The 57,671-nt window shown below is 43.2% G+C and carries 52 protein-coding genes (2 of these 52 cut by a window edge); 34 read left to right on the forward strand and 18 right to left on the reverse strand.

Annotation, left to right across the window (positions count from 1 at the left end):
- The 6 genes from ACFSJY_RS07685 to ACFSJY_RS07710 all read left to right on the forward strand — a co-directional run.
- A protein-coding gene (locus ACFSJY_RS07685; protein WP_386032935.1) for a glutathione S-transferase family protein crosses the window boundary here: on the forward strand, positions 1-210 show its 3' end. 516 nt of this gene lie to the left of the window's left edge; only the last 210 of its 726 coding nucleotides appear in the window; its start codon lies off the left edge, out of view; it ends in the stop codon at positions 208-210.
- A gap of 107 nt (positions 211-317) precedes the next feature.
- The gene (locus ACFSJY_RS07690; protein ID WP_386032937.1) at positions 318-986 is read left to right on the forward strand and encodes an NAD(P)H-dependent oxidoreductase; all 669 of its coding nucleotides are present in this window, start codon (positions 318-320) and stop codon (positions 984-986) included.
- A 4-nt stretch (positions 987-990) separates the two neighbouring features.
- Positions 991-2,901 (forward strand): cation:proton antiporter domain-containing protein, encoded by a 1,911-nt coding sequence (locus ACFSJY_RS07695; RefSeq protein ID WP_386032939.1) that lies wholly within the window; start codon positions 991-993, stop codon positions 2,899-2,901.
- A gap of 197 nt (positions 2,902-3,098) precedes the next feature.
- Entirely contained in the window at positions 3,099-3,827 is a 729-nt protein-coding gene (locus ACFSJY_RS07700) for a substrate-binding periplasmic protein (protein ID WP_386032941.1), read from the forward strand.
- Positions 3,828-3,987: 160 nt separating this feature from the next.
- Positions 3,988-5,067, forward strand: coding sequence for an efflux RND transporter periplasmic adaptor subunit (locus ACFSJY_RS07705; protein ID WP_386032943.1), 1,080 nt, complete (start codon positions 3,988-3,990; stop codon positions 5,065-5,067).
- Positions 5,064-8,189, forward strand: coding sequence for an efflux RND transporter permease subunit (locus ACFSJY_RS07710; RefSeq protein ID WP_386032945.1), 3,126 nt, complete (start codon positions 5,064-5,066; stop codon positions 8,187-8,189). Before ACFSJY_RS07705 ends, ACFSJY_RS07710 begins: the two co-directional genes overlap by 4 nt.
- Positions 8,190-8,262: 73 nt before the next feature.
- On the opposite strand, the gene ACFSJY_RS07715 is transcribed toward ACFSJY_RS07710, so the two are convergent.
- Both ACFSJY_RS07715 and ACFSJY_RS07720 read right to left on the reverse strand, forming a co-directional pair.
- On the reverse strand, positions 8,263-9,450 hold the full coding sequence (locus ACFSJY_RS07715) for a serine hydrolase domain-containing protein (RefSeq protein WP_386032947.1): 1,188 nt from the start codon (positions 9,448-9,450) through the stop codon (positions 8,263-8,265).
- 156 nt (positions 9,451-9,606) lie between these two features.
- On the reverse strand, positions 9,607-9,897 hold the full coding sequence (locus tag ACFSJY_RS07720; RefSeq protein WP_386032949.1) for a putative quinol monooxygenase: 291 nt from the start codon (positions 9,895-9,897) through the stop codon (positions 9,607-9,609).
- A gap of 227 nt (positions 9,898-10,124) precedes the next feature.
- On the opposite strand from ACFSJY_RS07720, the gene ACFSJY_RS07725 reads away from it, so the two are divergent.
- Positions 10,125-13,262 (forward strand): beta-galactosidase, encoded by a 3,138-nt coding sequence (locus tag ACFSJY_RS07725; RefSeq protein ID WP_386032951.1) that lies wholly within the window; start codon positions 10,125-10,127, stop codon positions 13,260-13,262.
- Between the two features lie 77 nt (positions 13,263-13,339).
- On the opposite strand, the gene ACFSJY_RS07730 is transcribed toward ACFSJY_RS07725, so the two are convergent.
- From ACFSJY_RS07730 to ACFSJY_RS07740, 3 genes are read right to left on the reverse strand one after another with little or no spacing between them, the layout of a single operon-like run.
- Positions 13,340-14,482, reverse strand: a complete 1,143-nt coding sequence (locus tag ACFSJY_RS07730; RefSeq protein ID WP_386032953.1) for an aromatic ring-hydroxylating oxygenase subunit alpha — start codon at positions 14,480-14,482, stop codon at positions 13,340-13,342.
- A gap of 10 nt (positions 14,483-14,492) precedes the next feature.
- Positions 14,493-14,684 (reverse strand): hypothetical protein, encoded by a 192-nt coding sequence (locus ACFSJY_RS07735; RefSeq protein ID WP_386032955.1) that lies wholly within the window; start codon positions 14,682-14,684, stop codon positions 14,493-14,495.
- A 7-nt stretch (positions 14,685-14,691) separates the two neighbouring features.
- Positions 14,692-17,787, reverse strand: coding sequence for a YncE family protein (locus tag ACFSJY_RS07740; protein ID WP_386032957.1), 3,096 nt, complete (start codon positions 17,785-17,787; stop codon positions 14,692-14,694).
- Between the two features lie 130 nt (positions 17,788-17,917).
- On the opposite strand from ACFSJY_RS07740, the gene ACFSJY_RS07745 reads away from it, so the two are divergent.
- From ACFSJY_RS07745 to ACFSJY_RS07765, 5 genes are all read left to right on the forward strand, one after another.
- Positions 17,918-18,493 (forward strand): TetR/AcrR family transcriptional regulator, encoded by a 576-nt coding sequence (locus ACFSJY_RS07745; protein ID WP_386032959.1) that lies wholly within the window; start codon positions 17,918-17,920, stop codon positions 18,491-18,493.
- A 76-nt stretch (positions 18,494-18,569) separates the two neighbouring features.
- On the forward strand, positions 18,570-19,208 hold the full coding sequence (locus tag ACFSJY_RS07750; protein WP_386032961.1) for a hypothetical protein: 639 nt from the start codon (positions 18,570-18,572) through the stop codon (positions 19,206-19,208).
- A gap of 2 nt (positions 19,209-19,210) precedes the next feature.
- Entirely contained in the window at positions 19,211-20,125 is a 915-nt protein-coding gene (locus ACFSJY_RS07755; protein WP_386032963.1) for a sterol desaturase family protein, read from the forward strand.
- A 179-nt stretch (positions 20,126-20,304) separates the two neighbouring features.
- Positions 20,305-21,132, forward strand: a complete 828-nt coding sequence (locus ACFSJY_RS07760; RefSeq protein ID WP_386032965.1) for an SDR family oxidoreductase — start codon at positions 20,305-20,307, stop codon at positions 21,130-21,132.
- 6 nt (positions 21,133-21,138) lie between these two features.
- Positions 21,139-21,618 (forward strand): hypothetical protein, encoded by a 480-nt coding sequence (locus tag ACFSJY_RS07765; RefSeq protein ID WP_386032967.1) that lies wholly within the window; start codon positions 21,139-21,141, stop codon positions 21,616-21,618.
- A gap of 14 nt (positions 21,619-21,632) precedes the next feature.
- Here ACFSJY_RS07765 and ACFSJY_RS07770 read toward each other — a convergent pair whose 3' ends face one another.
- Positions 21,633-23,045 carry an aminotransferase-like domain-containing protein gene (locus tag ACFSJY_RS07770; RefSeq protein WP_386032969.1) on the reverse strand — a complete coding sequence of 471 codons (1,413 nt, stop codon included), beginning with the start codon at positions 23,043-23,045 and terminating at the stop codon, positions 21,633-21,635.
- Between the two features lie 114 nt (positions 23,046-23,159).
- Between ACFSJY_RS07770 and ccoG the strand changes: the two genes are divergently transcribed.
- The 11 genes from ccoG (at position 23,160) to ACFSJY_RS07825 (ending at position 37,687) form a co-directional block, all read left to right on the forward strand.
- Positions 23,160-24,536: a cytochrome c oxidase accessory protein CcoG gene (ccoG, locus tag ACFSJY_RS07775; protein WP_386032971.1), complete on the forward strand. Its 1,377-nt coding sequence runs from the start codon at positions 23,160-23,162 to the stop codon at positions 24,534-24,536.
- Between the two features lie 106 nt (positions 24,537-24,642).
- Entirely contained in the window at positions 24,643-25,395 is a 753-nt protein-coding gene (locus ACFSJY_RS07780; protein ID WP_386032973.1) for a sporulation protein, read from the forward strand.
- Positions 25,396-25,546: 151 nt separating this feature from the next.
- The gene (locus ACFSJY_RS07785) at positions 25,547-26,083 is read left to right on the forward strand and encodes an SRPBCC family protein (protein WP_386032975.1); all 537 of its coding nucleotides are present in this window, start codon (positions 25,547-25,549) and stop codon (positions 26,081-26,083) included.
- Positions 26,084-26,624: 541 nt separating this feature from the next.
- A complete protein-coding gene (locus ACFSJY_RS07790; protein WP_386032977.1) occupies positions 26,625-28,178 on the forward strand; it encodes a pyridoxal phosphate-dependent decarboxylase family protein in 1,554 nt (517 codons plus the stop codon).
- Positions 28,178-29,497: a lysine N(6)-hydroxylase/L-ornithine N(5)-oxygenase family protein gene (locus tag ACFSJY_RS07795; RefSeq protein ID WP_386032979.1), complete on the forward strand. Its 1,320-nt coding sequence runs from the start codon at positions 28,178-28,180 to the stop codon at positions 29,495-29,497. Before ACFSJY_RS07790 ends, ACFSJY_RS07795 begins: the two co-directional genes overlap by 1 nt.
- Complete coding sequence (locus ACFSJY_RS07800; RefSeq protein WP_386032981.1) at positions 29,491-30,666, forward strand: MFS transporter; 1,176 nt, start codon at positions 29,491-29,493, stop codon at positions 30,664-30,666. The genes ACFSJY_RS07795 and ACFSJY_RS07800 overlap by 7 nt, the downstream gene beginning before the upstream one ends.
- Positions 30,667-30,681: 15 nt before the next feature.
- Positions 30,682-33,072: a GNAT family N-acetyltransferase gene (locus ACFSJY_RS07805; RefSeq protein WP_386032983.1), complete on the forward strand. Its 2,391-nt coding sequence runs from the start codon at positions 30,682-30,684 to the stop codon at positions 33,070-33,072.
- Between the two features lie 4 nt (positions 33,073-33,076).
- Positions 33,077-33,778 (forward strand): hypothetical protein, encoded by a 702-nt coding sequence (locus ACFSJY_RS07810; protein WP_386032985.1) that lies wholly within the window; start codon positions 33,077-33,079, stop codon positions 33,776-33,778.
- Positions 33,759-34,868: a heparan-alpha-glucosaminide N-acetyltransferase domain-containing protein gene (locus tag ACFSJY_RS07815; protein WP_386032987.1), complete on the forward strand. Its 1,110-nt coding sequence runs from the start codon at positions 33,759-33,761 to the stop codon at positions 34,866-34,868. The genes ACFSJY_RS07810 and ACFSJY_RS07815 overlap by 20 nt, the downstream gene beginning before the upstream one ends.
- 156 nt (positions 34,869-35,024) lie before the next feature.
- Complete coding sequence (locus ACFSJY_RS07820) at positions 35,025-35,921, forward strand: DMT family transporter (protein ID WP_386032989.1); 897 nt, start codon at positions 35,025-35,027, stop codon at positions 35,919-35,921.
- A gap of 344 nt (positions 35,922-36,265) precedes the next feature.
- Positions 36,266-37,687, forward strand: a complete 1,422-nt coding sequence (locus ACFSJY_RS07825; RefSeq protein WP_386032991.1) for an endonuclease — start codon at positions 36,266-36,268, stop codon at positions 37,685-37,687.
- Positions 37,688-37,731: 44 nt separating this feature from the next.
- Here the strand turns inward: ACFSJY_RS07825 and ACFSJY_RS07830 are convergent, their stop codons facing one another.
- Entirely contained in the window at positions 37,732-38,805 is a 1,074-nt protein-coding gene (locus ACFSJY_RS07830; RefSeq protein ID WP_386032993.1) for an amidohydrolase family protein, read from the reverse strand.
- 174 nt (positions 38,806-38,979) lie between these two features.
- On the opposite strand from ACFSJY_RS07830, the gene efpL reads away from it, so the two are divergent.
- Positions 38,980-39,552: an elongation factor P-like protein EfpL gene (gene efpL, locus ACFSJY_RS07835; protein ID WP_386032995.1), complete on the forward strand. Its 573-nt coding sequence runs from the start codon at positions 38,980-38,982 to the stop codon at positions 39,550-39,552.
- Positions 39,553-39,792: 240 nt separating this feature from the next.
- Entirely contained in the window at positions 39,793-41,211 is a 1,419-nt protein-coding gene (locus tag ACFSJY_RS07840) for a serine hydrolase domain-containing protein (protein ID WP_386032997.1), read from the forward strand.
- 100 nt (positions 41,212-41,311) lie between these two features.
- On the opposite strand, the gene ACFSJY_RS07845 is transcribed toward ACFSJY_RS07840, so the two are convergent.
- From ACFSJY_RS07845 to ACFSJY_RS07870, 6 genes are all read right to left on the reverse strand, one after another.
- The gene (locus ACFSJY_RS07845; protein ID WP_386032999.1) at positions 41,312-41,851 is read right to left on the reverse strand and encodes a hypothetical protein; all 540 of its coding nucleotides are present in this window, start codon (positions 41,849-41,851) and stop codon (positions 41,312-41,314) included.
- A gap of 45 nt (positions 41,852-41,896) precedes the next feature.
- A complete protein-coding gene (locus ACFSJY_RS07850) occupies positions 41,897-42,625 on the reverse strand; it encodes a methyltransferase family protein (protein WP_386033001.1) in 729 nt (242 codons plus the stop codon).
- Positions 42,626-42,874: 249 nt separating this feature from the next.
- Positions 42,875-43,735 (reverse strand): LysR family transcriptional regulator, encoded by an 861-nt coding sequence (locus ACFSJY_RS07855; protein WP_386033003.1) that lies wholly within the window; start codon positions 43,733-43,735, stop codon positions 42,875-42,877.
- Positions 43,736-43,908: 173 nt separating this feature from the next.
- Positions 43,909-44,265, reverse strand: coding sequence for a nuclear transport factor 2 family protein (locus ACFSJY_RS07860; protein WP_386033005.1), 357 nt, complete (start codon positions 44,263-44,265; stop codon positions 43,909-43,911).
- Positions 44,266-44,459: 194 nt separating this feature from the next.
- Entirely contained in the window at positions 44,460-45,083 is a 624-nt protein-coding gene (locus ACFSJY_RS07865; protein ID WP_386033007.1) for a DsbA family protein, read from the reverse strand.
- 159 nt (positions 45,084-45,242) lie between these two features.
- On the reverse strand, positions 45,243-46,052 hold the full coding sequence (locus ACFSJY_RS07870) for a hypothetical protein (RefSeq protein WP_386033009.1): 810 nt from the start codon (positions 46,050-46,052) through the stop codon (positions 45,243-45,245).
- A 207-nt stretch (positions 46,053-46,259) separates the two neighbouring features.
- On the opposite strand from ACFSJY_RS07870, the gene ACFSJY_RS07875 reads away from it, so the two are divergent.
- Positions 46,260-47,174 carry a M14 family metallopeptidase gene (locus tag ACFSJY_RS07875; RefSeq protein ID WP_386033011.1) on the forward strand — a complete coding sequence of 305 codons (915 nt, stop codon included), beginning with the start codon at positions 46,260-46,262 and terminating at the stop codon, positions 47,172-47,174.
- A 95-nt stretch (positions 47,175-47,269) separates the two neighbouring features.
- On the opposite strand, the gene ACFSJY_RS07880 is transcribed toward ACFSJY_RS07875, so the two are convergent.
- The gene (locus ACFSJY_RS07880) at positions 47,270-48,097 is read right to left on the reverse strand and encodes a DUF2306 domain-containing protein (RefSeq protein ID WP_386033013.1); all 828 of its coding nucleotides are present in this window, start codon (positions 48,095-48,097) and stop codon (positions 47,270-47,272) included.
- 235 nt (positions 48,098-48,332) lie between these two features.
- Here ACFSJY_RS07880 and ACFSJY_RS07885 point away from each other — a divergent pair, with 235 nt between their 5' ends.
- Positions 48,333-49,481: an HDOD domain-containing protein gene (locus ACFSJY_RS07885; protein WP_386033015.1), complete on the forward strand. Its 1,149-nt coding sequence runs from the start codon at positions 48,333-48,335 to the stop codon at positions 49,479-49,481.
- 97 nt (positions 49,482-49,578) lie between these two features.
- Here the strand turns inward: ACFSJY_RS07885 and ACFSJY_RS07890 are convergent, their stop codons facing one another.
- Both ACFSJY_RS07890 and ACFSJY_RS07895 read right to left on the reverse strand, forming a co-directional pair.
- Positions 49,579-50,907 (reverse strand): DUF2252 family protein, encoded by a 1,329-nt coding sequence (locus ACFSJY_RS07890; protein WP_386033017.1) that lies wholly within the window; start codon positions 50,905-50,907, stop codon positions 49,579-49,581.
- A 66-nt stretch (positions 50,908-50,973) separates the two neighbouring features.
- Positions 50,974-51,759, reverse strand: coding sequence for an MBL fold metallo-hydrolase (locus ACFSJY_RS07895; protein ID WP_386033019.1), 786 nt, complete (start codon positions 51,757-51,759; stop codon positions 50,974-50,976).
- Positions 51,760-51,918: 159 nt separating this feature from the next.
- Between ACFSJY_RS07895 and ACFSJY_RS07900 the strand changes: the two genes are divergently transcribed.
- The 5 genes from ACFSJY_RS07900 to ACFSJY_RS07920 all read left to right on the forward strand — a co-directional run bounded on the left by ACFSJY_RS07900 (position 51,919) and on the right by ACFSJY_RS07920 (position 55,020).
- Entirely contained in the window at positions 51,919-52,131 is a 213-nt protein-coding gene (locus tag ACFSJY_RS07900) for a DUF3565 domain-containing protein (protein WP_386034983.1), read from the forward strand.
- Between the two features lie 15 nt (positions 52,132-52,146).
- Positions 52,147-52,407, forward strand: a complete 261-nt coding sequence (locus tag ACFSJY_RS07905; RefSeq protein WP_386033021.1) for a DUF5062 family protein — start codon at positions 52,147-52,149, stop codon at positions 52,405-52,407.
- A gap of 28 nt (positions 52,408-52,435) precedes the next feature.
- Positions 52,436-53,551, forward strand: a complete 1,116-nt coding sequence (locus tag ACFSJY_RS07910) for a tRNA-queuosine alpha-mannosyltransferase domain-containing protein (protein ID WP_386033023.1) — start codon at positions 52,436-52,438, stop codon at positions 53,549-53,551.
- The gene (locus ACFSJY_RS07915; protein WP_386033025.1) at positions 53,544-54,233 is read left to right on the forward strand and encodes a DUF2817 domain-containing protein; all 690 of its coding nucleotides are present in this window, start codon (positions 53,544-53,546) and stop codon (positions 54,231-54,233) included. Before ACFSJY_RS07910 ends, ACFSJY_RS07915 begins: the two co-directional genes overlap by 8 nt.
- Positions 54,234-54,378: 145 nt before the next feature.
- Positions 54,379-55,020 (forward strand): DUF1707 domain-containing protein, encoded by a 642-nt coding sequence (locus ACFSJY_RS07920; RefSeq protein ID WP_386033027.1) that lies wholly within the window; start codon positions 54,379-54,381, stop codon positions 55,018-55,020.
- Between the two features lie 63 nt (positions 55,021-55,083).
- On the opposite strand, the gene ACFSJY_RS07925 is transcribed toward ACFSJY_RS07920, so the two are convergent.
- Entirely contained in the window at positions 55,084-56,253 is a 1,170-nt protein-coding gene (locus ACFSJY_RS07925; protein ID WP_386033029.1) for a hypothetical protein, read from the reverse strand.
- A 145-nt stretch (positions 56,254-56,398) separates the two neighbouring features.
- Here ACFSJY_RS07925 and ACFSJY_RS07930 point away from each other — a divergent pair, with 145 nt between their 5' ends.
- Entirely contained in the window at positions 56,399-56,647 is a 249-nt protein-coding gene (locus ACFSJY_RS07930) for a hypothetical protein (RefSeq protein ID WP_386033031.1), read from the forward strand.
- On the opposite strand, the gene ACFSJY_RS07935 is transcribed toward ACFSJY_RS07930, so the two are convergent.
- Positions 56,644-57,543 (reverse strand): LysR family transcriptional regulator ArgP, encoded by a 900-nt coding sequence (locus tag ACFSJY_RS07935; protein ID WP_386033033.1) that lies wholly within the window; start codon positions 57,541-57,543, stop codon positions 56,644-56,646. The genes ACFSJY_RS07930 and ACFSJY_RS07935 overlap by 4 nt on opposite strands.
- A 105-nt stretch (positions 57,544-57,648) precedes the next feature.
- Here ACFSJY_RS07935 and ACFSJY_RS07940 point away from each other — a divergent pair, with 105 nt between their 5' ends.
- Positions 57,649-57,671: the 5' portion of a LysE/ArgO family amino acid transporter gene (locus ACFSJY_RS07940; protein ID WP_386033034.1), read on the forward strand. It continues 586 nt past the right edge of the window; 23 of the gene's 609 nt are visible here — the first part of the coding sequence; the start codon lies at positions 57,649-57,651; its stop codon lies off the right edge, out of view.

A 57,671-nucleotide genomic window follows, 5' to 3' on the forward strand; every position in this document is an offset into this window, starting at 1 on the left:
TGGGCTCGTGCCTATTATTGGGCAAATGTCTCGGTAGATGGCTTACCTCATCTTCAAGCATGGTTTGATCGCATTGATGCTCGTCCCGCTACACAAAAAGCGTTGGAAATACCAAAGCCGTTTTGGGCATTCTTTGGCAAGGGCGATGTTGAAGCCTTTGAGCGAGAAAATGCCGCTCGATTTAAGGCCGACGTTAAACCTAGCAAATAAGTAAACAGCATAGAAATACCTAGCAGCATAGTAAGCTATTGAAAGAAATGAAATTGTCTTAAATCCGCACTATGCTGTTTTTATAATGATAAAAAATGGAAAGCTTTATGACGCCAAATAGTTCCACCGTAAATGAAAGTGAAATTCGTGATAAACGCATTTTGCTGTTGTTTGCTCACCCCTCACAGCACCGCTCGGAAATTAACGCACCACTGTTTAAAGCAGCACAAGAATTAGACTATGTGACAGCCGTTGATCTATATGCGGAATACCCTAGATTTGAGATCAATATCGAGCGTGAGCAGAAAAGACTATTGGCTCATGATGTCGTCTTGTTTCAGTTTCCATTTTATTGGTATTCAACGCCATCAATTCTTAAAGAATGGCAAGACCTCGTTCTTGAGTATGGTTTTGCTTACGGTCATGAGGGTAAAGCACTTCACGGCAAAACGTTTATCACCGCAATTACAGCGGGTGGTAAAGAAGATGCCTATCGCGCGCAAGGCTATAATCACTTCACGGTGAGAGAGCTGCTGCAACCGTTAGAACAAACGGCTCGCTTGACAGGCATGGAGTATTTACCGCCATTCGCTTTATTTGGGAGCCGTTCGGCGGTAGAAGAAGACCGTCTAACCGAGCATTTGCAGAAATGGCGATTGTTGCTTGAGCATCTTCATTTAAACAAGATTGACCTGCAAAAAGCAGAGTCACTGACCACGATCAATGACCTTTGCACGATGAATTTAGCTGAATCAGTGTCAGCGAATAAGGAGTAACGCCATGACCCTTTATTTTGTGCAAGCATTTATTTACTTAGCTGCAGCGGTCATTGCTGTTCCTTTAGCGAAAAAACTGGGTTTAGGTAGCGTATTAGGTTATTTGATTGCAGGCGTTATTATAGGCCCTGTTGCAGGCTTTGTCGGCGCGGAAACAGTCACCATTCAACACTTTGCTGAATTTGGCGTCGTTATGATGTTGTTTTTGGTTGGCCTTGAGCTTGAACCCAAAATGCTGTGGCAAATGCGTAATCGGCTATTGGGTTTAGGCGGTATGCAAGTTGGGTTGACGACATTGTTAATCACCGGCGTTGCTTTACTTTTCAATCAGCCGTTTAGCGTTGCGTTAGCGATTGGCCTTATCTTCTCTCTTTCGTCTACCGCTATTGTGCTTCAAACCTTTAATGAAAAGGGGTTAACGAAAACCGAAGGGGGCAACAATGCGTTTTCTGTATTGTTAATGCAAGATATAGCCGTTATTCCTATGCTTGCTTTTATGCCTATGCTGGCATTACCTGAATTGGTTGAAGCTGCAAAGAGTATGCAAGCCGCAGCTGAACATCATGAAGAATTGAGCCTAGTTGCAGGGTTACCAACTTGGGGCTATGCATTAGCCATTTTAGGCAGCATATCGGGTGTTATTGTGCTAGGTCACTTCTTAAGTCGTCCACTGTTTCATTACGTCGCAAGCTCTGGCTTACGTGAGATATTTGTCGCCATGGCCTTGCTGTTAGTGATTGGTATTGCAGCATTGATGGGCTTGGTTGGCTTGTCTCCCGCACTTGGAACTTTCCTAGCAGGTGTTGTTCTGGCTAACAGTGAGTTTAGACATGAACTCGAATCCAACATTGAACCGTTCAAAGGATTACTGCTTGGCTTATTCTTTATCACAGTGGGTGCAGGTATAAACTTTAGTACACTGTCTGAAAACGCTGGCTTGATTGTCATGCTTACTCTCGCTGTCATGATAGGTAAAGCAGGCATACTGTGGTTCTTAGCAGTTATCTTCAAAATTAAAAACAGTAACCGCTGGCTATTTGCGCTGAGCTTGGCCCAAGCCGGTGAATTTGGTTTTGTGCTATTGAGTTTTAGTGTTCAAAACCACGTTATTCCAAACGACATTATTGCGATTTTGCAGTTAGTCGTGGCGATTTCCATGTTCCTTACGCCACTATTATTTATCTTCTATGAAAAGGTTATCATCCCTCGTTACCAGCAAGGTGAAGGGGAAAAAGAGTTTGATAACATAGAGGAAAAAGGTCAGGTAATCATTGCTGGTGTTGGTCGATTTGGACAAATTGTAAATCGTCTGCTCGTGGCTAATGGTGTGCACACCGTAGTACTCGACCATGAGGCTTCGCAGGTTGAGAACCTACGAAAAATAAACATCAAAACCTATTTTGGTGATGCCACTCGACCAGAACTTTTGCATACCGCAGGTATTGAAGAGGCTGCCATGTTAGTCGTTGCTATTGATAATCGAGAAGCGGCGAAAGAGTTAACGCATTACGTTAAGCACACCTATCCACATGTGAAAATATTAGCGAGAGCATTTGATAAAGGCCACAGCTATGAACTCAGAGAGGCTGGCGCAGATGAAATTGTCAATGAAACATACTTCTCCGCATTGGAGCTTGGCGCTAAAGCAATGCAGGAGCTAGGGTTTCACCCATTCCAAGTGGAGCAAAAGCGTCAAACCTTCTGTAAAACTGAACATGAAGCATCTGAACATTTATATGAACAATGGAAAGGTGGTAGTGAAGGGCAACAGTTCGACCCGAGTTATCAGAAACTTTTCATACAGTTAGAGGATACGATCAAAGAGGCAATGAAGAAAGATCGTATGGATAAACATCATAGCGATGAGCGTGGCTGGACACCGCCGCCTAAAGGCTACGAAAGTAAGTTTGAGTAGTCTTACTAGATTCAAAGTAAATGAAAAAGAGGGCTATTGCAGCCCTCTTTTGTTATCTGCGTTTTGTTAAAAAGCGTTTACTTTTGATTTCAATGTTACTGACAGGAATAAAGTAAGTGATAACAAATAGCTAAGTCGCAGGGTTTTGTCGATGAGTGACTATTTACAGAATTGGAAGTTTTAGCTATCTTGCTAGTATGAAGTTTAGTGTTTTATGTCTACTCTCGTTCTTTATTTTGGTCGCGTCAGCGCAAGCAAAACAAGAAGATATTGTCGCTTGTATTGATGATCACCCCCCTTATCAGTACTTGGCAGAAGTGCCGTACGGCACCCATATTGCTGCACTCCAAACACTCGCTAAAATTCTCGATAGAAATCTCGTTTATGTTCGTTCACCTAACTTCGCTCGTTGTGTTGCCATGCTTAAATCTGGTGAAGTTGATGTGGTTGCTGGTTTGAATATCACTGAAGAGCGCAAAGCTTTTGCATTTTGGGCGCCATTTAAAATGGCGGATGAATTAAACGTGATTACTAAAAAAGATATCACAATCGAAAAGTACGACGACTTTAGAGGCAAAATCATAGGTATACCGCGCGGTTCAACTTACTTTTATAAATTTGATAATGACGACACATTAAATAAAGTGTCTATTCAAAGTGAACGTGTTGGTTTTTCACTGATATTGAAAGAGCGAATCGATTTAATTATGGCTAGCCAACAGGTACTAGATTCACACATAACAGATATCAAAAAAGCAGAATTGAAAATATCTCCTATTTCTTTGTACGAACTTCGGGCTAAAGAAACCTACTTTGGCTTCAGCAAAAAACATCGATTGTCGTTAAGTGATGAAGAAATCGCGTTTAAAACCCTTGATGCGTTTAAGCGCGGCGTCTTTTTGTTACCTCCGGAAGCCGAACAATAAACCTCGCTTTAGCGAGTAGGCTTTTTTATTAAATCTCACAACGTTCATCAAAACAAAAGCACGCCTGACATTTATTATACCTATCACGTGCCATACTGACTGATAGTAAAAAGTGCTGTATATTTCATACAGTTGATAATAATAATCATTTGAGAAAATTATGCGTTCAAACATTTTCTTTTCACTAGGCGTATTATCGCTGGGTGTTTTCTATCATTTAACCGCGATAGCGCAAGCGCTTACTGAAGTAGACGTGGTTTACCCTGAAGTGGAACAAAGTGCAGAACTGCTAACGCTGACGGGTACTGTTGAAGCAAAACAAAATGCTGAACTAGCGCCATTGGAGTCTGGTGTTGTTGCAAGTTTGTATGTCGAAGCTGGTGATCATGTAGAGCAGGGGCAAAAGCTATTGGCTCTCGATAATAAACTTGCGGTGCTCAACGTTGCGCAAGCGGAAGCGGCATTAGTTGCTGCGCAGGTTGCGAAAGCTGAAGCTGAGCGTTTGTATCAAGAAGTTATTACACTATCTAAGCGTCAGCTGGTCGCAGAAACCTTAATGGGGGAGCGTAAAGCGGGTGTTGCTACAGCTGAAGCACAGTTGCTACGAGCGCAAGCAGAGCTGGATTTAGAGCGAGAAGTCCTGGCTCGCCACTCGCTATATGCACCTTTTACAGGCGTTATCGCACAGCGCAGTGTAGACCTTGGCGAATGGGTGACACAGCAAACAAAAGTGTTGAACCTTGTTTCAGAAGAGCAACTGAGGGTTAGCGTGGCTATTCCTCAAGAGTATTTTGGTCGGCTGCGCGGGAAAGACAATATTCCAGTTACCCTGACGCCTGATTTTGGTACGAGTGACAGTATTACCTCAGTGCTCACTCAAGTTGTTCGTGTTGCCAGTGGCATGAGCCGAACATTAACTGGCTATGTTGATCTTCCGCGCGATACGCAATTAATCGCTGGTGTGTCAGTGCGTGTAGACGTTGAGATGCCTGGCAGCGAACAGCAAATTGTCTGGATACCTAAATCAGCTTTAAAAGAGCACCCTGATGGTGGGCGCAGTATTTTTGCAGTAGAAGCGAATAAAGCTAAGCGCTATGTGGTCAATGTTGTTGATCAGAAGAGCGGTTTTGTCGCCATTACTGGTGCACCGTCGCAATTGCCTTTAGTGACAACGGGTGTGGCATTGCTTAAACAGGATGAAGCCGTAAAAGTGAATAGCACAAGTGGAGTGCGCCCATGATTTCAGCAGCTGTTCATCGTGGCATTCTCGTCGCGGTAGCCGTGCTGATAAGCACAATTTTGGGTATTGTGGCGGCGTTGAATATTCCTGTTCAGATGATACCTGACTTGGAAGTGCGGACCATTACCGTACAAACAGGTTGGCCTGGCGCAACACCGCAAGATGTTGAAAAAGAGATTCTGATTGAGCAAGAGCGTTATTTACGTAGCTTGTCGAACCTAAAGCGCATGGTTTCCTATGCCGAAATGGGTGAAGCATCAATTCAGCTAGAATTCCCATTTGGCGTAGATCCTAACGACGCCTTGATACGCGTCAACAATGCACTAAGCCAAGTTCCTGCATATCCCGAAAATGTTGATCAACCGCGATTAATTTCAAGTTCATTCTCAGGCAACGCCTTTATGTATTTTGTCTTAAAGCCACAAGCAGGAAACCCTCTAGGCTTAGATGTTGATCTATTACGAGATTACGCAGACGATTATATTCGCCCCAGAATGGAGAGTGTGCCGGGTGTCTCTGAGGTCGGTGTCGGCGGCGGTGCGCAGCGCCAGATCCAAATTAAGGTAGATGCAGCACGCCTAGCAAAACGTGGTATCAGTTTAGCGCAACTAAGAACGGCTATTCGTAATCGCAACAAAGATACATCGGCTGGTGATATTGAAAGTGGTAAAAGCCGATACTTACTCCGTGTTATCGGCCGTTTCGAGCATTTACCCGAGCTAGAAAATTTAATTATTAGTCGACAAGACGAGGCTAATATTTTACTCAAAGATGTAGCAACAGTGACGCTAGATCATTTTGAAACGCGGGGCTTGTCGTTCAAAGACGGTGAACGTTCAATAAGCCTCTCTGTGCGCCGTGAAAGTGGCTCCAATGTACTTGCGATAAAAGAGGGTATTCTGCCCGTTGTAGAGCAAATTAACCAAGAGCTGCTCGTGCAAAACGGCTTAGAGCTTATGCTGACAAGCGACGACGTAAAGTACGTTAAAAGCTCTCTTGAAAATGTCTGGTTTAACTTAGGCCTTGGCGCCTTGCTTGCCACACTGGTGATGTACTTCTTTTTGCGCTCAGGTAAAGCTACATTGGTTGGTGTTATTGGTATTCCACTATGTACTATTGCCGCGTTTATGGCGCTGATGATGTTTGGCAGAACCATTAATGTGATTTCCCTAGCGGGTGTCGCGTTTGCCATCGGTATGACGGTTGATAACACTATCGTGGTGCTAGAAGCTATTGTGCAAGCTAAACGACAAGGCGTATCGAAGATTCAAGCGGCCATTAATGGCGTAACCGACGTGTGGCCTGCAGTATTGGCATCAACTGCGACTACTGTACTTGTCTTTGCGCCAATTCTTTTTGTCGAGCAAGAAGCAGGTCAACTTTATTCTGACATCGCCATTGCCATTTCTGGCGCCATTATAGCGTCAATGTTAGTCGCCATTTTTGTTGTACCTGTCGCATTAGCACGCCTGGGTAAGAAAGAAGATTTAAAGCAAGGCAAGCAGTTTACTTTGTCGAAAAAGTGGTTAGGGCTTGCGGCGTATTTCACCCGCTCTAAAGCACAAGCGCGTGCAGCAACCTTAATCTTTTTCGTGGCGATTTTAGGTGCGGCTTATTCGTTGATGCCAGCAGCAGAATACTTGCCGGAAGGGGAAGAGCCTAAAGCTTTCTCAATGATGATTGCACCGCCCAGTTACAACTTGTCTGAAATGAAGAAAATAGGTGCAGAACTTCGCACCTACTTTGATGCGTTTGTCGAAGCTGATAAGGCTGACTTCGTCGCTGGCAAAACCAATATGCCGCCATTGGAATATTATTCTATGTCGGTGTCGGTTGGCCGCATTTGGTTTTTAAGTGCGCCGGTTGACCCTGCCAACATAAACCAGATGATGACGGCAATCACAGAGAAATTCAGAAGCTACCCGGATATGCGTGCATTCTCTGCACGGGGCTCTATCATTTCCAGTAACGATGGCGGTACTCGTGCGGTAGCCGTCGATATCGCCGGCAGTGACATCACTGAACTTTACACGGCTGCAGATGCTGTATATCAGCAAGCGAATAAGCTTTTTGACAATCCGCAGATTAATTCAGAACCTAATTCATTAACCCTCGATCAACCGTTGATTGAGATAAAACCGCGTTGGCAACGATTAGCCGAACTCGGTATTAACAATAATGATTTTGGCTATGCAGTCGCCGCCATGAGTGATGGTGCTTATGTCGACGAGTTTATTCTTGATGACGATAAAGTCGATATCTTTATGTTTAGCGGCCAAGGTAATGAACAAAACTTATCTGAGCTGGCTTCTACGCCGATGGTGACACCGCAAGGACAAGTATTACCATTGCACGCTATGGCTGATTTAGTTGAAAGCAAAAATAGCAACTCAATTCGCCGTGTTGACGGTAATCGAACCGTGACGGTTTACATCATTCCACCACGAGATGTTGCACTAGAAACTGCTGAGCAAGCCGTGCGTGAAGAGTTACTGCCAGCATTGTGGCGAGAAGGCAAAATTGCTCAGGGTATTAATGTTAGTATCAGTGGTGCTGCTGATCAGTTGGAAGCGACTAAAGCATCTCTATCTGGTAACTTTATTATTGCGCTTGTGCTGAGTTACTTATTACTTGTCGCCATATTTTCACATTGGCGTTATCCATTGTTTATATTAGCGACTGTGCCACTAGGTATGGCAGGTGGATTACTAGGCCTAGTGTTGGTTAATGGCATTAATGGCTTGCTCGCTAGCTTGGGGATGGCAGCCTACCATCAGCCGTTCGATATGATCACCATGCTAGGATTCCTCATATTACTGGGCACAGTAGTGAATAACCCAATTCTTATTGTCGATCAGACACGTCGATTTGTCCTAGAAGGTATGAAGGTTAAAGACGCGGTATTAGAGTCTGTTGCTAAGCGGTTAAAGCCGATTTTAATGTCGACAGCGACGACGATATTTGGCTTAGCGCCCCTAGTGTTAATTCCGGGTGAAGGTACAGAGCTATACCGTGGGGTAGGGGTAATCGTGTTGAGCGGTATTGTCGTGTCGACGTTATTGAGCTTAACGTTTTTGCCTGCGCTTTTGGTTTCCGTTATACGGGATAAAGAAGCTAGCTAGTATTAAATTTAGCAAGTAAAAAGCCGCTTTTAAAAGCGGCTTTTTACTATTGAACAATTGGGATGTGATTACATTAAGACTTAATTCGCTTCTCTGGTGCTAGCTTGTACGCCTGAGACCAAAAGTCACTGGAGATTCGATTTATGGTGTTTGATTCCGCATTAATCAGCATGGCAAAACCTATACCCAGAGTCGGCGAGTAGCCGATATCTGCACGGTATCCCTCAACCCAACCTGAGTGATAGACGATAGGGTAGTCTTCAAATTGGTATATGCGCCAGCCGTAACCGTAGTGAGCATCTTCTAAATGCTTGCGCCAGTACTTTCGGCGAAGGTCTTTTCGCGTGCGAATACGCGGTGTAGTCATATCTGCCAAAACTGCAGGCGTGATGACTTTTGGCGCGTGTCCTAAGTTGGCGATAAGCCACTTGCTTAAATCGGTAATGCTGGCGTTGATACCTGCTGCAGTTGGGACTTTGTAAAAATCTGGGTCGACTTTGACGGTTTTCCACACCAAACGAGTAACCGCCTTACCATTTCTGTCTTTTTTCCCTGTCTTGATGCGATTAATCAACACATGTGGTTTGGCACTATTTTTCTCTTCTTTAAATTGTGCCAAGCCAACAGACGCATTATCCATTTTTAGCGGCGTAAATAGACGTTGCTCAAGTAAATCTTCATAACTTTTCGCTTGGCTTTGCTCTATTGCGGGCTCTAAAAAGCCATACGCAATGTTTTGATAGCCGTAGCATTTTTCTGGTTGGCAAATAGGGGTAACACGGTCAAAACGCTTAATGACTTTTTCCATACTCCAGTTTTCATGTAGTAGGTTGTCGTAAGCATTTGGCATTAAGCCTGTGGTGTGGCTCATGACGTGTTTTACTTTAATTTTCTTTGCAGCATTTTGTGTGGCTAAATTAAAGTGAGGCACATATTTAGTGATTGGATCTTCAAGGTTTAACACCTTCTCGTGCGCCAGCATGGTTGCAATAGTGGCTGCAAATGGCTTGGATACCGAGGCAAGGCGAAAAACAGTGTCTGGCGTGACTTTTTGCTTCTTCTTTGTATCAAGGTAACCGAAGGTTTGAATATCGATAACTTTGTTATTTTTGATAATGGCGTAGGCGCCACCCGGAATATTTTTGTTATAAAGTTGAACGCCAACTTGTCGTTTAAACTTGTTAAGGAACTGCTCACTCGTATCAGCAAAAACTGATGGTGAAAGTAGGGCAAGCAGTGTAAGTAGAAAAAATCTCATCATCACGCATTGTGGCGGAAAAAGTGGCAAATAATACCGACTGAAATCTAAAAGTCTATGGGCACCTGATGACTTTTATATCGTATGCGTCAAAAAATGCCCAGCATCCTCCGAAATAATTAAGACAAATAAAGTGTAACGATTTTTAAATTCAACGACTTATGCAATATGTGTCATCTCGTTCAAGGTAAATTCATCAACCGCACCTTCAACAGCGACTAAGTAGTCGGCCAGGTGTTTGTTGTTCATGTGTGTTTGCCACAGTTCACGCGACTCCCAGTTCTCATAAAACAGAAAATGAGCAGGGTTTTCGTTATCTTGATGCAAGTCATAGTTTATACAGCCTGCCTCTGCACGGGTAACGTCGATGAGCTTGAGAAGCTCTGCTTTTACCAAGTCAATTTTACTTTCATGTGCCTTGATATTAGCGACAATGGTCAGTTTACTCATTTACATGTCCTCTGTTTATTCTAGGATTGTGGTTCATTTAGCATAGTCTTGAATAGCAGTATCGGAAATTAATTCTGGTCTCACCGTAAACCTCAGGTTAATATTTATAGTATTAGTCATACAATTAAGTGCCGCTTGAAAAAACACCGGTATATCAGCGATTATTAGCGCTAAATACCAAGCCAAATAAGCAAGAAAGCAAGCAGGCAAAACAGTGAGCAAACTGCATGATCGGGATTAAAGATGTTGTTGCAAGAAGAGATTGGGAAAACCAGCTCTGCTTTCAGGTTAATCAAGTTAGGGCACATAGCCCGTTAAACGGCTATAAAAGTATTGAAGAGGCACTGACTAAGCAAAATAGCCAGCGAAGATTGCTAAACGGTGACTGGAATTTTCAGTTGTTTGATAAGCCAGAGTCGGTGACAGACGACTTCATCCAAGTAGGCTTTGAACCCGAAGGTGACAACTGGCGCACAATGCCCGTACCTGCGAATTGGCAACTACACGGTGTTGATAAGCCGATTTATTGCAATGTGAAATACCCCTTTGAGGTTAACCCGCCTTATGTGCCTGTGGAAAATCCAACAGGCTGTTATCACACCTGTTTTGATGTTGATGAAGATACGCTAAGCCAGTGTAACCATATCGTATTTGACGGTGTGAACTCGGCGTTTCACCTATGGTGTAATGGCTATTATGTTGGCTATTCGCAAGATAGCCGTTTGCCGAGCGAATTTAATGTATCACCTTTCCTTCAATGTGGCAGAAATGATATCGCTGTGATGGTGATTCGTTGGAGCGACGGCAGCTACTTAGAAGATCAAGATATGTGGTGGATGAGCGGTATTTTCCGTGATGTCTATTTACTGTCTAAGCCTCAACACCATATCCAAGATGTCTTTGCGACACCTTCACTAGATGCATGCTACAAAGACGGACAACTTAACGTTAAAACTAGAGTCAACGCACCAGTTGATTATAAAATTCATATCCAACTGTTCGACGGCCAAACACCCGTATCACCAGCTGCTGTAGGTAAGCTGGACGACAAGGTAGTTGATGAAAAAGGTGGTTGGGCAGATGTCTGTTTTCAAACGCTCAACATTGAATCGCCTAAGCAGTGGAGCGCAGAAACACCTTATTTATATCGGTTGGTGGTGTCGTTAGTAAACGATGAAGAATCTGTTGTTGACGTTGAAGCTTACGATATAGGTTTTAGGGTCATTGAGATGATTGACGGTCAACTATGTGTAAACGGTCAGGCACTGCTTATACGAGGCGTGAATCGTCATGAACATCACCCAGAACTAGGACACGTCGTTACTGAGCAAGACATGATTCGCGATATCAAATTGCTCAAACAGAACAACTTTAACGCGGTTCGAACGGCGCATTATCCAAATCATCCGCGTTTCTATGAACTGTGTGACGAATACGGTTTATACGTGTGTGATGAGGCCAATATTGAGACTCATGGCATGTTCCCTATGGGGCGCCTTGCTAGCGATCCGCTATGGATGCCAGCTTTTGTGAGTCGCTATAGTCAAATGGTGGAGCGTGATAAGAATCATGCGTCGGTCATCATTTGGTCGCTCGGTAATGAGTCTGGCCACGGCAGTAGCCATGATGCCATGTACGCATGGTCAAAAGATTTTGACCCTTCTCGTCCAGTGCAGTACGAAGGGGGCGGTTCTGCTACTTCAGCTACAGATATTATTTGTCCCATGTATGCCCGTGTTGATGTAGACCAGCCATTTGAGGCGGTGCCGAAATGGTCGATTAAAAAATGGGTGTCATTGCCACAAGAACAAAGGCCACTCATTTTATGTGAATACGCCCATGCTATGGGTAATAGCCTTGGTAGTTTTGCCGATTATTGGCAGGCGTTTCGCGAATATCCTCGTTTGCAAGGCGGGTTTATTTGGGATTGGGTTGATCAAGGCTTGTCAAAAGTTGATGACGATGGTCAACATTTTTGGGCATACGGTGGTGATTTTGGTGACACACAAAATGACCGTCAGTTTTGTATTAATGGTCTGTTGTTTCCTGACCGCACACCACATCCATCGTTATATGAGGCTAAATACTGCCAGCAGTTTTTCCAGTTTAAATCGCTTCAATCGACAATTGATGACCAAGGTATAAAGGCCGCAATTGAGGTAACAAGTGAGTACTTGTTCAAAGCATGTGATAACGAACGTTTGACGTGGCAGTTACTTGAAAATGGTAAACCGGTGTTGTCTGGCGATGTTGTGTTAAATATCGAAGCGAACAATACACAGCTCGTGTCGATTGAAGGGGAGTATGAAGCATCAGCTGGCAACATCTATCATTTAAATCTTGCGGTTGTCGCTATTGATGAAACGGCCTATGCGACAGCTGGGCATAGTTATGCGACAGAGCAGTTAAATGTCAGTAATGAGCTCGGTTTAATGGCGGTAAAACGGTCTCAGCAAACTGCTCAAACTGCTAAAGCAACCGTGCAAATCAGTGAAAACGACAAATATCTTGTTGTAGAAGCAAATGACAATCGCTTCGAATGGAGCAAAGCGTCGGGCTTACTTGTTGACTGGCAAGCGTCAGGGCTTCAGGTATTAACCGCGCCATTAGTCGATAATTTTTATCGCGCACCACTAGACAATGATATTGGCACCAGTGAGGCTGACAATGTTGACCCGAACGCCTGGGTGTCCCGTTGGCAGGCTGCTGGGGTAGGCCAGTGGCAACAGACGCTAGTTTCGCTTAACGCAGAACCTTTATCTGTGGACGCTAAAGCAGCTAAGGCGACAGTTGTTGCGATGTTTGACTATCAGTATGAAGGTCGAACGGTTGCACAAACCTATTGGCGTTATGAAATTGGCACAGATGGAAAGCTTGAACTTTGCGTTGAAGTTGAACTTGCAGAACACTTACCACCTTTACCGCGAATAGGTCTAACCATGGGCATCAAGGATAGTGGGCAAATGGTAAACTGGTTAGGGTTAGGGCCGCATGAAAACTATCCTGATAGACTGAGTGCTGCGCGCTTCGGTGACTTTCAATTACCGCTAAAAGAAATGCATACCGACTATATTTTCCCAACAGAAAATGGCTTGCGATCAAATACACAGAAATTGGTGTTAAACCCATTGGTTGTTGAAGGGGAGTTCCACTTTAATGTCAGCCAGTATGGGCTGCAACAATTGGTGGAAGCTAAACATACCAATGACTTGGCAGAAACTGGTGATGTACACATTTGCATTGACCATAAGCACATGGGGATAGGCGGTGATGATTCGTGGAGTCCAAGTGTCCATGATGCGTTTATTCTCTCTGATAAATCGTATCGCTATCAAGTGGTGCTATATAGTCCGTCCCCATCATAAGAGGTTAGTGCGTGTTAGGGCGCGCGAGTGCAAGCCGATACGTTGATATTTTGATATTTGGAAAAGAGCGTCAGTGTTTACTGACGCTCTTTTATTATCTGATGTATTTGTTGCCTGAACTGCCTTATCGGCGATTCTCCATATTCGGCGGTTGGCCCCGTTGAAAAGTATGGACTGCGCATCGCTTTCTGTATGCTCTCACATACGTAAATATCTTCCTGCATAAAGTCTGCGCTTCCTAAAGGGTGTGATTTGTCGAGTTTTCTGTCTTTTTGACGAGTTCGTTGCTGCCAAAATGAATAGGATTTTGCGGCTTGAGAAACGTAGCGTATTGTTGAGCAGTTTTTTACTTTGGTGCGTGTTTCTACTCGCGTTCTATCAGGTGCTTCTGGAATCACATTGAACACTGTCCATGTTGACTCAGATTCCACTAAACCGATTGCAGGAAAGAGCATCGGCACATACGCACCCAGTTTTTCATCTTCCTGCGACATCAGCAGTGGGAGCGGTGAAAACTGCGATAAGTTATCGCGATATTCGTCTGTTAACGGCTCCCAAAAGTGAAAGTGACGTTCAGCAAAGCCAAACGACGCTTTGTTATGCGCATACATGTTCAGTGTGCCGCTGTGCAACTGGGCTAAATGATAGTGATCGATATAATTCTCCACCACCAACTTCCAGTTTGCGTGAATGATAAAATTTTCACGGTCTGAGGTAGCTTCAACTAAATCGTCAACGTTATAGGGGGCAATATGCTGGTTCATTGGCGAAAACCATTGCTGAACAGGCTCAGCATCAATATTTGGATTTACCCAAATCATGCCTCGCCACGTTCCAACAGCAGCTTTTTGCAGGCTATAACAAGACTTGTCAATTTGACGAAACTCTTGCTTTTGCTTAGGTAAACTTTTTAACGTGCCATCGATACCGTAAGACCAATCATGATAAGGGCAAGTTAGGCGCTTTACGCCACTGCCTTTGCCATCCACTAATTGCATACCACGGTGACGGCAGCGGTTATGGTAGGCAACCAATGCTCCATCTTCGTTTTTTAGTACGACAATGTTGGCTAAACCCGCTTGGACTGTTAAGTAATCACCTGATGCTGATAGATCTTCGGTAAGACCCGCAAATGTCCAACTTTGGGTAAAAATATGGGTTTGTTCCAGCGCAAAGTAATCAGTGCTGGTATAGCTTTCTACGGGGAGTATCTGATTCATATTGCCTCCGTTAGAATTGCCAATGGGGGTATATAAAGCAACTCAGCGCAACAAGTCCCCAAATGGCCATAGTCAACCAATACACGCCTGCTTGCTCACTGCGTCTGTAAGGTTGCCACAAGTAGACTTCACCACTGATAAGATCAACTGCCCACCATATGAGCAGAGCCGCGCCAAGCCAGTAACTCCAAGGAAATTCCATTATCATCTTATTCCACCTCGTCTCGATTCAATGTGCCGTCTAGATCTCTATCCAGCGCTATTTGCCAACCTTTACCCGGTAACACACAAGTAAATGTGATGCTGTTAGTACCATTGCGCGCAAGTTCAAGCATCGCTGTTTTCGAGAGTGCAGCGTCGGCACTACTGTCTGCTTGATAGGTATTGTCTGAGTGACGATAAAAGTATTGGCGGCTTTGCCCATCCACTACACCTTGTGCGATAAGGTCACATTCGGTGACATTGCCACCCAATAGCTTCGACACAAACGGCGTTGCTGCCCGTTGCTCTAACAAATTGACACGAGTTAGCGCAGCATCTGATGATTGCTCTGACACCGTAATTTGCTGACCGACAATAGGTGCAATGTCATTATCAAATTCCATCATGTAATCGACTAAACCTTGGCGCGTTGTCTCATCCGGTATACCAACGGTCCCTGCATTGAAGTGACAGCCATGACGCTCGTCTGCTCCGGTTGGACAGCCTGTTTCACCATTGTCGAATACGCCACCTTTTAGGAAGTTAAGGAGCTGATCGGTAGCACCATCATGCAAGAAGCCAAAACCGCGAATTTGGTCGCCTTGATGCTCCTTGGTGTGCGACGGCAGAAAGCCTTCTCGGTCAGGTAAGCCAAACATACCAACGCGTGTATACAAGTTACGCAGTTGAGGCACTTTAAATATTTGAATTTCACCGCCGTGTGCTATTTCACCTCGCGTACCATAAAAGCCTTGTGCAGGGTCAACACCATGACAACCTTGGCAGTTCACACCATCTGGGCTGTCACCATTTATTGGTGTATCTTCTGCTGCACCGTCTGAACGACGCGTACCATGGAAAAAGTCATGTCCCTGTTTTGCTGATGCAGACAATTGATTATCTAACGTTCTAATCGGATTCGGAGGCAGCGCTATGCGCAGCATAAAGTCAGCAAACTTACCCATATCTTGTTCGAGTGCTTGAACTTGCATCGATTTTTCTGCGTTTTCACTTGTTGCTGGCAGCTCTATGTCCATCCCAAGCAAGCCTTCAAAGGCGACAATAAAGTTTTTGAACGACGTACGTTCATCAAGGGTTTGGTTTGTGTCATCGCCAAAATAGCCAATAGATCGGTCGCCTCGCCAGTGCATATGTCCATGGTGCTGCATACCGCGCAGCGTCTGGGTACCCATTGGGCCTTTCATACTGGCAAAAGCTCGTTCATCGCCGCTGCCATTAATCAGATCTAATAACTGACAACTGGCTTCTTCTGGGCCCACTAATAAGCAACCGAGTTCTGATAGGTTTTGGGTAGGAAAAGGCTGTGGGTTATAGCCATTACTACCGTCAGGGTTCCCTAAGTTCCAACTGAGGTGATCGGTGTCACCAAACACATGACAGCTGGCACAAGAAGATTCACCATTGCTGGAAGAGCGGTTGGCGTCATAGAGCATAAAGCGACCCGCCATAAAGGACTCAGGCTCAAACGTTGCCATGGTTAAACGTTGCTGTTCTTGTTTGGTATCTAGCGCTATTTTGACGAGGCTATTGTCGTAACGAGTAAAGACATACAGAGCGTTGTGCGATTCAGACAACATAAGACCAGACGGACCACCTGCTACTTCGATGTGTGCCTGACTCAGTGTTTGTGGTGTAAACTCTTCACCTTCGCCATCCCAAAAGCTGTCTTGTTCTAATTGCATCGTCGGTAATACTGCTATTTTGTTAGAGCCAAGCGCAGCGCTATACAGCGTTTTACCGTCACTTGATACAGCCATTTGTGTAGGCGTTGATAACGTGTGCGCTCTTGCATCAGTGTCCGTTTTTAAGGTTTGATAATTTATGTGCCTATTTAAATGTCGAGGCTTCACCGTGCCTAGAAAAGGGTTGATAACAGTCACCTGACTTTTTGCAATATTTCCCTGCACCGTTGACCCCGCATAAGTGCCTGGCCCCTCAAAGCGTGTGGCATTATTCGCGTCAGTATTGGTAACATAAAGCTGGCCATTTGTTGGATTAGTTGCAAGATTAAATAGGGTAGTTCCGACATGTGGATACGCGGCAACTTCTGTTAGTGAAGCGGTATCTATGGCAAAGACATCTAAATCAGGCAAATTGAAGCGGATGCCGTTTGAAAAATTGCGACCTTTGCTGTCTTGCCATTGCCCACTGGCAGAGTCGTACTTCACGATCATACTGGTCCATGGCTGGTATTCGCCATCTGCATTTGTACCTGGTGCGGTTCTGCCGCCGGGTAAATAACCGTCCTCCAAACCGAAGGGGCTCGAAATCTCGTCCATTACCTGACACGGATAGGCGCCATATTCATCATCTTCATAGCCATAACACATCACGGCTTCATGAACAGCTGTGGTTTGGTTTCCTGAATTTAAGACGCCAGCATATAGGGTGGATTCATCTTGAGATACGGCAAGTCCGCGTAATGTATCGCCAAAGAGATTCATTATCTTGATGGGCTTTCCACCGAGAGTTTGGCCGAGATCTGTTGTATCAAACACCCAAATATCAGCGCGACCAACACCTGATGTATGTAATTGAGGATCACCTGCTCCTGGCACATCAGCTAATGCTGAGTTAAGGCGTTGCTGCCCTCGGTGTGCAGTAGTAATAAATGCTCGATTACTCGCAAGCACAATATCCCGAGGTTCGTCACCGACAAGCAAAGTGCGAGTAACGCGAGCAGGCATTGTCGAGAAATCTACAACGCTTACTGAATCCGACAGGTGATTAACGACCCAAGCTTGGTTTCCTTTGACGGCCACTGCAACAGGTTCCATACCCACAGGAATACTTTGCACATGCGACGCATCGCCGGTTTCACTTAACGAAAACCACTCAAGTGAATTGTTCGACGTGTTTGCGACGAAGAGCGACTGCTTATCCTCAGCCATTGCAATAGGTCTTACTGGCGCAGATTCAAACCCTATGTACTCACTTTGTTGAGCCGGTGATTCGACCATTGGTGGTTGTTCTGTTGTTGGCTTATCAGAGCTTGGTGCAGGTGTTTTTGTTGTATTACTGCTACTTCCGCCACAGGCCGATATAACGGCTAATGTGATCAAGCCAAGTATTGTATGTTTCATATCAATCCCTCAATAGAGTAAATTGTCAAGTTGACAATTTATAGCTTATACTTGGTTTTTATAAATTGTCAACGTGACAATTTAAATGGGTTTGGTATATTGCAATTACTGAAGACTATGAGAGAACACTATGGCTCGACCGAGTATGGCGGGGCAGCGCCGAGAAGAAATACTAGATGCCTTGGAAAAATGTATTTTGGAAAAAGGTATTCAGGCGACATCGCTTGAGAACATTGCTGAAAAAGCAGAAATGAAACGGACAATTCTACGTCACTACATTGGTAATCGTGACGACATCATCTGTGCGCTTAGTGCTCGCTGGACAGCAAAGTATAGTCAAGAATGGCAGGATGTTATTGCCTGGCTACCCGCTAAAAATCGCACGGCAGCACTGATAGACTCGATGTTTTCAATTCGTGCTGGCGATATGATATCGAGCACAATTATCGGTGAAGCACTGTTTTCAGAAGCAAAGCGACTAGACGCTATTAAGCAAGATCAGCAAAAAAGTATGGCGGAATTTCTCCAACATTTTTCCGATGCGCTCAGCCAAGACTTTCCTGAGGCAAGCCCTGAGCGAATAGAGTTGGTAGCACTTACTTGTTATTCAAACTACCTAATGTATGAATCTTTGCTACCGTTAAACCTAGTGGATGAGATTCACAAACTTAAGCAGGCGACAACGCTATTATTAGAACTTTTCTAGTTAATTGTCATGTTGACAATTAACTTTGTGAGTCATACAATAGCGCAAAAATTGTTCGTCATTTAGGGGAGTATTGATGAAATTATTTGGCTCACTTATTACCACTGGCATTATTATTGGCTTGGTGTGGACTACAGCATTGGCGCAACCAAACGCTGAAATATTGGTGGCAGAGGGCACGCAATCAAAGGTTACTGCATCTGCTAAAAATGCGGTTTCTCATGTCAACTCTGTGATTGAAAAGCAGCTCTCGAAAGCGTCATCCGCAGATATTCAAGATGCAAAGGTGACCTACACAAACGAGCGTAAAGCTGAAACTATCAAACTTGTTGGCTTGACTGAGCGACAAGCCATAAGCCTAGTACCATCACTGTGGCAGCGTTTTCAATCAACGCTTTCTATTCAGCAACACTTAAAACGTAATCCGAAAAAGGTTTATGTGGTTTATCAGAACTTCAGTGCCGATTATCAAACTGCAGATATTACGATTGGTTACGACATTAAAGAATTTGGTGGTAAGCACCAGCCAGTTAACGTGCAGTATACTCCGCATGAAGTTTTGCTTAATAAAGGGCGCTACGGAGAGTTTGAGTTAGCTCAAGCTTGGCAAAATATTGATTACCGCAGACCCGTTAGCAAGGTTATTGAAATCCATCATTTAAGTAACAGTAAACCAGACAGTGCTGAAGTGTTTGTTATCTACGGAAGCGAGTAATCATGATGGATTGGTTAACAACTGTATTTACGCCTGACGATGTTTGGTGGTTAGAAGTTTGGGTTGACGATTGGTTCTTGGTCATTGCGCTTGGCTTGTTTGTTGTTGAAATGTTGCGTTACGTACTCAAGAAAAAATTTACCAAAAACTTGCTAGGAGACAGTGTTGCTAACTTTGCTACGCTGGGGGCATTTATTGTGATTGTTGCTTTAGTGGCAACCGCCTATGCTGGTGTATTCTTTTATGTTTATGAAGAATTTAGATTGGCCGACTTGCCAATTACGCCGTGGACTATTTTGTGTTGTATTGTTTTAGCTGACCTAGCGTATTACTGGGAGCATCGCTTTTTACATCAAAACGGCTTTGGTTGGGCAACCCACACTGTCCATCACAGCTCTCCACACTTTAATATCTCGGTGGCGTATCGACATGGCCCAATGGACTGGTTCTTTCCATTGTTTTTCCATCTGCCTTTGGCGCTTTTGGGTTTTCATCCGTTCGTGATTTTCTTGGCGGAAGTGATTGTTCAGGTGTATCAAACGCTATTGCACACAGAAACGGTAAAAAAATTACCACGACCAATAGAGGCGATCTTCAATACGCCATCGCACCATCGTGTTCATCATGCAACCAACAAACAATACCTAGATAAGAATTACGCAGGTATCTTCATTATTTGGGACAAAATGTTTGGTACCTTTGCCGAAGAAAAAGAGGAAGTGCGCTATGGTGTTTTCCCTCGAATCAATAGTGTAAATCCCGTTAAAGTTTTCTTTAGTGGCTATGTGAAATTATTTCAACGTTTATGGCAAGCCAAAGGATTTGGATACCGAATGAAGTTATTAATTAAATCGCCAACATGGGCATGGGAACAAGAGCAGAAACAGCAAAATAGAACTGCGCAATCTTCTCAGTAGATTTGGTAGACAACAGTTAGTTAATAAGGCGTTTAATAATGTTATTGGCGCCTTTTTATCGTCTAGTGCTTATTTTTCAACACTCGATATTTGTCGTTACAAGTTTAGTCTAGGCTTTCATTTACTAATTAATTCAATCTGTTATTTTATCGTCACTCTCTGCTTAACAATTTATCTTCATGTCTACAAAATCAATTCTTATCACAGGGTGTTCAACTGGCATTGGTTTGGATGCTGCACTTACTTTGAATGCACGAGGCTATCGCGTGTTTGCGACAGCAAGAAAAGCTGAAGATGTCGAGCTGCTAACCTCGAAAGGGTTGGACGCTTTTCAATTGGACTATAGCGATTTTGATACCATTAAGAATACCGTCGATAAGGTGTTAGAAAAAACCGGTGGAACCTTGGATTTCTTGTTTAATAATGGTGCCTACGGACAACCAGGAGCGTTAGAGGATCTGCCAACAGAGGCACTAAAGGCGCAATTTGACACCAATGTATTTGGTTGGCATGAGCTAACGCGGCTTGTTATACCTGTGATGAGAAAACAAGGACATGGGCGTATTGTGCAATGTAGCTCGGTACTGGGTTTTGTGTCGATGTCTTATCGCGGCGCATATAATGCATCTAAGTACGCACTTGAAGGGTTAACAGATACGCTTAGATTAGAGCTAAAAGATGCGAATATCGATGTGCTTTTGATTGAGCCAGGTCCGATAAATACCCAGTTTCGTGCGAACGCACTTAAAGCTTTTAACGCACATATCGACGCTGAAAATAGCGTTCATCATACCGAGTATATGAAACAAAAAGATCGCTTAGAGTCAGAAACATCAACGGCTAAATATACGCTTGAACCTATTGATGTCACCCGGGCATTAATTCATGCATTGGAAAGTAAAAAGCCTAAACTTCGTTATCGGGTCACGGTGCCTACCAAAATGATGGCAGTGTTGAAGCGGCTGCTACCTACACGGTGGCTCGACAGCATATTGGCAAAGGGCTAGATTACTGTGCTCAAGAAAGTCTTACCGCTACTATTTGTGCTGACTGGTTGTGCGAGTGGCGAGTTGTTTGTATACAACCAAGAAGGAAAAACCGTTGGGCATTGCACGAGCGGCTTTGACTGGCATCCGTATGGCGTGCAGGCATCTACAGACTGGATTTTGCATTATTGTGCGCAAATTGCCCTCGCAGCATGTAAAGAAAAACATCAAGGTGAATGCACAACATCGTTGCCAGAATTAGTTGCGCGCGATTTCAGTTTACCCGTGCCTCCGCAAGGAGAACAGTGGCATAAAATAAATGCACGATCGGCGTTTTTCGCAAATGAAATCACCGAAACCCAGTATGGCTATATCCTTGCCAAAATCGAAAATGACCACACCCTTGCTTATCAAAAGGCTGAGGCCGATTTAGCAGCTGGGCACCTTTCAACAAGTGAATACGAAGCTAAGTTAAGAGCTGCTGATCTTGCCTTTAATGGAAAGTAGGCGCAAGCCAAAGCTTATAGCTTGGCCTTAATCAGTTTTCCTAACGTTTTAAACGCGGCTAACCTTTCTTTGTTCATTGGATGTGCAAAGCTCAGCCGCAAATTTTGACTAAACGTTTGTTCAGTTGAGAAAAGCTGCCCAGGCGTTAATAAAATACTTTGCTCGAGTGCTTCTTTATATAAGGCTAGCGTGTCTATTATCGCGGGTAGTGTTAGCCACAATGCTATGCCGCCATCTGGTACGGTATACCTCACTTCAAATCGCCAATATTGTTTTATTGTGGCTAGCAGTTGATCACGTTGTTTGAGTAATTGGCGCCTTCGTTGGTAGAGGTGCCTTTCAAAATGTCCTTCTTGCAAAAAGGATGTTAATCCGTCCTGTGTGGCTTGGCTGGTTGATAGCTGATTAACAAGTTTGGTCTGTGCAATTTGTTTTGCGTACTTTCTATTTATCGTCCAACCGATCCTCAAGTCTCTCGACAGTGCTTTAGAAAATGAACTACATAGAATGACTTGCTCATGTTGGTCAAAGGCTTTTAGCGGGCTGGTTAACTGTTGAAAGCCTAAGTCGCCATATATATCGTCTTCTAAAAGAAGAAAGTTATGCTGCTCAGCGACTTGCAGGAGAGCCTTCATATGACTTTGCGGCATTTGGGCACCTGTTGGTGTGGCGAAGTTTGGCGTCACAATACAGGCTTTTATCGGCCACTTTTGTGCCGCCTGTTCAAGTTGGTCAACGTCTATCCCTTGGGTGTATGAGCTCGGTATCTCAATAATTTTTAGGTGTAGATGTTGCAGTAATTGCAGCACACCATAAAAAGCAGGGCTTTCAACCGCGACGATATCGCCAGGCTGACAGAGACTTTGTAAGGTCAGGTAAAGGCTATTTTGGCAGCCCGCAGAAATACAAATGTCATCGGCAGATACAAACAGTCCGCGTCGCTGATAGTGAAGAACTATTTGTTCTCTTAGCGCGTCAGAACCAGCAGGTGGGGCATAGTACATGGCTTTTTTATATGAAGACTGACGAAGTGCTCTTCCTAAATGTCTTTGCAACGTCGCTATATGTTGGCTAGTTTCGTCTTGGTCACTGGCATTAGGGGCAATGTCAAAGGCTGCGCCTTGTTCCATGATGCGGTAGAAAATTTCAGGCATGGTGACTTGCTTGGGTGAAGCAATGGAGTAGCGCTGATTGTCGTTGTTTGAGGCAACTTGCTTCGGTAAAACATAATACCCAGATTTAGGCTTTGCGACGATTAATTGCTTTGATTCAAGGCTCTGCAGCGCGTGCTGAACGGAAATTTTCGAGAGTGAATACTTTGCCGCCAGCGCACGAATAGAAGGAAGTTTTTCATGTGGTAACCAGATACCTTGTTCTATGTTATCTCGAAACAACTGTGCTAGCTGTTGATACTTAAACTGTCTCACATTTTTGTGCTCAAATAACTCATCTGTACCTATTATAAATTAAAAAACTGTATCTATTAATAACAGTTGTGGCGAGTACACTGCTTCGCGCGATGCATAGCTTGGAGTAGCGCGATGAATCAGTCTTATCTTTCAAAAGAAAACCTCATCATCAAAACCTCTGTTTCTGATGACAAAATTTATATTCGTGAACAGTTTGGCCAGTTTCAACGCATTAGGCGCTACTTATCGTCGCTGCTAATGCTGATGTTTATCGTTATTCCATTTTTCCGCTATCAAGGTCATCAAGCGGTATTGTTTGATGTCGAACAGCAAAAACTGCATTTCTTTGCATATACGCTTTTCCCACAAGATTTATTTATATTTAGCTTGTTGTTTGCGCTGGCGGCTTTTTCACTTTTTTACGTCACTAAGCTGTATGGTCGTGTTTGGTGTGGATTTACTTGTCCTCAAACAATATGGACATTGATGTTTAATTGGATTGAACGTCGGGTAGAAGGCACCCACAATCAAAGCAAGAAGTTAGACAGCCAACCTTTAACGGCAGACAAAGTCGTTAAAAAGCTTGTAAAGCATGGCTTGTGGGGAGCATTGTCATTGCTTACTGCGCTTGTGTTTATGTCCTACTTTGTGCCTGTTGAGATGTTGTATTTACCGTTTATTACGCTGCAAAGCTCTGCGCTAGTGGCTGGTTGGGTATTGTTCTTCGCAGGCTGTACTTACGTCAATGCAGGCTGGATACGCGAGAAAATGTGCCAACACATGTGTCCGTACTCTCGCTTTCAGTCAGCGATGTTTGATAAATCTACTAGCTTGGTTACTTATGATGCCGCACGCGGTGAATCGCGTGGAAAGCGCAAGCGTAATGCTGAGAAAGCTCAAGGGTTAGGAGACTGTGTTGACTGTGATTTATGTGTGCAAGTATGCCCAGTAGGTATCGATATTCGTGAAGGGTTGCAGTATGAATGTATCAATTGCGGTTTGTGTGTTGATGCATGTGACACGACAATGAGTAAGTTCAACTACGCGCCAGGTCTTATTAGCTTTGCTCAAGAAAAGGCGGCAATTGGCGGATGGCGAAGACATCTTGGATATGCCGGTGTTATTGGTCTTATCGTGATCAGTATGGGGATTTGGGCATCTATGTGGACGAACTTTGAGGTTAACGTACTGCGAGATCGCCAAGCACTTTATCGAATAAATGAACAAGGCGCTGTAGAAAACACCTACGTATTCAAAATACGCAACAAATCGAATATGCCAGCAAGCTATCAGGTAACGCTGTTAAGCGACGCAGATATTCAATTCACGGGGAATACATCAGATATTGTCGTCCTGCCAGGGGAGCTTAAAACCATATCGTTAACCGCTGAATACCGTGAAGCACCTGCGAACCAGCGCCTTGATTTAGCATTTGATATTGAAGCAAAGGGCAGCAATCACCAGCTGACCAAGTCGAGCTCTTTCTACACGGGCGACGGTGGCTGGTAAATACCTTGAAACACAAATAACACCTGCCAACCTTTGCTTTTTAATGTGGTTCTCTTTAAATTGTTGAAAACAATGAAGTAGTGACACAACGCAATAGGAGAAGCAGGTGTTAAAGAAAATATTAGCCAGTGTAGGCATTGGGAAGGCAAAAGTTGACACCATCTTGCTAAGCGACCATTTAACCGCAGGTGAATCATTTGACGTAGAAGTGGTGATTAAAGGCGGCGATGTTGAGCAAGAGTTAAATGGCATTGAACTAGCGGTAATGGCACAAGCTAAAGCCGAAGCTGAAGTAGGGGATGATGAAGTTACCTACAATAAAAGTATTGTTTTACAGCATTGGAACCAAGCACTTGATTTAACTATTCAGCCCGGCGAAGTGATCACACGACAGTTTACTTTGCAGCTTCACCCTGAAGTGCCGGCAACACAATTGTTTGGCCAGCAAATTTCAAAAGTGTGGTTACAAACAGGACTTGATATCAAAATGGGGATTGATGGTTCAGATAAAGACAGCCTGTATATCTCACCTTCAGCAACGCAATTGGCAGTGTTAGACGCTGTTTCTCAAAGTGGCTATCGTTTGTTTAAAGTCGATATTGAAGCAGGCAAGGTACGTGGCAGTGGTTTTCAATCGCAATTGAACTGCTACCAAGAGTATGAATTCAAACCAGAATCTCGCTCATTCTTTGGCGCAAAAGAGATTGAGGTGACGTTCGTCGATAATGGCCAAGAAACGGGCGTTTTGATTGAAGTGGATAGAGCGTTCATAGGGGATGGATATAAGAGTGTTTCTATCCCAAACCATTGCACCTCGATTGACTCGGTCATGCCTTACATCAAGCGCATTTTAGATTAAAGTCACAACAACTATTTAGGTGGTAGGTAAAAGACTTGCCACCTAACTTTCTTTATTTTACTTATCACTACTCGGTTCAGCCGACATTGCAAATATTGACTGTTTCAACCACACTAAAAGACTAAATTAACGCTAATAGGTTGAAATAATTATGATAAAAAAAATATCGTTAGCCATAGTCTTTGTTCTTGCCATACCTTTTGCAATAGCACTGTTTCTACCAACTCATTATGAAGTAGAGCGAGAAGTCACGGTCGACAAACCGCTAGATACTGTCTTTGCTTATGTGAAGCTGTTGAAAAACCAAGATAGTTTCAGTAAGTGGATGCAGATGGATCCTGATATGAAGAAAACCTATACCGGGGTTGACGGTGAAGTAGGGTTTGTATCGGCATGGGATTCGAAAAACGACGACGTAGGCGTCGGTGAACAAGAAATTGTTGGTATCGTAGACGGTCAGCGTATCGATTACGAATTGCGTTTTCTAAAGCCATTTGAAGCAACATCGCCTGCGTATATGACAACCCATGCTGTATCGCCAAATCAAACGACGGTTAAGTGGGGCTTTCAAGGTTCCTTGGACTATCCAATGAATATTATGTTTTTGTTCATGGACTTTGAACAAGTCATTGGTGATGATTTGCAGTTTGGTTTGAACAACATGAAAGAGAACCTAGAGGCTAAATAGTAAGGCGGGACGCTACTTTCATTTTTTTGTTAAATCTCCCTAAAGTTTCGGTTTGGTCATTAACTCAGGCCAACTGATAATCCAGTGGATTGAAAGTGTTTATCTTTTCAATCCACATCTCTCTATCGTGTTGAGAAAATCAATTTAGTCACTTAATTTTCAATGTTTTCAAATTGTTGCTAAGTAGCGACACTCTTTTGATTTCTCTGGCTAAATATCCAGCTTAATACCCTTGTGTAAAGTAAGTGATTTTAGTTTTTTTTAATTTAAAATCCTTATTATTTATATACTTTTGGAATATGGAGTTACTCAATTGTAACGAATTCAGGTGACATGAAAAATCGTTGATAATTTCCTAACGTTTTGTATTTACTGATTTATTGTTTAAATGGTAATGCATTAGTTCAGTGTTTATGTGCTATATAGAACACGTTGTACCTCTTAATGCAGATCACAAAATTTTCATTCATTTATCGTTGTAAATAAGAATTATTATCATTAGGATCCGTTTTCTCAAAAACTACAGGGAATGGATATTCTAATGAATTACACCTCGCAAACCGCATTAGTTACTCCGGAAAAAGCGCACGTCGATCAGGTTTCAAATGCCGAAGCCTATATTTTCAATGATAAAAACTTGGTTCATTACGAAGTTGGAGCCATGCAGGGATTGTCAGTTCTTCATAGGGCAATTCGCCACGCAGATACGCCTTTCTCTGGTATTACGCCTTCACAAGCTGCCGAACAAGTGTCAAAGGTTGATCTAGAGCAGCCATTGCAATCACTTCATTCAGCATTGCTGGAAGTTGAAGAGCTGTACCTCAACAACGCTGTATATTTTCATCATCCCAAATATGTTGCCCATTTAAACTGTCCTGTCACGTATCCAGCAGTTGTCGCTGAGCAGTTATTGACTGCGGTAAACTCATCACTCGATACCTGGGATCAAAGCGCGACAGGCACGCTAATTGAACAAAAGCTTATCGACTGGACAGCAGATAAAATTGGGTTGGGTAAACAAGCTGACGGTATATTTACCAGTGGTGGCACGCAATCAAATTTAATGGCGCTACTGGTAGCCCGCGATAGAGCAGGACGCGCGTTGGGTGACCATGATGTGCGAGAGAATGGTTTGCCTGAGCAAGCCAGCAAGTACCGCATTTTCTGCTCTGAAGTGAGTCATTTTAGTGTTCAAAAATCGGCAGCACTATTAGGCTTAGGATACAACGCGGTAGTCTCTATCCCGTGTGATGACCAGTTCAAAATGGATGCTCATGCGTTAACTGAGCAAATCGAATCTGCCAAACGTGATGGTCTTATTCCTATTGCTGTTGTAGCAACAATGGGCACAACGGATTATGGATCGATAGATCCTATCAACGAGATTAGCGAGTTATGTAAAGCGCACGACATGTGGTGTCACGTTGACGCTGCATACGGTTGCGGCTTGTTGCTTTCACAACGTTCTAGAGAATTACTCAATGGCATTGAAAAGGCTGACTCTGTTACTGTCGACTATCACAAATCATTTATGCAGCCTGTCAGCTGCAGTGCATTTTTCCTCAAAGATAAAAGCTACTTTGGCTTAATCACTCACCACGCGGACTACCTTAACCCGCTAGATTCTAGAAACGATACTACACCAAATTTGGTCGATAAAAGTATCCAGACGACTCGTCGTTTTGACGCATTGAAGCTGTGGGTAACGCTTCGCACTATTGGCGCAGATGGCTTAGGGCAAATGTTTGACAACGTGATGTCATTGGCTAAACAGAGTTATGTGTTGCTCAATCAAGATGAAGAATTTGATGTGATTCATTACCCCGAAATTAGCACGTTAGTGTTCCGTTACACGCCATCAGGAGTTGAAGAGCCATTACTTAATAGTCTGAATAACTCGATAAAAGAACAGCTGTTTGCTTCTGGCGAAATTGCCATTGCGCGTACCAAATACAAAGGCGTTCAGTACCTTAAATTTACCTTGCTTAATCCAGCAACCACTATCGAAGACATAAAGGAAATAGTGCATGCAATTAAAGCAAAGGGTAATCAAATCCTAAATCAACAAGAAACTCAAACAGAGGTAACAGCATAATGAAAATTCTTGATTTTGTTGCGGTAGGATTAGGGCCCTTTAATCTGAGCTTGGCGTGTTTAACCGATCATTTAGAAGACCTATCAGGTGTTGTTCTTGAACAGAGAAGTCGCTTTGATTGGCACCCAGGTATGATGATAGATGGCGTGACATTGCAAACTCCATTTATGTCAGATTTGGTTACGTTAGCCGATCCAACTAACCCATATAGCTACCTTAACTACAGCAAGCTAAAAGGACGTTTGTATTCGTTCTACATTCGTGAAAGTTTTTTCTTACTCCGTCAGGAATATAACCAGTACTGTCAATGGGCAACAGAGCAACTTAACAACTTGCGTTTTAATACTCAGGTGCAGTCGGTTGTTTACTTGCCAGAACACAGTTGTTATCACATTCAGTGTGTTGAACAGAGCAACGGCGAGGCGATTGACTATTTTGCTCGACAACTCGTTTTAGGAACAGGGCCTGCGCCACATTTACCAGAAAATTTGGAACCATTGAAAACGGCACTGGTGCATTCTAGCCAGTACTTACCGCGTAAAGCCATGCTTCAAAATGCAAAGTCGATTGCTGTTGTTGGTAGTGGCCAAAGTGCTGCAGAAATATTCTATGACCTACTGCAAGAAGCGCCAGAGAAAGGGTATCACGTTACCTGGCTAACTCGTGCCAATCGCTTTTTCCCACTTGAATACACCAAGCTTACGTTGGAGATGACCTCTCCTGAGTATGTCGATTACTTTTATAACTTGCCAAGTGAAAAGCGTGATGAGCTTATTGGTCAACAGCAAAACTTATATAAAGGTATCAATAGTTGTCTGATCAATGACATTTATGACTTGCTTTACCAACAAGGAGTTGCCGGTTATCAATGTGCGACGCTTGCAACCAATAGCGCCTTAGTCGACATTACAGCAACACAGGAACAGCAGTTCTGTTTATCTGTTCATCATAAGGAGCAGGAGCAAGACTACGAGCTAAATGCTGAACAAGTGGTCATGGCCACCGGGTATAGCTACAAAGTACCGGCTTTCCTAAAAGCCATCGAAAGTCACATCAATTGGGATGAGAAAGGGCGCTATGCTGTTGATCGCCTGTATAGCATCGACAACAACAAATCGATTTTTGTACAAAATGCTGAAATTCATACGCATGGCTTTGTCACACCTGATTTAGGTATGGCCTGCTACCGCAACAGCCAAATCATCAATCAACTGGCTGGTCGTGAAGTTTACCGTGTTGAACAGCGTATAGCGTTTCAAGAGTTTGGCGTGCCAAGTCGTGCCAATGTAGCGTCCAAGAAGAAGGACGTGGCATGCTAAAGCTTGGGTTAATCTTACTCACAGTCATATCGGTAGTTGCAGATACGATGCTGCTGCCGTTCTACCCGCAGTTCTTTGAACAAGAATTTGGTATAACGTCTTCACAGCACGTGGGTTTATACATTGCCGCCACTTGTTTAACGGTAATGTTGGCTTTCCCTGTGTGGGCGAGAGTTGCGCGTCGCGTTGAAGAGCTGCACCTTTGGGTTGTTACGCAAATTATTGCTGGCTGCTTAGGCATTGCTTGTTTTTATGCGGCAGATGTCATCTCGTTCTGGGTCGCCTCGCAATTAATGCTGGTTTTCAAAGCCAGTTACCTGCTTATTTACCCGTTCGTGTTACGCCTTGAAGACAAAAATAAGCATTTAGGTATTGTAGGTTTGTTCTCCGTGCTGATGCATTTTGGCGGTATTGGCGGCGCGCTTTTGGGTGGGGCAATTATAGAAAACTTCTCAGCCCGTGACGTTTTCTTAGTGATGGCAGCAAGCGATGCTATTCAAGTCATTTTTTGCTTAGCATTAAACCATAAACTTAACTTGAAGTGGCAGCTGAAAATGCCCACTCATGACGCAGCGAAGCGAAAACGCGTGCCTGCATTTGTGTGGCAAATTGGTGGCTTGTCGTTACTGCTTTACTTTAGTGCGTTCTTAGCGCGACCTTACCTTGCTCAATACTGGCAGCAGGTTAGTGGCATTGGCAGCGAGCTGATTGCTGGTTTGGTCTATGCGATACCCGCCTGGATTGCGTTAGCCTGCCTTTGGTACCAGTCAAAGGCAAAACCTAATAACCAACATTTTAAGATTATGGCACAAGCGCTTTCTGTTGGTGCGCTCGGCTTAATGCTTCAAGCGACGAGTGAACCTAGTATTGTTGTTCTTGGTCGTTGTTTGCTTGGTGTCACCCTGTTTATTACGACGGTCAGACTCGAAGTCATGCTGTTCGAACAAAGTGAACCACAGTTCTACGGCGAAGACTTTTCTCTCGTCCATATTTTCCAAAACATCGGCGTTATTCTCGCGTCGCTATGTGTCGGTCAGGTAGTGGCTGAATATACCTTGGCAACACCGTTCTACATTGCAGCTGTAGGCTTCATTGTGACCTTGTTTGCACTTCTCTACTTAAAAAACTATCGCGCCAAATATGCCGCCTTAGTGCCTTCTGAGTCATAGGATTCGATCTTTATTATGAATGTATTAACACAATTTGAAGAGTTCAAAACACCAATTGGTGGCGTTACATTTCGTCCTCTCGTTGAAGAAAATGATCATCAACTTGTTGCCCAATGGGTGCAACAAGAGTACGCCAGCTTTTGGGGGATGACAGATAAGTCTGATGCCGAAGTAAAAGACTTTTACCAAACCCTAATGGCGTCGGGTACGCAACACGCTTACCTTGGTGTGGTTAATGGCGCGCCACAGTGTTTGATAGAGGTGTACCAGCCAAGCAGCGATGCTGTTGGCAAGTGTTATGAAGTGAGTGACGGTGATATTGGCATGCACATCATGCTGGCGCCTGCGAGTATCCCTATGACAGGTTTTAGCCACAGCATTATGCGTGCAGTCATGAACTTTATGTTTAAAGGCTATCAAGCAAAACGTGTTGTGGTAGAGCCTGATATTCGTAATCACAAAGTACACCGTTTAAACGCCAAAGTAGGCTTTGTGCATGAACGTATTATCACAATGGGCGATAAAACCGCGTTCCTAGGTTTTTGCAGTAGAGACGACTTTGAGCAAGCAGAGCATGTGGCCACATTAGAGTCGAAGACCGTCGCAACCTTATCGGCGCAGCAGGTTAAACCTATGCTTGCTAGTGCCCAGCTCAATGCATCTGCTTGGCAAGCTGCTAACCGTCACTTGGTGAAAAAAATGATTTGTGAGTTTAGTCACGAACGTTTGATTTCGCCTATTCATATTGGTGGTAGCCAGTATCAGCTAGCACCCCCATGTGATGAATTTACCTATCAGTTTGACGCGCAAATGATGCAGCTATCGCATTTGCAGATTGACGTGAAGAGCATTGTTAAAATAGCGGCAGGAACTGCAGCTGAAGTAGACGCTCTGGAATTTGTTATCGAGTTTCATCAAGCGTTGGGCATGAGCGCTGAGATGTTAGGCACCTATCTGGAGGAGGTCTCTTCTACGCTGTTGTCGTCTTGCTACAAAGCAGAGAAAGATGTACCAACGTCAAAAGAGCTTACCTTGTTGAACTTCCAAGACTTCGAAACCACGATGTCGGAAGGTCATCCTACTTTTGTCGCCAACAACGGGCGCATAGGTTTCAATACGCAGGACTATCATCACTTTGCTCCGGAAGCGGCTCGTCCATTCAGAATATTATGGTTGGCTGCAAGCCGCCAGCACAGTCAATTTAGTGCCATTCCTGGTGTTGATTACGACCAGTTAATTGCGCAAGAACTTGATATTAGCTTAACGCGTCAATTTGATGCTCAGATGCAAGAACAGGGCCTTGAGCTTGCCGATTATTACTTGTTTCCTGTGCACCCGTGGCAGTGGTTCAACAAGCTTTGCCACCTTTACAGCCCTGATATCGCGAAAAAACAGCTGGTATGTTTGGGATACGGTGATGACGCTTACTTAGCACAACAGTCGATTAGAACGCTGTTCAACATCTCTCAACCAAGTAAGTACTACGTGAAAACCGCCTTGTCCATTTTGAATATGGGTTTTATGCGAGGTTTGTCTGCCAAATATATGGAAGTGACACCGGCTATTAACCAATGGCTGTATGACTTAGTGGCTAACGACCAAGACTTACAAGAGATGGGTTTCACACCGTTGCGCGAATTAGCCACCATAGGCTACGACGCACAATATTACGACCGCGAAGCACTAGGTGATAACCCTTACAAGAAAATGCTTGCGGCGCTATGGCGAGAAAACCCCGTCAATCAAATAGCTTCGAGTCAAAAACTGATGACCATGGCAGGACTCCTGCACATTGATAATGATGGAAATGCCTTAGTGGTTGAGTTAATTAAGGCATCTGGGCTATCGACAGATGCGTGGTTAAGTTCATATCTACATGCGTATTTAACGCCGTTATTGCATTGCTTTTTCAAGTACAAATTGGTGTTTATGCCACATGGCGAGAATCTCATCTTAGCGCTAGAAAATCATGTGCCAGTTAAAGCCTTTATGAAAGACATAGGCGAAGAAGTTTGCTTGTTAAACGTGAAGCCAGAGCTACCTGAAGGTGTTGAGCGCATCGCGATCACAATGCCAGAAGAAATGGAGATTCTGTCTATTTTCACCGATGTGTTTGACTGCATTTTCAGATACCTAGTCGACATTCTCGACCAACAGCTGGGTTATCACGAACGCAATTTTTGGCGTGTGACCGCCGATGTCATTATCGACTATCAGTCGAAGCACCCAGAATTAAAAGAGGTATTCAAGCAGCATGATTTGTTTGCTGAACAATTTGAATTGTCGTGTCTGAATCGCTTGCAGCTAAGCAATAACAAGCAAATGGTTGATCTGACTGATCCTGCGAATAGTTTGCAATTTGCCGGGTACTTGAAGAACCCGATTGCTAAATTCAAACCGGAATAGATAGATGAAAGCTGGCGAACTTGCTATCACTGCGCAATATCATCAAGCGTGTTCTGTGCTGGTGTTTGAGCGAGATCGCCAGCGAGACTTCTTTGCCATCGATGCAAAGCATTCACTCGCGATAGCGGATATTTATCAGCGTATTCAAGAAAAACACCCCAACGCTGGCAGAGGTTATTGGTCGGTAAACCTATGGCGCCAACTCGTGTGGCAGCCTATTTATTTGGCCATTACTAGCGTTTGTTATCAGTTGCCACTACCCAATTTACGCACAGTAAAACAGTGCGTCGATGACGCAGTTATTTACAAGGTTTGCGAGGGGGGGAGCTACCTGGCATCGAACCAGCCTTTGGATTTGCATGAGGTTTGCCAGCACTTGATTGATTCGTTAACAGAAATGTTGTCGATGCTTCAGTCTGTCTGTCGGTTACAGCGTCACAAAGCTAATGCGCAAGTGCAGGATTTATTGGCTGTTGGCTTAAAACGAATTTATGCAGAGCAAGGGGCAGAGGTTTTACAACCGATGTTACGTGCGTGGCAACAAGCATTAAAAATGCCTGCACTTAATCACTTCACCGACCATGAAACGCCACAGTTAGTGCGCGCAGATTGCTGCATGCATATCAAAATAACGCCTGAGGCGCCGTGTGCTAATTGTCCAAAATTAAATCGAAAGGGAAAAAAACATGAAATCAACACGACTTGAAGCCATCGACTTTGCGCGAGGCTTGAGTGTCATCATTATGGTCTGTGTCCATACGCTCTGGATGTATGGCGATACCTATACACAAACTGAGGCTGCGCTTGGCAGTTTTATCCATAAGTTAGGCCAGGGGACAGCAGCGTTTCTGATTACCATGGGGATTTCAATGGCGCTTTCTTCACGCACAACCCCGGTGCAACTGGCAAAACGTGGGATATATGTGTTGTCGTTAGGCTATCTGATGAATGCGCTTAAATTTATTGTACCAATTGGTGTATTTGGCACTATGCCAGAGTCGTTTGTTAACGCATATGGCTGGGAATCACCACTGACACAAGGTCAATATTTGTACCTGTTGCGTACAGGGGATATCTTACAAATGGCTGGGGTATCACTGTTTTTACTGGCATTGATTAACCTTGTTACGTCGAATAAGTACGTTTATTTGGGACTAGCATTTGTGGTTGCTGCAACTAGCCAAGTGGTGCGCGGTTATCAACCGGGAATAGAAGGTGTGAACTATGTTGCCGACCTTTTCTTTGGCGCAAACTACAATGTTTATTTCCCTGTATTTCCTTGGTTTTCTAGCATTTTAATCGGTGCTTATTTAGGGAAGTGTTTTAGTGAGAACAAAGATCCTGAAAAACTTTATGTCTTATCTTTAAAGTGGGGGCTAGGACTGAGCGCATCGGGTATTGCATTAAGCGCATACGATTACGAATATCACTTTGCTGATTTCTTCCATACGGGTCCTGGTGGCATTATGTATCTAACAGGGTTTAATTTAGTGGCACTCTGGTTGGTAGGTAAAATGATCAAAAATTACGGTTCGACTGCCATACTAAATAAGATCATGAACAGCCTGTCGTACTGTTCAAGACATGTTACTACCTTATATATCGCACAATGGACGTTAATTTGCTGGGGTATGGGAGTCGTTGGCTTCAAGACTCTGTCGCCATGGCAAGTCGTTGCTATGATGCCAATAATGTTGGCTATTACGCTGGTGGTTCATCATGCTTTGTTATTAGTGCTAACCAAGGCCTTTTCTCGCGGTAAGAACAGCACAGACATCCAACCAATAGCGTCATAAAACACAGAGGGTATCGATATGGGTAGCTAGCGGAATTTGGCTACCCTCTGAGGCAATTTTGTTACCTTGTGCTGAATAGCAAATCATTGATTGCTATGTGAAACTTTTTTCTAGATAGTACTGTCTAGTGTATTTTCTTGTCACACTTCATTAAGCATGCAAACAAAATCTAGCGAAGTCATTTTTTACACACTACTGGCTTTACTGGCCTTTGCCGCAAACTCTGTTCTATGCAGGCTGGCACTTGCAGAGCATACGATTGACCCTGCTAGTTTTACTGTTATTCGTTTACTGTCTGGGGTTACTACCTTTGTTATTTTACTGAATATCTTTATGGGTAAGCGCCAAACTGAGTCAGCTAGGTCTCGCGTTGCTTATGGTAAGCAGCACTGGACGTCGGCCATTATGCTATTTGTATATGCCGCGGCTTTTTCATTTGCTTATGTGCAGCTAGAAACAGGTGTCGGAGCACTTATTCTGTTTGGTTCTGTTCAATTGACTATGATTTCAGTGTCGCTAATTCAGGGGAAAACATTAACCTTGATTGAGTGGCTCGGTGTCTGTATCGCCTTTAGTGGCTTAACCTATCTTGTTTGGCCAACACTCGAGACGCCAAATATTACTGGTGTGATACTTATGATTTGTGCCGGTGTTGCATGGGGCTTCTATTCCTTAGCTGGAAAAGGCTCAACGAATCCACTGCATGACACTGCTACCAATTTTACGTTAACGGTTCCTTTTGTTTTGCTGCTTGCCCTGGTGTCTTACGCTGAAGTTAATATAAGCATTAGTGGTGCTGTATACGCCATGTTATCTGGTATATTTGCTTCGGCATTGGGCTACGCTATTTGGTATCGCGCGTTAACTGGCCTGTCTGCTACCGAAGCCTCAGTATTACAGCTATCTGTCCCTGTAATTGCCGCTATTGGCGGCGTTGTGTTTGTCGGTGAACATTTAAGTTTTCATTTATTGATTGCCACTAGCTTAGTGCTGGGTGGTATCGCTTGCGTATTATTAGGTAATAAAGTCAGCTCTCATTCTACTATGCGATAAAACGCTTTTATCCGATTTCGCGACATCAAATTTTATCTTTTTCAATCTATTAACTTACCAATTCTTAATTATGGATAGCTGACAAAGTTTGACCTGTCTGTCACTAAATAACGACGTCTTTGTTCTGCCATAAAACCATATTTTTTCGGTCATCGTTCAGTCATTTCATTGACATAAAACCGTCCTAGATTATTGCTTGTTTATTATCTGACCGAAAGGTCAGGTTGATGGTGTGAGGAAGGGAGGATGATCGCCGTCATCATAAGTAAACACTCAAGCAGAAACTCGCTATCGATCATTAGCTGGTTATCTGTAATTAACAAAAATAAAAACCAGGAAAACTTATGAAGACGAAAAATAATCAAGGATATTTGACTAAACGGTTAGGTGTTGTTTTTGTGGCGCTGTTTTCACAACAGGCCATTGCGGATATTCCATCTGGCTACTACGACGCTGTTAACGCGTCAAATGCGAGTTCGCTTAGAGCAAGTTTGCATGATGTAATAGACGATCATCAGCGCTTTCCTTATACCTCATCAAGCACTGATACGTGGGATATTTTAGAGCAGGCAGACCAGAACCCTGACAATGCCACCCATGTTATCGATATATACAAAAATGCGAGTTACTCCAAAGCCGGTGGCGGTAATTCAAATTACAATCGCGAACATAGCTGGCCAAAATCTTATGGTTTTCCCAAAGATGGCAGCACCAACTATGCGTATACCGATGCGCATCAACTTTTTATTGCTGATAGTAGCTATAACTCTAGCCGCAGTAACAAGCCTTACGCTAACTGTACGAGTGGCTGCAGTGAAAAGGTAACACAGTACAATAATGTGCGTGGTGGCGGCGCTGGAGAATCAAATTGGACAGCAGGGTCATATGTACAAGGTAGCTGGCAAACGTGGGCGGGCCGTAAAGGTGACGTAGCTCGCGCTCTTATGTATATGGCTGTTCGTTATGAGGGCGGAAACCATGGTATAACCGGCGTTTCTGAGCCAGATTTAATTCTCACTGACAATAGAACGCTAATCGATAACTCCAACACTGGCGCTAATATCAGCGTTGCTTATATGGGGTTAAAATCTGTACTGTTGCAGTGGCATAAAGATGATCCAGTGGATGATTTTGAAAGACGACGCAATGATGCGATTTATAGCTTCCAAGGCAACCGAAACCCATTTATTGATCGACCTGAATATGTTGCCTGTGTATTTGAAAGCAATTGTTCAGATGATTCGGGCGGAGGCGGAAGCACTGACCCTATACCGAATGACACAGCACCTTGGATCAATGAGTTCCACTATGACAATCAAGGTAGTGATCGCGACGAATTTGTTGAAATAGCAGGTGTTGCAGGCACAAACCTAAGTGGTTGGAAGATAGAAGCCTACAATGGTAACGGCGGTAAGTTGTACAAAACCATTAACCTGTCTGGTGTTATTAGCAACCAATCTAACGGTTACGGCGCGTTAGCATTTACGGCGACCAGCTTACAAAATGGCTCGGCAGACGGTATTGCACTCATTAATGCGCAAGGTGAGGTTGTTCAGTTTATTAGTTATGAAGGCACTTTGACGGCGACTAATGGCGTTGCTTCAGGTCTGCGTTCCGACGGGATTAATGTATCTGAAACGTCATCAACGCCAACGGGCTATTCGCTTCAATTGCGAGGACAGGGCACTGGCTACGACGCGTTTAATTGGCAAGGTCCCTCTTCAAGCTCCAGAGGTTCATTGAACTCAGGTCAAACAATGAATTAATAGTGATACAGTAACTAGGCAAAGACCTAGTTACTGTGATTTTTCTATGAAAGAGGGTTGTATCCAAGCCAGTTGATAACATTGGTGTGCATGATGTTTTGCTGTTCAGGCAAAGTAATAACGTCTGCATCACGTGCTTGGTCGAGCAATATGCCCGGATAGCAATTTTCGACCGTTGCCATTTCACCTAACGGATAAGGGTCGTCTACCCCCCATACTATTTGTGCACTGCTAACACGCTTAATCATCAGGGCAAGTGTGTCAGGGTCATGTACTAACGAGTCAAAAAACACATTCGACTGTCCAATCGTATCGTTTGGGTGCGAAGCGTTAGGAAATAGATCAGGACGACCATCAATACCTTGCTTTGTGCGACCATGATTCGCGTGGCTAAGCATTGCCCCATGGGCAAAACAGGTGCGGACATTAGGGAAACGTTTAGCGAAGTTTTTAAAGCTAAACATTAAATAAGTATCGGCAGTTTGTGCCATCATCCACACTAAGTGATAACGCCAGTACTGGTCGGTAAGGTTGACCATTTTGCCCGCATCATAGGGGTGAATTTCTACAGCAAGACCAAGTTCATCTGCTAATTGCCAAATTGGCTCAACGCTTTCGTCTGCAACCGACAGCCACTGACCGTCAGCCGTCTGATAATGCGTGCTTAAACACAGCAATTTCATCCCCATATCTGCGCAACGCTGAATCTCTGTTAACGCCTGCGACATATGGGCAGGTTGAACAACAAATCCAGTGGTAAAAAGTGATGGGTTATCGTGTTGAATAGAGGCATTGAAGTCGTTTTGAAAACGAATAATATCAAATGTATCTTGCTCGCTTACCCCATTACAATAGAGTTGTGACAAGCTGAGTACGACTTCATGGTCAATGTTATTGTCTGCCATCCATTGAATTTTTTCGTCAACAAAAAAGCTCGGGTCAGTAATGGGACGCGTCCAGTTGCCTTGGCACATAAACTCACGCTTGTCGTCTACCCAAAAGAATTTCTTTTCTTTCATAAAAGCAGGAACTTGCTCAGGTGTCGGCAACAGGTGGCCGTGGCCATTGATACGTTTGGTGTTAACTGGCGACTTTCGCGACATGTGCTTTGCACTCATTGTTATTTTGCTAGAAGCATTATTAAGCAATCACATTGACAACTCAACCGTATATTCCAGTCAAAAATGCTTATAAATAGTTGTCTTTTGTGCATTCTAGTGTTGGTAAGCTATTAACTTCTCAAACGGCTTTTGATAATGTCTGCACAACGTAATTTGTAATCAGGAAACCTCATGCCAAAGGCAAGTGATATTAAGAAAAACCAAGCTATTGAACACAACGGTGGTGTTTATATTGTTAAGGACATTGAACGTTCAGTACCACAAGGTCGAGCAGGTGGCAGTCTATACCGTATGCGTATGTATAATGTGGTGTCTGGCCAAAAGGTAGACGAAACGTTCAAAGATGTTGATATGCTTAATCTTGCTGATTTAATTCGCCGTCCAGCGATGTTCTCTTACCTTGATGGTGAAGAATATGTGTTTATGGATAATGAAGACTACACGCCATACAACATGAATAAAGAAAGCATTGCTGAAGAAGTGCTATTTATCAATGAGAGCACGGAAGGTTTGCAGGTTATTCTGGTAGACGGTAACCCGGTGGGGCTAGATTTACCGTCGAGTGTTGAACTTGATATTGTTGAAACTGACCCGTCGATTAAAGGTCAATCAGCGACGTCACGTACTAAACCAGCAACACTATCGACAGGCCTTGTTGTTCAGGTTCCTGAGCATATTTCCAACGGTGATCGCATAAAGATCAACACTGAAGAGAAGCGTTTTATGAGCCGTGCTGATAAATAATAGTAATGGCATTGTTGAAGAAAAAGCACCTCATGAGGTGCTTTTTTTATACCTATTGTGTAACAGTGCTTTAGAGCTCTCAGCTGCCGAAGATACGATGAATGCGGCATATAACTCGTTAAAATTCATTGGCTAGGGGGGAGAGTCAGAGTAGAGTTTTGATAGGGCGGATGACGGCGTTGTCTTTGAATAGTCTCTCGCCACTCAATATCACGTGCAAACAATAATAAAGGTATCGCTATGAAACGACGACACACTCTTCTTGCCACTTTTTTTGCGTTGAACGCATTAAGTGCACATGCCGAGTACGATGTTTTCCAACCACAACGAGAGATGATCCATCTTGGTGTTCAAGCGGTGCTTACATGCAATGGGCTATTTACGTCTAATCGAACGATAGAACAAATTAACGCGCAGGAGTTGCAGTACATCCCCGGCAAATTTGATGTTCCACCTTCTCAACTCGTTACGATAGATCAAGAAAACCGTGGTGTGTCAATCAGCAACAACGCCGGAGTTACAATTAGAGCCTTGTACCGTAAAGGCATTGGTTGTGTTGTTTTACGTCCTGACCAAGATTTCTCCGTTGCCAATAGTCTGCCACAAATCAAGTTGCCAACACCTCCCGCCAACTTCGAGACTATGGCGTGGCCGATGGGCGAAGCTACAAAGCCATACAACTTTGCATCAGAAAAACAGAAAAAGGCGATAGAGAAAGTGGCTGACTGGGCGTTCGAAACGCCCACAGAAGAACAGGATACCTTGAGCCTCGTTGTTGTCCATCGCGGTGAAATAATGCTTGAACGTTATGCTGAGGGTGTAAATCGCTATACGAAAACGAGAACGTGGAGCACAGCAAAAAGCGTGTTGGCGACGCTAATCGGCATCAAGGTTGATAATAAGGAAATGTCGGTAGATGACGCGTTGAATGTCAATTGGTCCCCAAAATTAGCGACTTCTGAGAGTGATCCTCGTCGTTCAATTACACTGGGTGATGCCCTGCAAATGTCTTCAGGTCTCTATCCTGTCGATAGTTTTAATATGGAATATGCTAATGGTTCGGGTTTGTCTTACTGGGCAGGAGAGAGCTCAGCAGAGGGTGCCGTGAATAGAGGGCTAGTGCGTAAACCAGGTACATTTTGGGATTACGAAAACTATGACACCTTGCTTGCGACAATGTCGCTTAAAAGCACGTTTGATAACGTAGAAGACTATCATTTATTTCCATCACAAGCGCTTTTTAAGAAGCTAGGTATGCACAACACTGTGGTGAGCACAGATCAATATGGCGATTTTATTTTCAGTAGCCAAATGTACACAACGGCTCGTGACTTAGCGCGCTTCGGTATGCTGTATGCCAATGAGGGGAAGTGGTTTGGTGAGCAGATTATTTCACCAGAATGGATTGCCTATTCTACGACACCTGCACCGGCATCCGCGATCCGTGGCTTCGATTATGGTGCTCAATGGTGGTTACGTAAAGCCGACAAGAATAATGGCCCTGCCAATGCTTACACTACGCGCGGGAATCGCGGGCAATACGTTGTGATTATCCCCGAAAAAGACTTAGTGATTGTTCGTAGAGGCCTTGATTACGGTAAGCAAGGCTTTAATCCATGGGCGCTTGCTGATCGCGTTCTACAAGCGCTGGACGAATAGCACCACAGTAAATTAAATAAAATCGTTGTTTAATGAAAGAGTGTGATAGCTGAAACGTTTGCTATCACACTCGTGCGCCATAATTAGGCGATTGGGGTATTTAAGCGTTGTGTTTTGAATTGCTTAGTAATGCGACCCACAAAATGGAAAGTACCAATAATATTAGTGTGATTGATGTAGGTTCGGATACTTGAACAGCGTCGTCTGGGCGAAATGCGACACCATGAAAGTTAGCACCGACTCCATTGTTACTAAAGTACGCATTGACACTACTTAAGTTAAACGAACCGTTTTTTTCAACAATGGTGACAAAAAACTGATCTGTCTGTGGTATCAAATTAAGCGTGTTACCGAAGCTAAAGCCAGGGATACCATTTTCATTGAAACTTACATCTAAAGCGGCAACTAATTCACTAGTGCCAGGTGTTGCACCAATCAGTAGGTCAAATGAGTCACCTATATCAAGTAAATCAGGGCCAAAGGACAGGTGTACATCTGAAGACTCTATTCCGACAAAATCAACTTCAGGAAACTCGTTGTTATTAAACTCAAAAACTAAGGCTGCATAGCTGTGTGTGCATATAGCCATTAGGCTAAAAAGGGTAAGTGCCTTAGCTAGTGTTTTTACTATGGTAAACATCGTTTTCATCGCTCCATTTATGACATTGTTTAAACTTAAGGGAGATTAATGCGTTGGCCAAAAAGGGACGACGCTGGGGACTCTTTTCTTATAGTTTAGGTACGTGTCGCCAAAGTGGGCTATCAGTGATTTCTCTTCAAAATATAGACCGATGACGATATAGAATGTTAAACCCAACGAAAGCACAAATTGGGTCATACTCATGTATGAGGTTGACCAAACGCCCATTAGTACACCGCTTTGTATAGGGTGTCTGACAATGCTATACAAAAAGCTTTCTTTGAGTTCTTTTCCTTCAGCGTTATTGGGGGTCAAACTTTGTTTCAACCCCATTAAATGAAAGTGATCAATTTCAAAGGTGGCTCCCACCATCACCAGCCAACCCATAATGTGAATAACCCCTAAAATATTAGTGATAATAGCGTTATCTATTTGCCAAACAGCACCTGACAATGGCTGCCAGTAAAGGCACAAAACGTACATAAATACTCCGGACACAAGCACGTATGTGCTACGTTCTACTTCTGCAGGAATATATTGTGCTAACTTCTCTTTAAACGACGCACGTGCAGCAATACTATGGTGAAGACCAAATAAGGTTAAAATACTTAGATTAATCAACACTGCTTGTGTAGTACTTCCGGCGGCAGTTCCAGAATTAATGTGAATAGGGAGAAAATCCCAACCTCCCATGAATAGAATAAAAGCGGTTAACCCTGATAGCCCTATGAGATAGGCAATTATTCCGTATAAGGAAATAGTAAACTTCTTCATTTTTCGACTCCGTTTCAAAATCATTCAACACACTGGTGTGTAGTCACCTTGGTAGCTTAAATAGCTACTTAAAACTGGTACTTCACATTGGGTTCAATGTATCCATTGCGGCTCAGACTACCGATGAACGTATTCGTCGTAAAATTATTAAATTTAATCAGGGTATTAATTTAACTTTAAACTAATATAAACAAAGCTTTAGGGAAGGCTTGATGGGAATTTTTACACAATCTTTTATTAGGTAGTTGGTTATAAATAGCCAGGGGCATTCTGTTTTAAATGGTCAATAATTTGTTTTTGTAACGAAGACAAGTATCTATTTTTGATGAAGCACAGCACAACCGGGCTTTGAAACAGTTGTTCATAGGGTACCAGTTCAAAAGAATCAGTTTCTTTTATCATATGTTTTGAAACAATGGCCTCACCAAAGCCCAGTCGCACGCCATCTAAAATGCCATAGACGTCATCATAAAAGCTTCGGTCAAACTCAAACTCTGAGAGGCCTTGTGCCGCAAAAAAACTATATGTGGTCATATCGTGCACATCATGGTCTAAAAAGCATGGCGGTTCGACGTGGTGTGATAGGGAGCTATTTCGGATATGCACGAGTGTTTCGGCGCCCAGAACAATTGATTCAATCAATGGGTCATCGATAACCTTGTCGGTCACAATAAAATCGACCTCGCCAGACATTAATAAGGGGAGGAGTTCGCGTAATTCTTTTGAATAAAACTCAGCTTTTAACTGGTGTGTTGAATTTATTAAAGGGATGAGGGAGGGCATGATCACAGAGCGCATTACTGAGCTAAATGCGCCAATGCGTACAATCCCATTCGCAATTGCACTGCGGCCTGAAATATTATTTAGAACGTCTTGCTCTCTGGCTTGTTGTTCTGATGCATATTGAAACAAGAGTTTACCTTGTTCTGTAAGCCCTATTCCGTCATTGCCACGAATCAGCAATTTACAACCCACTTCTTGCTCAATTTTAAGCACTCGTTGAGAAAGCGCCGACTGTGTAATACACAAGGTATCAGCCGCTTTACAAAAACTCTTGTCTAACGCGACTTGATAAAAAGCATTCAACCTATCAGTGTTAAGTTTCATCATTACAGGTGCAGAAAAAAAAGTGAGTTCCGGTTGTATAATGGGTAATGAGTATAGCTTCTTTTATCTTACTATCACGTGTATCAGTTGACGCTGTGAGTTAACGCAAACCATATTTCAACGATAGCGAGTTTGGCTGGCTTTTACTAATTTGGCTTAAGCGATTTGTGAAGTTGCTAATTGGGAATTGGAAGATTGTGTGCTTTGAGAAAGCTCAACTTATCCCAATAACCCCGTTGAAACGTGATTAGACCGTTTTCAACTTGGAAAAAACCACAACCACGTAATCCAATGGGATCTCTCCACTCTAAAATAGCCCAATGGCCATCTTGAAATATATTTTCAACGATGCAAACCATTTCCGCAGCAGCAAACTCAGTAGCGAACATCTGTTTAATCGCACTTTTCCCAATGACTGGTTCATTTGCAACCTGGTGGTTAATAGCTTTTTCGCTGTAAAATTCAGCAATTAAATTAGCATCCCCTTTATTGAATGCTTTTACCCAATTTTGGATAATTTGCTTTGGTTCCACTGTGACATTACCTACTCTAGTCTAGCCAGATTTTAATATGTTTTATTTTGCATGCGAGCGCAATAAAACCGTTTATCATTGAGCGGGGTTATCTTGGTTTATGACGACGCATGCGGAAATCGATACTCTTGTTGAAGTCGCATAAAGTGTTCTGTGTAAGGATAAAATTTTATCAAGGTGTCAAGTGTGGGCGCTCAATAGTTAGTATTTCTGGCTATCAAGTTGAACCGCTCCAACAGCTCGGATGCTTGGCAAAAACCTAAGGTTATTGGGTAAGGTCTTTTATTTTCATCAATGTAAAGTAATGCTGGGAATCCTCTCACACCGAGTTGGCGAGAAACACTAAGGTGCTGCTGAAGTTGTTGTTCTGTATCTCTTGACGTAAATACCTGTTTAAAGACTCTTTCATCAATTCCAATAGTGCTCGCACATGCTAGCAAGGTTCCTGTTAAAGAAGGGTTCTTTGCGTGCTGGTAGTAGGCTGTTTGAATAGCTTTTGCCATCGCTTGTGCGCTGTTTGGCGCAATAGCTTCTGCGGAAATGACGGCACGACATGCTTGGTATGTTGAACGATAAGGCGTGTTAACCGTCCAAAAGTCGTGATTAAAGGTGACTTGCGAACGCGCCTCAATTTGATGCCAATAAGATGCAATAATTTGCTTGAGCTCATTACTCATCGGCTCATCCGTGTCTGGTGCTAATCCTCCCATAACCCAGTCAACGGTGACATTAGGATGTTGTGATAAGAATTGCTCTAACTCTGGTTGAAAGCCATAACACCAGCCACACATCGGATCCATCACGTATATTATTTGCATTGCCGTCTCAAAAAGTAAACTAGGGAAGCTCCTCTAAATTTCAGGCTAACCTGCAATGATTAGGAAAACAACGGTTGCTAGCATGTTTCGATGCTAGCGAGTTATACCGAGGACTTTAATAATTGAAAATGGGGTTGATGCCTTGCTTCGCTTATGCAGTTAAAAATTACAAGGTGGGTTATCCAATACGGTCTGTGTGGCGATTTGCGCTAAAAAGTTAAATACCTCTTCAGGTTCATTGACAGCATCGGTATAGGGAATAGTACTGGCATCGTCTCCTGTAATCACTTGGTACATCACCATGGCTGTTAACAATTCTCCTGTGTTTGCGGCATGATTGCCGTCTTGTGCATGATAAGCCAAGCTATTATCTGCTTTTATTGCACTTTCCCAAGCTAGGCCAACAGGGCTAACGCATGCAGGCTCAGTGTTCGCGATATCAACATGAATATTGTAAATAAATTCGCCCTCGAACAGTCTGCCGTCTTGTGGGTGCTCTGGAAACAATACAGGAGTAATACCTAAGCTTTTTGCCATTCTAATCCATGTTTCTGCACCGCGAGTAGGGTAGAAGAAGGAGCCTGACTGGGAGTACTTTTGCGCCTGTAAGATAACATGTGTCCAGTCTTGCGTGTGCAGCAATGAGACTGATTGTTCATGTTGAAGGCGTTCTTGTAAGTAGTCGTTGCTACCGGTGTATTTCGTAACCAGTGATTTTTCCGGGTGTGCGGATTGAATAAGAGCATCTAGCCTGCTCGCCAACCCAATAACGTGACTATTGCCAAATATCAGCACTTTGTATTGACTCGAGTCTTCATTACTAGGGATAGTCGTGTTTGCGGCATAGTCATCAAGGCGCGTGCTAATGTCTTTTGTTTCTAATGGCGTGGAATTTTCGTTTTCCGAAGAACTACCGCCGCCGCAGCCAATTAATGCGGACAGTAGTATCGTTGTTATAATGTTTTTCATCGTAAATGCTTATCTAAAGAAGACGTTGATTTGATAACAAAAAAATAGATAAACGATAAGGGTTTAGTGATAAGCGGCTGCATTAAGCGGATTAATGGTTACAACCTCATACTTGCAATATGTAGCGTATGGTTAATTCATTGCGTTGCATTATCGTCAATAGCTGATTATGCTTACGACAAAATTATTATTTGGGTATATTGTATAATGTATAAAATAGGTGTTCAGGGTCAAAAATGGGGCGATAGTGAAAAAGCCGAGTGGTTGTCACTGCAGTCAATTAAACGAAGCTATAAATCCGAGGTGGTTGAGAAAGTCAATGCGCTCAGCAGCAAGTGGAACATCGAACAATATGGTGCGCTTTCTTATGACGAGGGAAAATATCCGCTTTTTGCGATTAAAAGTAATGACTGGGATATGTCGAAGCCAACTGCCTTAGTCACAGGGGGAGTACATGGTTATGAAACTAGCGGTGTGCAAGGCGCTATCCAATTTGCTGATACCGAAATGGCCAATTACACCCATGTATTCAATGTGGTGGTGTTGCCTTGTATAAGTCCTTGGGGTTACGAGACCATAAATCGCTGGAACCCTAAAGCGATTGATCCTAACCGTTCGTTCTATGCAGATTCGCCGGCGGAAGAATCAGCCAAAGCAATGGCGTATATACATAGCTTACTAGGTGAAGTGTTTATTCATATCGATTTACATGAAACAACGGATACTGATAACAGCGAATTTAGACCTGCACTGTCAGCGCGTGATGCTATTGAGCAAAAAACTTGGAATATCCCAGATGGATTTTATCTGTGTGCCGATACGTCAAACCCATCGCCAGAATTTCAGAAGGCGATGATTGACGCCGTGGAAAAGGTCACCCATATTGCACCGCCAGACGACGCTGGTGAAATCATAGGTGTGCCGCTTCAGCAACACGGTGTTATTACCTACGACTATAAACCATTGGGGTTGTGCGCAGGTTTAAGTGACGCCAAATATACGACGACAACAGAGGTTTATCCTGATAGCCCAAAAGTTGACAGTGAAAACTGTAACCTAGCACAAGTTGCTTGTATTACAGGCGGCTTAGATTTTGTGATTGCAAAGGAACAGATGCTATAACAGAGACTTTATCTGTTATAAAGCTTTATACGTAAAAACAAGGCTGCGGAGCAAGAATGCAGCCTTGAACTGTGTCTGAATCTTTAGTGTGGTTGCTAGCTAAATCTCGGTAGCCACATCCCCATCGTCGCCGCAAATACGCCGCCCGCTGTCATTAACGTCACTAATATGAGCATCGCACTTACTGACGATTTGAGCCAAGCTGAGTCGTTTTCTTTTGCTGAAAAATAAAGCTCTGCTATAGCAAGTGGAATCAAATATTGGGCGAAGCCTAAGAAGGTTAAAAAGGGACCGGTGAATGTTTTCGGATCAAAGCCAACGGGTGCTTGATGGATCATCAGCCATAGCATTAGACCAATGCGAAAGAACCATACACCAGCCATGACTAAGAAAAGTCTTAGAGCCCAGCGTTGATGAATCTTAATGTTTCTTGCCATAGCATTTTTTACCGCCATATAGGCAAACCAAATGATCAAAAATGCGTTCAAGCTGATACTGTATTTTCCTATTTCGCCACCTGCAACGCCTCTGGTCCACACCATATATAACCCACCTAGAGCAAGGACTATCGCTGTGGTGACATAAACACGACCATTAAAGCGGTGAAATGCTGGATAGCGAGCCCTTATGCTACTGATGAACTGTAGTGGACCGAAAAACAAGACAAGGAGCGCTAAAACTAGGTGTAACGCGACTGCGATATTTCCAGCCAAGTCACCTTCAACGTATCCATGTGGCATAACTTGGTTCCATCTCGCAAGATCCGCATCAATGACAGCTTGTCCATAGAAACCTAAAACATAACTTGCGAAAATCCATTGTCCAATGACGGCAACAGTAAACCATGAGCGTGCTGACCACTTGAGTAACGTTTCGTTGGCTGCTGAGCTGTTTTGAATAAATGTTGTGGCGGTTTGTTCCACTGTTCTTCTCCCTTGAATCTTTGTTATCACTGTCCTTTCAGCATGTGTTGTGCCATTTCAATTTAGTGAGTAATTTCAAAGGCTTTTCTAGATTTTATGGACATCCTAATTTGAAGTGCGTGATATGTTAGTAAATTACGCGAATTTATGGTGTGAATAACGAATCAAAATATCGATTGAATATCAGTGGGTTTTTTGTATAGATTATGGTCAGTAGTCGTAGTAAGGAAGTAGTATGTCCACGGATGCCATTGCACTCTTAATAGTCCTTGTTGTTTTCTTTTTTATTTTTCGTCGTTTAAATCGTGAAAAACCGAAAAAATTGACGGCGAATGCAAGCCAAAAGTCGGCCGTAAGTTACGCCACTCGAAAAGCTATCGACAGTCAGAAACAGCGAAGCATTGATAAGTCAGCGGAGCATGACAACTCTCGAAAAGTACCTGAGGATTTCGTACAGTTTCAACTATTCAAATATGCTGATTTGACGGCTGATAATAAGCAAGCTATCCATGAACGATTGCAGAATTTTAGTAAGCCTCACCCGTTACTGATGAAATTGCTTGATGGCTTTATTGAACAAAAAGAGCTGACGGAATTAATTAAGTCTGACCCTGATATCGCCGCTAAAATTCTTAAAGTGGTTAACAGCGCGCAATTTGCGCTGCAACAACCGATTAAAGATATCCACCATGCCATTATCTTTTTAGGCGTCACTGAAGTGCGTAATATCGCACTGCAGTTTGCAATGAAACAAGATCATCAGTTTGAACACCCAATGCAAGAACGAGCTTATCAGCGAGTTTGGCAGTCGAGTTATTTGGCAAGTCAGCTTTGTTTGTTGTTGTCAAAAAGTTTAGGCAAAGATAATGCTGCAGAGCTATCGACGCTTTGCCTGCTGCTGTACTTAGGCGATTTAGCGCTATTGAAAACGCAACCTGATCTAGCCGCGATATATCTTCAACCGCTCAATTTCTATGAGCGCTTAGACCAAGTTCAAATGACTGTACGAACCAACCCTGCTATCGCTGGTGCGGTGTTGGCAAAAGAGTGGGAGCTACCCAATTCTATGGTTGCTGATATTAGCCATCAATTTCATGCTTTTACGAATGAATTAGTGGGGAGTGATTTTCCGCAAGAGCAACAAGATGATTTATTGTTGTGTTACATCATCTGTCGCCTCAGTGACATGGTGGTATTTGAAAACAATCAAGATGTACTTTCAATGCAAACATTGGACTATCAGCTTGGTGGTGATTTAGCGTTTTACCATTTAAAAAACATGGTGTCTGAGCAGCGTTTATCTGAAATTGAAAAGGAACTGAGCAACAATAGTTTTGCGATTAAAGCAAAAGAAATTGTTGCCAGAATAAAAGTACAAGGCTAGCAAACAGGGGCCTCGAGCAGAGAGATAATAACTGTAAAGTGCTCTCTGCAACCTTTACTTTTAGTTATCAGTTTGGGCATTGGATGTTAGGCTTTATTCAGCCAGCGCTGATTAACTCTTTAAGCATTTCGCAATCTTTTGTAACTTGCTGAGCATACTGCTGGCAATTCTCGATAAGTGTCTGGGTAGCTACTACTGGCATAATGCTCATGGCTTGTTCAAATAGCGTTGAACGCCTGTCTCCTCTACTGTGAGCTAGCGCTAGAGCAATGCCGCAGCTTTTTGCGTATTGCGCTAATCCATTATTCTTTAACACTTTTTTGCCTATACTTATTTGCTCTGGTTTGATGCCCACTTTGGCATGATGACGAGAGCGAACTAACCAGTGTTGATCCTGCCAAATTACCTCATCAAGTACTAAGTCTGGACTGCGTTGCATGCGTCGTTGGCAGTTAACAGTTAAATGCGCAGGATTTAGCGTGTTTACTGGCGAAAGGTTGTTAAAAACGGCAAGTGGAGCAGCTTGTCTTTGTTTTTTCACTTCAACAATATGGCACAAATGTAAGCAGGACAAATCAAGCTCCTCAGGTCCAACTAACAGGTAATACCTAGCCATGTTCACCGAACCGGTTCCTGCGTTTAAGCGAGCAACAATATCGTGAATATGATCATCAACATAAGGGCGGAATTGATTGAAAATCTCGCGATATTGGTTGTCAGCTAAACGAGCAAACTTTTCCGTGTTATTAGCGAATTTAATTGGTAGGACTTTCGTATCAATTGCTTTGGCGAGCGCACTTTTTTCTAAAAACAAATCGCCATTTGTGCCTCTACTAAGTGCTTTTTGATATGGCTTAAACAAAATACTGTTTTCTTCAAATGAGGACAGTGCTTGATAACGAGCTTCAAAGTTGGTGTGACATTGCGTACATGTCTCTTGATAAGCGGTCATGAAAGTATGGGCCGCATGAATGGCATGCTCATTATTAATGCTCGGTTTACCTGAATAGTCTTTCTCGCTGACTATCGTGCCATCGACAACGCCCTGAGCATGAGTTACGCAAAGAAATAAACTGGTAATGTAGCGTGCCAAGTCCCAAACTGCATAGCCAACACAAGCATCGTCAAAATCATTTGGACTGAAAATGACTTTGTCGCCGTGAGATCCTTCTTCGGTTAAAAAACCGAAATTAGATGTATGGCAATCACCAATAACAGTCGTCCTTGGTACGGCCTGATATTCACAGGGTAGTGACAATAGATTGTTCTTGATATCGTGGTAAAACAGAGGTGCAGAACCGCGGTAAAACAAGAATGGGCTTGAGGCCATTTTCACATGTTTTGGCATTGTCTTAGAGGGTTGGTTCCCATCAACAGAGGTCAAATGCGTTTTGATAAATGATTTCCGACTGTCAGCGTTTACCATTGTGTTATTCCCTGTATAAAGCTTGCTAGCAGTTTACACAGAGAAAATATGAGATAACAAGCGCAACTATTTATTAAACAATACTTTGCGGAGTTTGATTTTTACTGAACGCCAGTGGGTTAACGGTACTTTGGGCGCTTTTTCAAACAGATGTTGGTAATCATTATGGGTAGGGTGAACTTCACCACCATGAGCTAGTATGATTGAATCAGGGTTCAGAGCTTCAATACGCTCCAGTGACTCGCGATATCTACGTGGGTAAAACAGCGGGAATGGCGGGATATATCGGCCTTTTACCGTTACCATTAAGTCGGCCACATACACTTTATGGCTAGTACTGTGATAGATAGAAAGATCTCGGTCTGTGTGCCCCTGAGTGAATAATACTTGCCATTCCGGGAAGCCGGGTAAGGTATCATTGTCATCTAGCAATATATCGGGATGTAGTTTTCTTGAGTACCACAAATACCGGCGAGGTTTGCCTTTGCGCTTCGCCACCCATCCTGCTAATGCAATATCGGTAATATGCATTAATATGCCATCTAAACCTGTGTACCAATGACCGGAAACATTCGCTGAGGCAATTTTTGCGCCCGTTAATTGACGAAGCTTGTGTGCTGCGCCTGCATGGTCTGGGTGCATGTGGGTAACAACAACAAGGGACAAGGCACAAAGAGGCAGGCCTAAAGTGGATCTAATAAATGTTGATAGATCATTGACATCTGCCCGGCAGCAACCATCCAATAACAATAACTTATCTGCCTGCTTAACTAGGTAGATAGATTGAATGTGGCCATCCAGCTCGTAAAGCGTAGTCGACTCACTCAGTGCTTGTTGATGTATAACGTTCATAATGCAGATGTAACAGATTCGTTAGCAGTGTTTTAACGTAACTGCCGTGTAATTTCAATCTCTGGTCGGATGACTAGTTTGGCTATATGTCATACATTGGCTGTTAATACCGTGTACACTTGATGACATAAGATCTTGTACAAGCTAGAGTTTTATCCATTGAAACAAGCCATTGTTAGTTATCATAAAGATGAAGAAAACCATTGGGTTGCTCGATTGGCCTGTGGACATAATCAACATGTCAGACATCAACCGCCGTGGACAAATCGACCATGGGTTGAAACCGAGCAGGGGAGAAAGACAATGCTCGGACATCAATTACAATGTGTAAAATGCGAGCAATTAGCACCTCGTGACTGGTATGAAAAATAACAGCAAGGATAAGCAATGAAAAAAATTAAAAATGAAAAAGAACTGTTGAAAAAAGCGCTCACTGTTGGGGAAAATTATGCACGGAAACGCGGGTATAACGCGTTTAGTGGTACAGATTCTCATGATGAGAAAATAGAGTGTATTTATCGTCTGTTAGTTAACGATAAGTTGCTAATCCCTTTAGCAGAACATGAAGAAAATTTGTTAAATATCAAAAAGCGCTTAGTGAAATGGATCATGAACCAATTGCCCGACAATCACCCGTTGCTTCAGTAAGAGAAAGCGTTGATTCAGCTATACCATTGTGAAAATCCTACTGTTATCTGCGTATGATGCTGCTAGCCACCAGTATTGGCGAGAAGGCATAGTCGAGCATATTCCCGAACATGAGTGGACAGTGTTGACGTTGCCCGCACGCTTTTTTTCTTGGCGTGTTAGAGGAAATAGCTTGACGTGGGCGTTTGAACAAAAAGCAATACTGAGTCAGCATTATGATTTAATTGTTGCAACGTCTATGGCAGATATCAGCGGCTTGAAGGGACTCGTACCCTCGCTAGCTCATATTCCTACTATCGTATACTTCCATGAAAACCAGTTTGCCTACCCTAAAACTGAGCAGGCTTTTAATTCGGTTGAACCACAAATGCTGTCGATTTATTCGGGCGTTGCTGCAAACGGATTGGTATTTAACACAGATTTTAATCGACAAACGTTTTTAGCGGGTGCTCGGCAGTTATTGAAAAAGCTGCCTGATCAAGTGCCTAAAGGGATTGTGGAAAGCCTTGAAGCAAAGTCGCATGTCATTGCTGTACCTATTCGTGGTTGCGACAAACAGTGCAGAGAAAGTAGCAATAGGACACAGCTTTCGGTGGTTTGGAACCATCGTTGGGAATATGACAAAGGGCCAATATTGCTTAAACATATTGTGGAAAAGGCATTGCTTAAATCGCTCGACATCAAGTTTCATATTGTAGGGCAGCGATTTAGGTATACACCAGTCGAGTTTGACGAAATAGCAGAACTGTTAAAACAAACCACAAGTAAAGCGGTACTAGGGCACTTTGGCTTTGTTGAAAGCCGAGACGCATACTATCAATTGCTACGCACTTCAGATGTTGTTCTCTCTACGGCAGAGCATGATTTTCAAGGCTTATCTATTCTAGAGGCCGTCTATCGAGGGTGTACGCCATTAGTCCCTAATAAACTCGCTTATCCAGAAATACTAGGACAACAATTTTGCTACGGACAAGATAGTATGGAGTTAGATAAATTGGCGGTATTAGCTGTTGAAAAGTTAGCCGTTTATGCATCGAGGAAGCAAGCTGGCAACAGCTTACCCAAAGCAAATGTTGAGCGTTTTACATGGCCTAACTTAATTGGTGACTATCAGTCGATATTTAACGAGGTGGTAAATGGCTAAAAAACTCTGGCATCAAGCAGAATGGGCAAAGTCAGCGGACGGTTTGCCTATCAGCATATATGCGAGTAGACCAATAGACGAAATTGTACAACACGCCCCTATTTTGTTTGTTGGTGGTGTTCATGGCGATGAACCTGAGGGCGTAGCATTAGCTGAAGACTGGCTTGCCTGGTTAACCCAGAATAACTGTCTGAATGACTGGGTACTGATACCTTGTATTAACCCTGATGGCTATCACAAACTTGAACGCACCAATGGCAACGGTGTTGATTTAAATCGTAATTTTCCATCCCGATGCTGGTCAGGTGTACATGATGAACCTCGCTATTTTCCTGGAATAGGGCCTGCTTCGGAGCCTGAGACAAAGGCTCTAGTACACTTAGTTGAGCAGATAACACCAGTGATCATTATTCATTTTCATAGTTGGGAACCCAGTATTGTCTACACTAATGATAAAGCGAAGTGGGCGGCAGAGCGATTAAGTATGTCATCAGGCTATCACGCACAGCCAGATATTGGTTATCCAACGCCTGGTAGTTTGGGAGAGTATGGCGGCAAAGATTTGGGCATCGGCGTTATTTGTATTGAGGAGCAAGAAGGTGAACCTTTAACTCGCGTTTTTCCTAAATTTAAGCAGGGCTTGATTGATATCATTCACGCAAAAAGTGGTCAATTTGGCTAAGTTATCGGTGCTAAAAATAGCAGAAATCCAAATTGAAAAAATTAACATTTTGAAAATTATAGAAATTTTATAGTTGGCGTAGTAAATGCTGTGTTTGCGGATACGCTAAAACTTACATTGTAGACTACGAAGAAAAGGATACCCCATGCCAGTTGTCATTGAAGATAGACCGACTCAAGCGGTGAGAGACGAAGTAATAGATCAACTTATTATGAATTACAGTCACGGCCGTTTATCTTACGACGCGTTTGAGCGTAGACTCGATAAGGCGATGAATAGCGAAGACAACGTCGAAATCGCCGCGCTAGCAGAGGATTTAGAGTTGGAAGTAGATGAGCAATATGTGGACTCTAAAAAGCGCGACTTCTCCTTTAGTTTTGAACCAGAAGGCGGAGAAGAAACAGATACTTTGGTTAATGTCTTTAGTGGCAGCAGCCGAGGAGGGGCGTGGAAAGTAGCAAAAGAAATTAGAATGTTTAGCTTGTTCTCTGGTTCAGATATCGACTTTAGCCAAGCTCGTTTTACGCACCCAGAGACACATGTCAAAGTGTTCAGTCTGTTTAGTGGCGACAATATATATATTCCAGAAAATGTGAATGTGGTCTCAAAAGCGTTTTGTATTTTTGGCGGCATTGATATTAAAGCCCCTAATATGGGGCAAGTGGGGGCGCCAACAATAGTGGTTGAGGGCGTTGCAATATTTAGTGGTTTAGATATTAAAGTGAGACAGTCACTTAAAGAGAAATTTATTGGCTTCGCTGATAGTTTGAAGAATATTTTTAATTAATGTTAACTAAACACAAAAAAAGGCTTAGCAGATGCTAAGCCTTTTTATATGGGGGTAGACACGTTAACTGAAAATACTTTTCATAAGATTAATAGCTTGGTCTACTGTTTTACCACTTTGTACTGATTTTATCAGTGTGCCTCGCATATTATGAATAAACTCAGGCAATTCTGGGTTCTCAAGCGCTTGATCGACCAGCTGTTCTGCAGATGCTTTACTCCGTTTGCCTGCGCGCGGTGAAACTGCTTTTACCGTTTTGGGTTTGTCGCGAAGGCGAATAAAATTAGATTGGTTCGCTTGGTCTTGGTCAGCAAACAAGAAAACATCAACAAGCGCTGAACGGTACTTCCATAGCCTTTGCTCCGCTTCTAGTTCTGGCTCGTCGCTTCTCAACCAGGCCATATGCTGAAGAGGAAGTACTAGTTGCTGCCAGTAATCTTCAAAGCTTTGATTGTTTAAACGTGCACAGTTAAGTCCGTTAGCAAATATCTCGAATTTTGCAGTAGTCAGACAAACAAATACATCAGGACGACGCATCGTCAATAAGCGAGTAGCAGGTGTTAGTGTAGGACTAGCTTCTGGGTCTACAGCGTTGAAAGCTTGCTTGTATCCTGCGACGAATGCTTGGTAATCGGCAAGTGTCACGTCTCCCTCTAATGGAATGCAGTTGATAACGTCATCAAGCTGTTCTGCATGCTGACTAACTAATGCCATAAATGCTTTGTTACTTTTCGTGGAACCGAACCACTCAATGTCAAAAGGGTAGCTTTCAGGCGCATGGCTTGCGGTATGTTTACCGGCAATGACTAAGCGGTCCTCAATATTTAATTGAGAGAAAGGTTGTCGTTGAAGTTGACTCACATAGTCGAGTAGTGCGAGTCGCTCATGTAAAGACTGCTTTTCAGCATTTTGCTCAATATACGCTGCAAAGATAGGCCATGGTGCTACGCGCAGTGTTTTTAACTGGTAGCAACTAATAGCATTCGCGAGTAAGTCTTCTAACTTTTTGAGTGGCTTGAACTGCGCCTCATCAAGTAGTTCTCGATTAACTTTGTTTTGGCAAATGTCATGGAAGGTGTAGCACCATCCTAAGAAGTCTTCAGGGTGATGTTCAACCTTTACCGCCATCAGATTTAGGCTTAGTTCAGTAACATGCTTTAGCATGTTTTGGTACTGCTGTGACTCGATATCAGACAAGGCCATTTTCGTTGGCGCGGTTAAAAGTTTTCTCATAAAAACTGCAATAAGAAAGCAAACGGGCGGCGAATAATACTGTGTTTTAGGCGTGATGCAATATCAACTTTGTGGCCTTTTGTTTAAGTGCTGAATTTCTATGCAATTAAATGTTACAAACCACTAAATTGGCTTTAGCGCAAAGATGACTATACTTACCGAGAGTATTCAGGGAGAAGCTAAAATGGAATTTGACACGCCAAAGGCTATTCGCCACATTAAAAACCATAATGCAAAACAGTTTCAAGTGAACGGAAAGCCCGTATGTCGACTTGAGGCAATGGCATTTGCGTTGAACTATCACACTTTAGATATCGTTGAATCGCCTATTGCGACTGAAGTTATCGGTATGGATAAAGTGCAACAAGTAGACGCATATGTCTTAAAACGTTAGTAAGATGCTAACAGTTTTTTGGCATAGTCTACGACATGTTCCGATACTTGTTTGAAGACACCTTTTTCTAGGACCCAAGAGTGCCAGTATAGGTGTTGGGTGAGCGGTTCCTTTGGCGCAATATTAATCAATCTTCTGTTGTCTAGGTGTTGCTTTGCCTGTGTCATGGGTAAAAGTGTATAAACGAGCCCTGCAACAGCAAGGTTTACAAACGCTTCTGACGATCTAACTCGATGGCATGGGTAGTCACCTGTTGCTAATCCAAACCTCTCCATAATGTATTGTCTGTGCATATTATCGTTAGCGTCGAAGTCCACAGCAGGCGCATTGGTTAATGCTGATTTAGTGATACCATTAGTAAAGTACTTTTTCACAAACTGTGGACTAGCACAGAGGACATATTGTAACTCTCCTATGTATTGTGTTTTGCAGCCAGCAACACTTCTATCTTGACTACTTAATGCGGCAAAAACTTCTCCCTTGGTTAACAACTTCTGTGTTGTTGCTTCATTGCTAACATGCAAGTCTAGCTCGATATTCTTGGTTTCTAGCAGCGGTGCAATTGCCGGTATAAACCAGCTTGCTAGTGTGTCAGCATTTAGTCCGATTGCTAACTTTGTCGGTTGCTGTTGCTCATTTGGAAAAATTTCGGCGTGCAGGCGGTTATTCACCTGCGCTAATTCTTTTGCATACCTGAGTAGCTTTTCCCCCATGGGCGTTGCCACGATAGGTACATTCCTTACCAAAACTGGCTGGGCGACAAGCTGTTCTAATTGCTTTATGCGTTGAGAAATCGCTGACTGAGTAATGTTTAGCCTGTTAGCGGCTCGCTCAAAACTTTGTTCTGTGATGACTGCTTGTAGCGCGAATAAGAGTTTAGGGTCAATTGAGAACATTAAGGGTATTAATTTTTCTAATGAATAATTAAATTTATTAATTTTACTTAAATTGTGCAAGTCCTTACATTACGACATATAGCTTGATAACGATTTGGAGGCGCAATGTTTACCGTAGCGAAAGGTTT

Origin of the sequence: Thalassotalea euphylliae, assembly GCF_042682785.1 — a bacterium.
In the GTDB taxonomy this organism is placed as follows: domain Bacteria; phylum Pseudomonadota; class Gammaproteobacteria; order Enterobacterales; family Alteromonadaceae; genus Thalassotalea_F; species Thalassotalea_F euphylliae.

Coding starts and splice junctions, on each gene's coding strand:
- ACFSJY_RS07875 (WP_386033011.1), top strand. CDS start 46,260: ATGTATAAAATAGGTGTTCAGGGTCAAAAATGGGGCGATAGTGAAAAA.
- ACFSJY_RS07925 (WP_386033029.1), bottom strand. CDS start 56,253: ATGAGAAAACTTTTAACCGCGCCAACGAAAATGGCCTTGTCTGATATC.
- ACFSJY_RS07805 (WP_386032983.1), top strand. CDS start 30,682: ATGAATGTATTAACACAATTTGAAGAGTTCAAAACACCAATTGGTGGC.
- ACFSJY_RS07740 (WP_386032957.1), bottom strand. CDS start 17,787: ATGAAACATACAATACTTGGCTTGATCACATTAGCCGTTATATCGGCC.
- ACFSJY_RS07820 (WP_386032989.1), top strand. CDS start 35,025: ATGCAAACAAAATCTAGCGAAGTCATTTTTTACACACTACTGGCTTTA.
- ccoG (WP_386032971.1), top strand. CDS start 23,160: ATGAATCAGTCTTATCTTTCAAAAGAAAACCTCATCATCAAAACCTCT.
- ACFSJY_RS07845 (WP_386032999.1), bottom strand. CDS start 41,851: ATGTTTACCATAGTAAAAACACTAGCTAAGGCACTTACCCTTTTTAGC.
- ACFSJY_RS07730 (WP_386032953.1), bottom strand. CDS start 14,482: ATGAATCAGATACTCCCCGTAGAAAGCTATACCAGCACTGATTACTTT.
- ACFSJY_RS07855 (WP_386033003.1), bottom strand. CDS start 43,735: ATGATGAAACTTAACACTGATAGGTTGAATGCTTTTTATCAAGTCGCG.
- ACFSJY_RS07705 (WP_386032943.1), top strand. CDS start 3,988: ATGCGTTCAAACATTTTCTTTTCACTAGGCGTATTATCGCTGGGTGTT.
- efpL (WP_386032995.1), top strand. CDS start 38,980: ATGCCAAAGGCAAGTGATATTAAGAAAAACCAAGCTATTGAACACAAC.
- ACFSJY_RS07920 (WP_386033027.1), top strand. CDS start 54,379: ATGCCAGTTGTCATTGAAGATAGACCGACTCAAGCGGTGAGAGACGAA.
- ACFSJY_RS07935 (WP_386033033.1), bottom strand. CDS start 57,543: ATGTTCTCAATTGACCCTAAACTCTTATTCGCGCTACAAGCAGTCATC.
- ACFSJY_RS07725 (WP_386032951.1), top strand. CDS start 10,125: ATGATCGGGATTAAAGATGTTGTTGCAAGAAGAGATTGGGAAAACCAG.
- ACFSJY_RS07700 (WP_386032941.1), top strand. CDS start 3,099: ATGAAGTTTAGTGTTTTATGTCTACTCTCGTTCTTTATTTTGGTCGCG.
- ACFSJY_RS07890 (WP_386033017.1), bottom strand. CDS start 50,907: ATGGTAAACGCTGACAGTCGGAAATCATTTATCAAAACGCATTTGACC.
- ACFSJY_RS07800 (WP_386032981.1), top strand. CDS start 29,491: ATGCTAAAGCTTGGGTTAATCTTACTCACAGTCATATCGGTAGTTGCA.
- ACFSJY_RS07750 (WP_386032961.1), top strand. CDS start 18,570: ATGAAATTATTTGGCTCACTTATTACCACTGGCATTATTATTGGCTTG.
- ACFSJY_RS07865 (WP_386033007.1), bottom strand. CDS start 45,083: ATGCAAATAATATACGTGATGGATCCGATGTGTGGCTGGTGTTATGGC.
- ACFSJY_RS07790 (WP_386032977.1), top strand. CDS start 26,625: ATGAATTACACCTCGCAAACCGCATTAGTTACTCCGGAAAAAGCGCAC.
- ACFSJY_RS07760 (WP_386032965.1), top strand. CDS start 20,305: ATGTCTACAAAATCAATTCTTATCACAGGGTGTTCAACTGGCATTGGT.
- ACFSJY_RS07870 (WP_386033009.1), bottom strand. CDS start 46,052: ATGAAAAACATTATAACAACGATACTACTGTCCGCATTAATTGGCTGC.
- ACFSJY_RS07720 (WP_386032949.1), bottom strand. CDS start 9,897: ATGAGTAAACTGACCATTGTCGCTAATATCAAGGCACATGAAAGTAAA.
- ACFSJY_RS07710 (WP_386032945.1), top strand. CDS start 5,064: ATGATTTCAGCAGCTGTTCATCGTGGCATTCTCGTCGCGGTAGCCGTG.
- ACFSJY_RS07815 (WP_386032987.1), top strand. CDS start 33,759: ATGAAATCAACACGACTTGAAGCCATCGACTTTGCGCGAGGCTTGAGT.
- ACFSJY_RS07695 (WP_386032939.1), top strand. CDS start 991: ATGACCCTTTATTTTGTGCAAGCATTTATTTACTTAGCTGCAGCGGTC.
- ACFSJY_RS07840 (WP_386032997.1), top strand. CDS start 39,793: ATGAAACGACGACACACTCTTCTTGCCACTTTTTTTGCGTTGAACGCA.
- ACFSJY_RS07795 (WP_386032979.1), top strand. CDS start 28,178: ATGAAAATTCTTGATTTTGTTGCGGTAGGATTAGGGCCCTTTAATCTG.
- ACFSJY_RS07825 (WP_386032991.1), top strand. CDS start 36,266: ATGAAGACGAAAAATAATCAAGGATATTTGACTAAACGGTTAGGTGTT.
- ACFSJY_RS07885 (WP_386033015.1), top strand. CDS start 48,333: ATGTCCACGGATGCCATTGCACTCTTAATAGTCCTTGTTGTTTTCTTT.
- ACFSJY_RS07895 (WP_386033019.1), bottom strand. CDS start 51,759: ATGAACGTTATACATCAACAAGCACTGAGTGAGTCGACTACGCTTTAC.
- ACFSJY_RS07850 (WP_386033001.1), bottom strand. CDS start 42,625: ATGAAGAAGTTTACTATTTCCTTATACGGAATAATTGCCTATCTCATA.
- ACFSJY_RS07715 (WP_386032947.1), bottom strand. CDS start 9,450: ATGATGAGATTTTTTCTACTTACACTGCTTGCCCTACTTTCACCATCA.
- ACFSJY_RS07690 (WP_386032937.1), top strand. CDS start 318: ATGACGCCAAATAGTTCCACCGTAAATGAAAGTGAAATTCGTGATAAA.
- ACFSJY_RS07905 (WP_386033021.1), top strand. CDS start 52,147: ATGAAAAAAATTAAAAATGAAAAAGAACTGTTGAAAAAAGCGCTCACT.
- ACFSJY_RS07915 (WP_386033025.1), top strand. CDS start 53,544: ATGGCTAAAAAACTCTGGCATCAAGCAGAATGGGCAAAGTCAGCGGAC.
- ACFSJY_RS07785 (WP_386032975.1), top strand. CDS start 25,547: ATGATAAAAAAAATATCGTTAGCCATAGTCTTTGTTCTTGCCATACCT.
- ACFSJY_RS07830 (WP_386032993.1), bottom strand. CDS start 38,805: ATGAGTGCAAAGCACATGTCGCGAAAGTCGCCAGTTAACACCAAACGT.
- ACFSJY_RS07930 (WP_386033031.1), top strand. CDS start 56,399: ATGACTATACTTACCGAGAGTATTCAGGGAGAAGCTAAAATGGAATTT.
- ACFSJY_RS07810 (WP_386032985.1), top strand. CDS start 33,077: ATGAAAGCTGGCGAACTTGCTATCACTGCGCAATATCATCAAGCGTGT.
- ACFSJY_RS07745 (WP_386032959.1), top strand. CDS start 17,918: ATGGCTCGACCGAGTATGGCGGGGCAGCGCCGAGAAGAAATACTAGAT.
- ACFSJY_RS07755 (WP_386032963.1), top strand. CDS start 19,211: ATGATGGATTGGTTAACAACTGTATTTACGCCTGACGATGTTTGGTGG.
- ACFSJY_RS07735 (WP_386032955.1), bottom strand. CDS start 14,684: ATGGAATTTCCTTGGAGTTACTGGCTTGGCGCGGCTCTGCTCATATGG.